This is a genomic window from Plantactinospora sp. CNZ320, from assembly GCF_002846275.1.
This window is the reverse complement of sequence record NZ_PJMP01000001.1, coordinates 2,299,359-2,355,770: the sequence shown is the minus strand read 5'-3', so window position 1 is coordinate 2,355,770 and position 56,412 is coordinate 2,299,359. Positions and strand designations below refer to the sequence as shown.

The window sequence follows — 56,412 nt, the reverse complement described above, 5'->3', positions numbered from 1 at the left end:
ACACCTCCAGCGGGCCGGCCGACGGCACCTCGATGGCCTCGCCACACGTGGCCGGCGCAGCCGCGCTGGTGCTGGAGCAGAACCCGTCGTACACCCCGCAGCAGGTGCGCGACCGGCTCGTCACCGGCGGCACCCCCGGGCTGGTCACCGATCCCGGCCCCGGCTCGCCGAACGTCCTGCTGCACGTCACCGACGTACGGACGCCCAACCACGACTTCGCCCTCACGGTCGCCCCGGCGAGCGGTTCGGCCGGACCGGGCGGCGCGGTCACCGCGACGGTGAGCACCCGGGTGACCGCCGGCTCCGCCCAGACCGTCGCGCTGAGCGTGGCCGGCCTGCCGAGGGGCGTCACCGCGACGTTCAACCCGGCTTCCGTCGTCGCCGGCCGGTCGTCGGTGCTGACGATCCGGATCGGCTCGGCGGCGGTGCCCGGCAGCTACCCGGTGACGGTCACCGGCACCGGCCCGCACGCCGTCCGGACCGCCCGGTACACGGTGACCGTGACGAACCCGGCCGGCTGTACCGGCACCAACAACACCGACGTCGCCATCCCGGACCTGTCGACAGTGGAGAGCGGGGTGACCGTCTCCGGTTGCCCCGGCAGGGCGTCGGCGTCGAGCACGGTACGGGTACGGATCCTGCACACGTTCCGCTCCGACCTGGTGGTCAGCCTGATCGCGCCGGACGGCAGCGGATACGTCCTGCACAACCGGACCGGCGGCGGTGAGGACAACATCGACCAGACGTTCCGGGTCGACCTGTCCAGCGAGACGGCGAGCGGCAGGTGGCGGTTGCGGGTGCAGGACGCGGCAGCCCTGGATGTCGGGAACATCGACCTCTGGACGCTGAACCTGACGGCCGGTACGCCGACGGCCTGCGCCGGCAGCAGCAGCACCGGGGCGGTCATCCCGGATCTCGGTACGGTGCAGAGCCCGATCGTCCTCGCCGGCTGCTCGGGCAACGCCTCCACGACAAGCGCGGTCGGCGTGCGGATCACGCACGGCCGGGTCGCCGACCTGGTGGTGCGGCTGGTCGCCCCGGACGGCAGCTCCTATCTGCTGCGTAACCGGGTCGCCGGTGGTTCGCCGATCAACGCGGTCTACCTGGTGAACCTGTCGGCCGAGGCCCGCAACGGCAGTTGGCGGCTGCGGGTGCAGGACGCGGCGGCGCCGTACTCCGGGCGCCTGGACGGCTGGTCACTGACCCTGTGAAATCAGCGGGCGGTGCCCCGGTGTGCCCCCGGCGCGCCGGGGCACCGCCTCGCGTCTCAGGCGGCGGTGGACCAGATGGCGGTGAAGCCGGCCGCCTCACCGGCCAGCCAACGTTCGACCTGGTCGGGGCGGACGGCGGGGTCGCGGTGGTGCACGACACCCCGGCGTACGTCGACCAGCACCGGCTCGGCGCCCGGCAGCACCTGCTCCATCTGCCGCCCCATCAGGTGCAGGGTGGCCAACAGTGCCTGCTCGCTAGGCGGCTGCTCGTCGAAGTGCAGCCGGACGGCCTCCCGCCGGCCGTCGTCGTAACGCAGCCCGAGGTGCGGGTTGACCTTCACCGGCAGGTCGCCGACCATCCCGAGCGCGTCGTGGGTCTGGGCGAGGTTGACTGTCGACAGGTCGCCGAGCGAGTGCAGGTAGCTGATCGCACCCGGGACCAGCGCCTCGTAGAGCGGTCGCCAGCGGGGCTTGACCACCCCGGCGATCTCCGACAGGTGGCGGCCACCGGTCCGGAAGGCGATGTCGGTCTTGAGCGCCTTGACGAGCTGCCCGTGTGGGTTGAAGCCGGAGCGACTCGCGCGCTGCTTGCGCAGGCCGCCGACGAAGGTCGCCTTGGCCGGACCGGTGCGGTCGACATAGCGGGTGAAGGCGAGCAGGGTGGCGTAGGGGAGGGGGGCGGCAGTGGGCGCGGTGGCGACGGACTCTGGCACGGCTGTCCTCCCAGTTCAGAAGCCGTTTTAGTACACACATTCTAATTGATTTCTGCCGCTCCGCCCAGCCCAAAAGGGGCGTACCGGATGCCGCGTCCGCGCCAACCTTGCGCAGCGGCATCCGCCGGTCCTGTGCTGGGATACGACGCATGATCGAATCGCGGGCGCCAAGGTTGGAGATGCTGTGGGAGCCGCACGACCCTCGCCACGCGCTCGACGAACGGTTCGGCTTCGGCGACGCAGAGTCGGCCGGCCGATGGGTTGCCGCGATGCTGGACGAGCACTGGGGCGTTCGCATCGACTCCTGCGAGCGGATCGTCATGAGCGGCGGCAACGCGCTGGCTTGGGTCAACACGCCGGCTGGCCGGCTGCTCGCGAAATGGTCGGTAGTGCTCGAGCGTTTTCCGCGTCTGCTGGAGGTGGCGCGACTCACGAACTGGCTCCACGGCCGAGGGCTGCCGGTTTCGGCGCCGGTCCCCGCACGAGACGGTCGCCTCCAGGTCGAGGTCGACCGTGTCTCGATGGGCTTGCAGCGCGAGATCGTCGGCGACCTTCTCGACACCGCCGATCTCAACCAGGTGCGGGTGGCCGGAGCCGTACTCGCCCGATTGCATGACGCGCTGGCCGCATACCCGGACGTCGATCAGTTTCTCGCCCCCGCCGTGTCGGGCAAGCCGTTGACGACCCGGGTCACCGACTGGCTCGACTCCCGGGCCGACCATCTGCCGGCGGCCGCTCGTGACACCCTGCGTGGGCTGGTCGCCAGCGCGCCGCCTGACCGATTTCCCCGTCAGCTCCTCCATTTCGATATTCGCTCCGCCAACATCCTGTGGGCCCGTGGCGGGGTCACCGCGATCCTCGATTTCGAGGAGGCCCAGCACGATCATCGGATCGTCGAGTTGGCCCGCGCGGCGATCCTGCTCGGCACCCGCTACCACAACTGGGGGCCGGTGCCGGCTGAGGTTCGCACAGAATTCCTTGCCGGCTACCAGTCCGAGCGACCACTGACCCCAGCCGAGGCGGGCTGGTTGAACATCGTCCTGCTCTGGCAGGCCCTGGCGATGGTGCCGCACGGCGACGACCCGACCGGGTGGGGACCGTCGGCCTTGAGCCAGCTTCGCCAGGAGACCGCAGAGTAGTTCCGGAGGATCGCGTCTCGCACCGTCCGGACCTACCCTTGCCAGCTTGGATGCCGCGGAAGCCGCCAGTCGCCGGCATGCGGCGCCGAGGCATCAGCCGGCCGTGGGGGCCTCCAGGGTCTGCGGCAGGAGTACGGCGATGTCCATGCCGCCGGTCGGCCGGGCGGTGCTGGAGATCTCTCCGTCGTGCGCGGTGACGATCGCGCGCACGATGGAGAGGCCGAGCCCGGCCCCGCAGGTGCCGTTGCCTGCGGTGCCCCGGACGAACGGCTCGAACAGCCGCCGTTCCTCGTCCGGCGTGACCGGCGGGCCGGTGTTGACGACCCGCAGGAATGCGTGCCCGTTCGCGGTGCCGCAGGTCACCGTGACGTGTCCACCGGCGTGGTTGTAGCGGAGCGCGTTCTCCAGCAGGTTGCCGGCCATTCGTTCCAGCAGCACCGGCTCGCCGTTGGCCGGCGCCGGCCGCAGGTCGGCCTGCACGGTGACGGCACCGTTCGCAGCCAGGTCGGCGGCGTCGGCAACGGTCGCGGCGGCGATCTCGGCCAGGTCCACGGGCGTACGGCGGGGCGGGCCGGCCTGGCTGCGGGCCAGGACCAGCAGCCCGTCCAGGGTGCACTGGCTGGTTTCGACGGCGGCGGCGATGTCGCCGGCCATGGCGACGAGTTCGGCGTGGTCGGGTTCGCCGTCGAGGGTGACGTCGATGGCGGTGCGCATGGTGGTGAGTGGAGTGCGTAGTTCGTGCGCGGCGTTGGCGACGAAGAGGCGCTGGCTGTTGAGGACGCGGTCGCGTTCGGCGATGCCGTGCTGGATGCGGTCCAGCATGCCGTTGATGGTGGCCGCCAGCGCGGCGAGTTCGTCGACGGGCTGGCGGACGGGTATCCGTTCGGACAGGTTTTCCGCGGAGAGCCGGTTCGCGGTACCGGAGATAGTCCGGATGGGGCGCAGTATCCGCCCGGCCACCACCCAGCCGGTCAGCCCGGCCAGCGCGGTCACGACCAGCAGCGCCGGTGCGGCCTGGGTCAGCAGCTTGGACATCGCCTCGTCGATATGCAGCCGCAGGCTGCGGAAGAGCAGCAGGTACGTCAGCGCCGTGAGCAGGAACCCGGCGGCCAGCACCAGGCCGGTGTACAGCAGTGCGAGACGGCTGCGGGCGGTCAGTCGCCGGATCATGGGGTGATCCGGTACCCGGCGCCGGTAACGGTTTCGATCAGCGGTGGATCGCCGAGCTTGCGGCGCAGGCTGCTGACAGTGATCCGCACCGCGTTGGTGAACGGGTCGGCGTGCTCGTCCCACACCTTGTCCAGCAGCGTTTCGGCGCTCACCACCGCGCCGTCGGCGGCGAGCAGCCGTTCCAGTACCCCGAACTCCTTCGGGGTCAGCGACAGCAGCCGACCGTTCCGTTCGGCGGTGCGCCGCGACGGATCGAGTTCGACATCCTCCGCGCGCAGCACCGGAGGGCGGGCCGGCGTGCTGCGCCGGGCCAGCGCGCGCACCCGGGCGACCAGCTCGGAGAAGGCGAACGGCTTGCCCAGGTAGTCGTCGGCGCCCAGGGCCAGCCCGTCCACCCGGTCGGACACGGCACCGGATGCGGTGAGCATCAGCACCCGGGCGGCGCCACGTTGCGCCAACAGCCGGCACACGGTGTCGCCGTGCACCACCGGAAGGTCCCGGTCCAGGACCACCACGTCGTACGGCGTGATGTCGCATTTGTTCAGTGCCTGCTGACCGTCGTGTGCCACGTCGACGGCGCAGCCGTGCTTGCGCAGCCCGGCCGCGATGTACCTGGCCAGCGGCTGTTCGTCCTCGACCAGCAGCACTCGCATCCGGCCAGTATCCCCAGCACCACCTATGGGTGGCGTATGGACCGGCGATCGGTTGCCGGCAGGCGGTGGCCGGTAGACCTGCAACGGTTCGTTAGTCGATCGGGAGAGAAGCCATGATCATGGATTCGGATTCGGTACCCCCGCACCCACACGGGCCGGACGCAAGAGTGAGACGCGCCGGTCACTGGACTTCACCGGGCATGCGGAACCGCCCTGACGACGGGGGTGGATCATGAAGCTCAGCTCAGCCGCCCGCTGGTTCGCCGTGGTCCTGCCCTTGACCGCGGTGCTCGTCACGCCCAGCCCCGCCGCCCGGGCCGCGCCCGTCGCCTGCGTCGCGCCGGTGCCGAGCACCACCAGGCCCGGCTACACGGTCGCGGATCCGAACTGCGACCCCGACGGCACCCCGTTCCAGCCGCTCACCGACGCTGGCGGCAACCCGGTCAGCAGGACCTACGCCGCCATCGAGAACGGCGCCGCCTTCCGGATTGAGGTGCCGCTGGCCTGGAACGGCGAACTCGTCGTGTTCGCGCACGGCTACCGTGGGGCAGGAACCACGGTGCGGGTCGAGAGCCCCGCCCTGCGGGACCACTACCTGGCCCGGGGCTTCGCCTGGGCCGCGTCCAGCTATCAGACCAACGGGTACAACGTCGGGCAGGGCGTGCGTGACTCACATGCGCTGATCGCCCGGTTCGCCCGCGTCCACGGTACGGCGGCCCGCGCGGTCTACCTGACCGGTGGGTCGATGGGCGGGCACATCACGGCGGTGGGGATCGAGCAGTTCCGCGGCTCGTTCGTCGGCGCCATGCCGTACTGCGGCGCCCTCGGTGACGCCGAGCTGTTCGACTACTTCCTCGACGCGACGGTGACCGCGGCCGCGCTGTCCCGGGTCCCTCTGCGGTTCCCCCTGGAGCCGCCGGCCGACTTCCCGACCACCTTCCGTGGGACGGTGGACGAGATCACTGCGGCGCTCGGCGTCGGTGTCGGGCAACCACCGACCCTGACCCACGCCGGGCGGCAGTGGTCGGACGCGGTCGAGCGGCGCTCGGGCGGGGAGCGGCCCGGCTTCGACAGTTCGTTCGCGTTCTGGAGCGCGCTCCGAGGGCTGACGCCAAACACCGACCTGCCGTTCCTGTTCGGGCTCTACCCCGGCCTCGACGGCGGTACGGCCGGCCTCGCGGACGGCAACCTCACGTCCAACCGGTCCACCTGGTACAACCTGGACGATCACTGGCTGCCAAGCTCTGACGAGATCAGGCTGAACCTGACGGCGCTTCGGGTCGACCGCACGGCCGAGCCGAGTCCGGACCTCACCGGCGTGCCGCGGGTGCACGGCGATCCACGCGTTCCGGTGCTGTCGCTGCACAACATCGGCGACCTGTTCGTGCCGTTCTCGATGGAGCAGGTCTATGCGACCCGCGCCGGCGGGCACGGACAGTCGCGGCTGTTCGTGTCGCGCGCGATCCGGGCCGCCGGGCACTGCGACTTCACCGGCGCTGAGCTGGCCCGGGGCTTCGACGACCTGGTGAACTGGGTCCGCACCGGGCACCGCCCAGCCGGGGACGCCATTCTCGACCGGCGGGTGGTGGCCCGCGACGACTTCGGCTGCCGGTTCACCGTCGGCGTCCGGGCGGACTTCGTCGCACCCGCCTGCCCCTGACCCGTACCCGCGCCCCAAGCGGTGCGGAGCGAGTGGATTTCACGGTAGGACTGAAACGGGAGGTGGCATGGTCCAGGGGTGGCACGGCTGGGTCGGTACGTTCACCGGGGTCGCACTGGTCACGGTGGCCGTACTCCCGTTGGCCGCGCCGACGGTGTGGGCGCTCGCACGCCGTCGGAGTGTCCTCGGCTGCACGCCGGCCTGGGCGTGGCGGATGTCGCTGGCCGAGGTCGGGATCGTCTACGGGACGGTGCCGTGGGTATGGATGATCCTGTTGCCGGGCGACCGGGCCGGTGCCGTCCCCGGTCGGGTGAGCCTGGTACCGCTGCGGGATCTGCTCACGATCCTCACCGACGGGGGGCCGCTGACCCTGACCGGCCAGGTTGTCGGCAACCTGCTGGTGTTCGCGGCGCTGGGGTTCCTCGCCCCGCTGCGGTTCGCGGCGCTGGCGTCGGTATCGCGGATCCTGGCGCTCGCGGCGGGCTGCTCGATCCTGGTCGAGGCCGCGCAGTACGTCCTGCGGCTGGACCGGGTGTCCTCGGTGGACGACGTACTGCTCAACACCGCCGGCGCCGGGCTGGCCGCGCTGGCGTCGCGCCGCTGGTGGCGTGCCACGGCCGGAGCGTCGGCAGACCGACCTCGACCGGTCCCGGCACCGGGACGCTGATCTGCGGGAGTTCTTGCGGCGGAGCACTCCATGCCACCGTCACGAGAACTCATGCAGGAACCCGAGTTCCCCGGCGCTGGGCGGCCCGGCGTCACCGGATCCGCCAGGTTCGGCTGAACCGCCCCGGAGTCGTCGACGCGCACCGACGAACTCCGGGGCGGTCACGGCCGTCAGTCGACGATCAGCGCGGGGCGCCAGGCCGGCTCGGCACCGGCGAGGTCGAGTTGCTGGAACAGACCCTTGGTGCCCTGCGCACCGAGAGTCTCGCGGTGCGCGTCGATGCTGACCGTCAGCCCCTGCACGTCGTACACGGTCAGCGACTCGAGCCAGTCCGGGTCGGCGCCGGCGGCGAAGTGCGCCCGGTGGCCGTCGACCGTGTCGTTCGGCTGCGGGGGTTCCTTACCCTTCAGTTCCGCCCGGATCGCGTCGGTCACTTCGAAGTACGGCGAGAGTGCGACGACAAGCGTCTTCGCCAACTGTGCGCCCGGCTCCACAGTAGAAGGTGCGGAGCTGTACGTGAGGCCGGCGTACCACCGCCCGCCGCTCGGGGTCAGCGGCCCGGAGACGTCGGTCTGGATCAGCCGCAGGTTCGGCGGCACCCGCACCTCGTTGACCGGCAACCGCACCTGCTCGGTCGTACTGAACGTGAGCTTCTGCGCCACGTGCAGGGCGATCTCGCGGGCATCCTGCCCCCACTCCCAGGGCGCGACCCGGACCTCGGCCCAGCCGTCCGGGGCGTACTGCCAGCGGAGACAGAGCTGGTCGGTGCCGTCCACGTCGTACTGCGTCAGGGTTGCCGCCGCGCCCCGTACGTCGGGTGCGGGCACCGTACTGATCGTGGCCGCCCGTTGGTCGATGCCGACGACCTGTGGCGCGGGTGGCGTCGCCCCCTTCGGGTAGAGGTTGACCGACACCCCGGCCCAGGCGGGGTTCGGCACGCCGGGAGCGTGCCCGATCAGGGCCACTCCCGAGTTCCCCGGCAGCAGACCCGCCTGGTACTGCACCCTTTCCAGGCCCGGTGGCAGCCAGCCGAACCGAACGTACTGGACGCTCGGGTCGACGGTCTCCAACGCGGTCGGGATCCGGGACGAGTCGGCTGGCGGCACCATTCCGGTGTACGGCCGCAGCGGAGCCAGGGCACCGGCCGTCTCCAGCGACGGCGCGGACGGCCGGTCCGGCGAGACCAGACCCGGCACCGTGGCGGCGCCGACGGCCAGTACGGCCACCGCCAGTGCGGCACCCGCGCCACGGGCGTACCAGCGCTGCCGCCGTCCGGTGGCCATCGCCCGCTCGATGTCCAGTACCGCCGACGACCTCTCGGTCGAGTCGACCTCGGTGCGCATCAACCGCGCCACATCCGTTTCCTCAATCATGAGCGACTCCCGGTAGGCAACACGTTGGTCGGCGCACCACTCGGGCCGCCGGTCGAAACGGCGGTCGGCTGGTCGTCCCGACCAGGAGCGAGCAGGCGACGCAGCGTCGCCAGCCCTTTGGCGGTCTGGCTCTTGACGGTGCCGGGTGAGCAGTCCAGGGCCTGCGCGGTCTCCTCCACCGTCAGATCCTGGAAGAATCGCAACACCAGGACCGCCCGCTGTCGCGGCGCGACCTGACGCAGTGCGGCCACCAGTTCGAGCCGCTCGGTGGCATCCGGGGCGGCCGGCGCGGGCCGCTCCGGTAGCAGGTCGGTGAGGAGTACCCGGGCCCAGCCGCGTCGCCGGTCGTCGATCAACCGCCGCAGCAGCATCGTCCGGACCAGGGCGGACAGGTTGTCGGCCCGCCGTGCCCGCGACCAGTTGCGGTACAGCTCGGTGAGCACCCGCTGCACGACATCGTCGCCCTGGTGCCAGTCGCCGCACATCAGGTACGCGGTCCGGCGCCACTGCGGCAGGCCGGCGCGGACGTAGTCGCTGTACTCGGCGTCGGCCGCGGCCCGCTCGGCGGCTCCCCGGTTCAGCAACGTCCCCGGTCCTGTCCTCCCGCCGGCCACCAACCGCACGGTGATCGTTCGCACCCCAGCATCCTCACTCCTCCGGTAGCTGTGCCTCCTACACCGCCTTGTCGTGGCCGGAGTGCCGCCGGGTTGCCCGCCGGGGACAATCACCTCACCGGACCGGTGCATCCCAGGTGCAGGCGTACATCAAACGGTCTCGACTGCAACGCGATCCGAGGGCGGCACGTGTTACCCGTACCTTCCGGCCGACGGCCGGGCACCGGTATGGGGAGGGGTCGTGCAATTGTCACCGCCGCCGCGTCTCGACGAACCACCACCGCCGCCGGCAGGCGCCGGGCGGAAGCCGTCCGAGAGCGACTTCGACGCGTTCTACGAGGCCCATTTCCGGGCGATGACAGTCCAACTCTCCGCGTACACCGGCGATCTGGGGCATGCCCAGGACCTGGTGCAGGAGGCGTTCTGCCGGGCGTTCGCCCGATGGCAGAAGATCGTCCGGTACGAGGACCCGGTGGCCTGGGTACGCCGGGTGGCCTGGAACCTGGCCACCAGCCGGTGGCGACGGCTGCGTACCGCGCAACTCTTCCTGCGCCGGCAACGTGAGGAGCACGTACCGGCGCCCAGTCTGGACCGGATCGCACTGGAGGCGGCTCTCGCCCTGCTGCCCCCCCAACCAGCGCCGGGCCGTCGTCCTGCACCACCTGGCCGACCTGCCCGTCTCGGAGATCGCCCGTCAGGAGGGTGTGGCCGAGGGAACCGTCAAGTCCTGGTTGCACCGGGGCCGGGCCGCACTGGCCGTTCACCTGACAGATCGAGGAGCGCAGTCGTGATGGACAACGAGACCTTCCTGAACACCCAGTTCGCTGCGTACCGCAACGAGCGGATGGCCGATGTCACGCCGGCCGGCTCGGATGCCGTACGCAGCACGGTGCGGCGCCGCCACCGGGTCGCGGTCACGGCCGGTGCCGCGCTCGCGGTGGCACTCGTCGTCGGTCCGGTGGCCGGATATGCCGCCCTCGGCCAGGATCCGATCCCACCACCGCCAGACATCTCGACCGTACCCACCGGGCAGCCGACCCCCACCGGGTCGCCGACCCCGCCGGCGAACGTCACCACCACCGCACCGGCCACGCCGGCCGCACCGGACGGTCGGCTCAGCACCGCTGATCTGCTCGCCGCCCAACTCGACCTGCCACAGTGGTGGGGCGACGCGCCGTGCCAGCGCCAGGGCCGGCTCGCCGGTGGCGCGCCCCAGGAGGAGGGCAACTGGCTGGCGAGCGTCGACCACGCGGACGTGGACCGGGACGGCGCCGTGGAGACGGTGGCCATGATCGGCTGCAAGTTCAACCGCTCCGTGGTGCAGACCCAGGTCGTGGTCTTCGAACGGGGCACGACCGGCGGGATCGTCACCAAGGGGCAGGTGCTGACGAGCCGGCCGATCGGCTGGATCTTCCGGGTGGACGCGCGGTCGGACGGCTCGATCCGGATCGAGGTCGGCGACCGGGAGCCCGTCGGCGACCAGGGATCGAGTGCCGTGGTCCGGCAGTGGCGCACGTACGGCTGGACCGGGACGAGGTTCGCCCAGACCGGCGGCCCGACCAGTTTCCCGGCCAAGAAGAGCCTGGCCGACCTGCGGGTGACCGCCACCGACGTGGTGTACGGCGCACTGGCCGACGACGGCTCCCGGCACGGCAAGACCACAGTCACCATCCGCAACACCGGGCCGGCCGACGCGGACTTCGTGTTCCTGACGCTCGAACTGGGCGAGAACGTGCGCCACGAGGGTCAGGGGTGGACCGGCTGCCTGGAGGCGAGCACCAACGCCGGCTCGTCGCCACCCAACCTCGGCTGCCTGCTCGGCCGGATCCCGGCCGGCCAGACCAGGACCCTGGTGCTCGGCGTGGCCAGTCGCGGCGCGGAGCTGACCCAGGTTTCGGCCCGAGCCCACGTGATGCGCCTCGACAAGCAGCGGGATCCCGTACGCGACGTCAAGGAAGCTGACAACGAGTTCCACTTCGACCAGCGTTAGGCCCAGCCGGGCGGTGCCGGTGGCCGGGAAGGTCCACCGGCACCGCCCCGTGCCGGGCCCCTTACCTAGGGCGTGCCAGTCGACGGGTCGACGCCGGCCCGGAACTGCTTCTCGACCAGGGCCAGCAGGGCGGCGTGGGTCTGCTCGTCGGCCGCCACGACGAGGCCGCCCGGACCGGTGTGCAGCGGCTGGCCGCGCAGGCCGGTGACCACACAACCGGCGGCCCGGCACAGCGCGATCCCGCTGGCGAAGTGCACGCTGTCCCGCAGGTCGCCGTCGGTGACGTAGCCGGCCCGGCGGCCGGCGGCGACCCAGGCGACCGCGAGGGTACTGGAGATCACCCGGGGGCGGAACCGCTCGGCGAACTCCGGCTCGGCGAGCAGCCGTACGGCCCGGAAGGTGGGCTCGTTCGGGAACGGCGGATCCAGGTTGACGTCCACCAGGCCGGAGTCGGCCGACGGTCGGAGGTCGGTGTCGACGCCGTTGCGGCGTACCCGGGCCAGGGTGCCGTCGGTCCAGAACACCTCGCCGCTGAACGGGTCCGCCGAGGCCGCCACGGTGGTCTCCGGCCCGCACCGCAGCGCGACGTTCACCGCGACCAGCATGCTCTGCGCGGCGTAGTTCAGCGTTCCGCAGAGCGGGTCGACAAGCCACTCCCGGCCGTTCCCGCCGGATCCCGTCCGGCCGCTCTCCTCACCGACCACTGTGTCCTCGGGGCGGGCGGCCCGCAGCACTTCTACGATCGCCTGCTCCGCCTCGATGTCGGCGGCGGTGGCGAAGTCGCCCGGAGCCTTGTCGAACCGGGCCAGCTCGGTGCCGTAACGGGAGCGCACCACCTCGGCGCCCGCCTCCGCCGCCGCGACGGCCAGTTCGAGATCGGTGATCGTCATGCGGCAATGCTAAGGGCGGTCGGTGCCCCGGCGGAGGGCGCCGTCCGCCGGGGCTCATGGCGTACGGCGTCTGACCCGCACCACCTCGGGTTCGACCGGGCCACCGCACCGGTCGCAGTGCAGGTGCTGCACGACATCGCCGCCGCCGCACGACTCGTGGACGTACGTGATCGGGCCGGGCCGGACCCAACGGTCGCCCCAGGCGGTGAGCGCGACGACGACGGGTTTGAGGTCCCCGCCCTTCTCGGTGAGCAGGTACTGCTGGTCCTGCGTGCGCATCAGGCCGGCCGCCACGAACGAGTCGAGCCGCTTGGCCAGCACGTTCGTGGCGATGCCGAGGCTTGCCTGGAACTGCGTGAAACGGGTGTACCCCCGGAACATCGCGTCGCGCAGGATCAGCAGGCTCCACCGCTCGCCGACCAGTTCGAGTGTCCGCGCGGCCGAGCATTCCTGGCCTTCGTAGAGATGTCCGAGCATGGGATCCTTCCGGTTGCTTGCATGATGCAAGTGTCTGCTCTAGCGTAGCGACGTCGAAGGGAGCTCCAATGTCGCTGAGCGGAAAAACAGCCGTGGTGTTCGGAGCCGGCGGCGCCATCGGCGGTGCGGTGGCCCGCCGGTTCGCCAAGGAAGGCGCGACGGTGCACCTCAGCGGCCGTACGCTGGCGCCGGTCGAGGCCGTCCGGCGCGACATCGCGGCAACGGGCGGCGCCGCCTCCGCATCGGAGGTCGACGCCTCGGACGAGGCCGGGATCGAGCGCTATCTCGCGTCGATCGACCCGCCGGACGTCGTGCTCAACGCGGTCGGGATCCCGATCGTCCAGGGTGTGCCGCTCGTCGACCTGCCGTTGGCGGACTTCCTCGCCCCGGTCACCGCCTGGGCGTCGACCCAGTTCCTCACCTCGCGCATCGCCGGCCGGCACATGCTGCGCCGGGGCAGCGGCGTCATCCTCACCCTCTCGGCCTCGCCGGCCCGGATGGCCATCGCCGGCACCAGCGGGTTCGGCGTCGCCTGTGCCGCGATCGAGGGGCTGACCCGCACGCTTGCCGCCGAGTTCGGGCCGGGCGGCGTACGGGTCGTCTGCCTGCGCCCGCACCGGATCTGGGAGACCGTCGACGGCCCCGACCTGCCGATGCCGGTCGAGGAGTTCCGCGCGTTCCTGCACGACATGACGCTCCTCAAGCGACTGCCCACACTCGACGACGTGGCCCACACAGCCGCGTTCCTGGCCTCCGACGGCGCGGCCGCGATCACCGGCGCCATCGCGAACCTGACCGCCGGGATGAGTGTCGACTGAGGACAGGTCGACAGCACGGGCAGCCGAGGCGGCACGCGGGTCGCTGGCTGCGCGGCGTCGTGCTACAGCTGCCCCACGTCGGTGATCCGGAGTACCGCCGTGCCCGCCGCGTCGGAGGCGGCGAGATCGACCTCCGCGCTGATTCCCCAGTCGTGGTCACCGTCCGGGTCGTCGAGGATCTGCCGTACCGTCCAGCGGTCCCGACCCTGCTCGATCATCAGCAGCGCCGGTCCGCGCGCCGCCGGCCCGGTGCCGATCTCGTCGTACGTCTCGAAGTACGGCTCCAGCGCCTCGGCCCAGGCGTCGGCGTCCCACCCGTCCTCGGCGTCGAGCGCGCCCAGCTCGTCGAAGCGGCGCAGGGCGGCCAGCTCCACCCGGCGGAACAGTGCGTTGCGGACCAGCACCCGGAACGCCCGCACGTTTCCGGTGACCGCCGGCGGCTTCTCGTCGACCACCACCGTGGCCGGATCGGCGCTCGGGTTGCGCAGCCGCTCCCACTCGTCGATCAGGCTGGAGTCGACCTGCCGGACCAGCTCGCCGAGCCACTCGATCAGGTCGATCAGTTCCTCGGTCTTGGCGTCCTCCGGCACGCTCTGCCGCACCGCCTTGTACGCGTCCGCCAGGTAGCGCAGCACCAGCCCTTCGGAGCGGGACAGGCCGTAGAAGTTGACGTACTCGACGAAGGTCATCGCCCGCTCGTACATGTCCCGGACCACCGACTTCGGTCGCAGCTCGTAGTCGGCCACCCAGGGGTGCCCACGCCGGTACATCTCGTAGGCGGCGTCCAGCAGCTCGGCGAGTGGCTTCGGGTGGGTCACCTCGTCGAGCAGTTCGAGCCGTGCCTCGTACTCGATCCCGTCGGCCTTCATCGCGGCGACCGCCTCGCCCCGGGCCTTGAACTGCTGCGCCGAGAGGATCTGCCGCGGATTGTCCAGAGTGGACTCGATCACGGACAGCACGTCCAGGGCGTAGGTCGGGGCGGCGCTGTCCAGCAACTCGATCGCGGCCAGCGCGAACGGCGAGAGCGGCTGGTTGAGCGCGAAGTCGAGCTGGAGGTCGACGGTGAGGCGTACCCGTCGACCCTGCTCGTCCGGCTCGGCGAGCCGCTCGACCACGCCCCCGGCCAGCAGCGCGCGGTAGATGGCGATGGCCCGGCGGATGTGTCTGCGCTGCGCGGCCGGTTCCTCGTGGTTGTCGGTCAACAGGTGCCGCATCGCGGCGAAGGCGTCGCCGGGCCGGCTGATCACGTTCAGCAGCATGGCGTGGCTGACCTGGAAGCTGGAGGTCAGCGGCTCCGGCTCCGCCTCGACCAGCCGTTCGAAGGTCGGCCGGCCCCAGCCGATCGACCCCTCCGGCGGCTTCTTCCGGACCACCTTGCGGCGCTTCTTCGGGTCGTCGCCGGCCTTGGCGAGCGCCTTCTCGTTCTCGATCACGTGTTCCGGCGCCTGCACCACGACCGTGCCCATGGTGTCGAAGCCGGCCCGGCCGGCCCGGCCGGCGATCTGGTGGAACTCGCGCGCCTTGAGCAGCCGGGTCTTGACCCCGTCGTACTTCGACAGGCCGGTGAACAGGACGGTGCGGATCGGCACGTTGATCCCGACCCCGAGGGTGTCGGTACCGCAGATGACCTTGAGTAGTCCCGCCTGGGCCAGGGTCTCCACCAGCCGCCGGTACTTCGGCAGCATCCCCGCGTGGTGCACCCCGATGCCGTGCCGGACCAACCGGGAGAGCGTACGCCCGAAGCCGGCGGTGAACCGGAAGTTGCCGATCGCCTCGGCGATCATGTCCTTCTCGGCCCGGGTGGCGACGTTTACGCTCATCAGCGCCTGGGCGCGTTCGAGGGCGGCGGCCTGGGTGAAGTGCACGACGTAGATCGGCGCCTGCCGGGTGGAGAGCAGCTCCTCCAGGGTCTCGTGCAGCGGGGTCATCGCGTACGAGAACATCAGCGGTACCGGCCGTTCCGCGTTCTTCACGAGCGCCGTCGCCCGCCCGGTACGCCGGCTCAGGTCCTCGACGAACCGGGTGACGTCGCCCAGCGTGGCGGACATCAGCACGAACTGGGCCTGTGGCAGCTCGATCAGCGGCACCTGCCAGGCCCAGCCCCGGTCCGGTTCGGCGTAGAAGTGGAACTCGTCCATGATCACCATGCCGACGTCGGCCCGGTCGCCGTCCCGCAGGGCGATGTTGGCGAGGATCTCCGCCGTACAGCAGATGATCGGGGCGTCCTCGTTGACGCTGGCGTCCCCGGTCAGCATCCCGACGTTCTCGGCACCGAAGATCTCGCAGAGCGCGAAGAACTTCTCCGAGACCAGTGCCTTGATCGGCGCGGTGTAGAAGCTGACCCGGTCGTCGGCCAGCGCCGCGAAGTGCGCACCCGTGGCGACCAGGCTCTTGCCGGAGCCGGTCGGGGTGCTCAGGATCAGGTTCGCCCCGGAGACGATCTCGATCAGCGCCTCCTCCTGATGCGGATAGAGGCTGAGCCCGCGCTCCAGCGCCCACCCGGCGAACGCGTCGAAGAGGGTATCGGGGTCGGCGCTGCCCGGCAGCTGATCAGTGAGCGTCATAGCCGGTCCATGGTGCCTGTCCCGCCCCCCGCAGCGCCAATCGCCCCCATGTAAGGAAGGGGCCCTTCTACAACAGAAAACGATATGCGGGGGCCCTTCCTTGCACCTCAGGGGCGGCGGAAGATCAGGTCGCGGATGGGGCGGCCGGCGGCGACCCCGCGCCGCTCGAACTTCGTCACCGGCCGGTGCGCCGGGCGGGGGGCGAAACCGGGATGCAGGTTCACCAGCTCCGGGTCGGCGTCGAGGGTCTCGCGCATGCTGTCGGCGTACTCGGGCCAGTCGGTGGCACAGTGCAGGATGCCGCCGTGCACCAGCCGGGAGCGCAGCAGCGCGACGTGCGCCGGCTGGATCAGCCGGCGCTTGTGGTGCCGGGGCTTCGGCCAGGGGTCGGGAAAGAAGACGTGTACGGCGTCGAGGCGGTCCGCCGACAGCAGGTGCCGGACGAGGTCGAGCGCGTCACCCCGGGCGATCCGGACATTCGTCAACCCGTACCGTTCGGTCAGCGCGAGCAGGTTGGCGATGCCCGGCGTGTGCACCTCGACGGCGAGATAGTCGCGCCCCGGGTCGGCGGCGGCCATCGCCACCGTGGCGTCACCCATCCCGGAACCGATCTCCAGCACCACCGGTGCCACCCGCCCGAACAGCTCGGCGAGGTCCAGCCGGCGGCCGGTTGGCCGGTCGCCGATTGGCCGGTCGTCGTCGCTGCTGCCGCTGCCGCTGCCGCTGCCGTCGTCGTCGGCGCCGTCGTCGGAGTGCCCGGGAATCGGGACGGTCAGGCCGTACCTGGGCCAGAGCCGGTCCAGCGCGTCCAGGTGCCGTCCGCTGAGCCGCCCCCGGCGCGGGTGGAAGGTGCGGATCTGGGCCAGCCGATCCGGCGGTACCCGGCCCGGCGTCCCGGCGGGCGCGGGCTGCGGGGCCGGCGCGGCGGCGGCGCTGCTCTGGTCCTGGCTGGTGAGGGTCACGGGAACGTCAGCCTACGCGATCGGCCCGCGTGACCACGGATTCACCGGTCGGCCGAGGGCTCGACGGGGCTCGGCCGGATGCGGATCTGGGCCGAGAACGCCTGACCGGGTGTGCTCGGCGTCGACAGGTGAGAGGATTTCCTTATACGGCAGGCCAGCAGGCCCCGCAGTGTCCGGCCTGCCCGAGGCGCCGGGAGGGGGACCAGTGGCAACGCGTCGACGCATCGCGCTTCTCGGCGGTGTCCCGCTCGCCCTGCTGCTGGCCGTGCCCGCCCCGGCCCGCGCCGCCGACGTCTTCGTCCAGGTCAACCCGAGCACCGTCGAGGCCGGCTTCATGGTCGGCATCAAGGCGAGCTGCCGCACCAACACCCAGCCGGCCACCGTCGAGTCGCCGGCCTTCGGCACGGTGACGGTGCAGCCGCAGGCCGGGTTCCTCACCGCGGTCGCCAGCGTGCCGGAGACGACCCGGGCGGACACCTATCGGGTACGACTGAGCTGCCCGGACGGCGGCACCGCCAGTACCCGGTTGATGGTGGTGGGCGCCACCCGGCCGCAGAAGGGACCGGCGACCGGCTTCGGCGGCAGCGCCGGGGACGACCCGGGCGGACTGCTGGTGGCCGGCGGGCTGGCCAGCACCGTACTCGGTGCCGTGCTGGGTCTGGTCGCCATCCGTCGCCGGGCCCGGTCGATCGCCCCGCGCCGGACCTGACCGGGAGGAGTACCGCCCGATGGCCCGTACCCCCACCGGCCGGCGTCGCATCATCGGCGGCCGTCAGCCGGCGGTGCACCTGCGGCATCCGGCGGCCCGGCCCGGAGGCAGCCGCCCCCGCCGGAGCATGATCGGGCCGCTGGCGATCATCCTGGTACTCGTCGGGGTCTTCGCCACCGGCGCCGGGCTGGGCCAGTCGGCGGGCGGGCCGTTCCGCTGGCTCAGCGGTAGCAGCAAGGAGCCGCCCCGGGACTTTCCGGTACTCGCGCCGAGCCGGCCGGTGAAGCTGGCGGTTCCGTCGATCGGGGTACGCGCCCCGGTGCACCGGGTCGGGCTCGCCGACGACGGTTCGATCGCCGTACCCGCGCTGGAGAAGCACAACGAGGTCGGCTGGTACGACAAGGGTCCCACCCCGGGCCAGTTCGGGCCGGCGATCATCGTCGGGCATGCGGACACCCGTACCGGACCCTCGGTCTTCCACGATCTGGCGAAGCTCCGCCCGGGCGCCCGGATCGAGGTGACCCGGCAGGACCGGTCGGTGGCGATCTTCGAGGTCAACTCGGTCGAACACTTCGACAAGGACAAACTGCCCGCCGAGCGGGTGTACGGCGACTTCCGCCGCCCCTGGCTCCGCCTGATCACCTGCGGCGGGCGCTGGGTCGGTGGCGGAACCGGCTACTCCGACAACATCATCGCGTTCGCGTCCCTGGTCGACTCCCGCAAGCCGTGAACTGCCGCCGACCCGATCCGGGCGCCGCCGGGGCGGCTACGGAGCGGTGGGGCCGGCCTGCTGCACCACCTCGAACTCCAGCAGCGTGGCGCCGCTGGCGACCGGCCGGGGCTGCTCGCCGCCCGAACCGCCACCGGCAGGCCCACCCGCGTGTGCCTGGCGGGCCGGCCCGCTCGCCCACGCCTGGTACGCCTCCTCGCTCTCCCACTTCGTGTACACGAAGTAGCGGGTCTCGCCGGCCACCGGGCGGAGCAGTTCGAAGCCGAGGAACCCGGGGGAGTTCTCGACCGCGCCCTGCCGGGCGGCGAACCGGCGCTCCAGTTCCGGGCCGGCGCCTTCCGGAACCTCGATCGCGTTGATTTTCACCACTGCCATGGCCTCACCCTAGCCGCGCCGGGCCGCCGGTCACCCGCCGTCGGGGCCGGCCGTGGTGTCGACAACGATCGGGGCATGGTCGGAGGGGCCTTTGCCCTTTCGGGCCTCCCGGTCCACGTACGCCGAGGTGACGCGTTCGGCGTACGACTCGGTCGCGTACACCAGATCGATCCGCATTCCCTTGTTCTGGTGGAACATCCCGGCCCGGTAGTCCCAGTACGTGAACGGGTGCGGGCCCTTCATCGGCGTCGGCACCACGTCGGTCAGGCCCAGGGCGCGCAGGTCGGCCAGGGCCTGCCGCTCGGCCGGAGTCACGTGTGTCGAGTTGACGAAGAGCGCCGGGTCCCAGACGTCGGCGTCGGTCGGCGCCACGTTGTAGTCCCCGCAGACCACCAGCGGCAGCCCGGTGCGCAGTTCGGCGGCGAGCGCGTCGCGGAGCACCGCGAGCCAGGCCAGCTTGTATTCGTAGTGCGGCGAGTCCGGGGTACGCCCGTTCGGCACGTAGATCGACCAGACCCGCAGCCCGGCGCAGGTCGCGGAGATCGCCCGGGCCTCCGGTTCCGGGAAGCCCGGCTCGTCGGCGAACCCGACCGCGACGTCGGCCAGCCCGACCCGGGACAGGATCGCCACCCCGTTCCACCGCCCGTCGCTGTGGCTGGCCACCTCGTAGCCCAGCTCGCCGACCTCGCCGGACGGGAACGAGCCGTCCGGGCACTTCGTCTCCTGCAGGCAGACGACGTCAGGCTTCGTACCGTCGAGCCAGTCCAGCAGCCGGGGGAGGCGGGCCTTCACCGAGTTGACGTTCCAGGTCGCCAGGCGCATGTTCCCAGCCTGCCCGATCGGGCCGGAGAACGCAGGTCCGCGACGCGCCCACGGCTCAACTCCCGCCCGCCTGCCCGCCGGGGACGCCCGCCTGCCCGCCGGGGACGCCCGCCTGCCCGCCGGGGTGGACGCCCCGCCGGCCCGGTGCCGGCTGGCGGGCGCACCAGCACGTCCTGCGGTCAGGTGCCCGGGTTCTCCCCGGGGCGGCCCTGCTCGGCGAGGAAACGCTCCAACTCCGCGCCGAGTTCGTCGGCGGTGGGCAGCGGCCCGTTCTGGTTGGCGAGCAGGTTCGGCTCGCCCCGGCCCCGGGTGAAGGCGTCGTACTGCTCCTCCAGCGCCTGCACCAGCGAGGTCGCCTCGTCGGTCTGCGCCACCTGCCGGTCGATGTCGACCCGGACGGCCTCGGCGGCGGTACGCAGCGCCTCGGTGGGCAGCAGCAGGCCGGTGGCCCGGGAGACCGAGGTCAGCAGCAGCTCGGCCGCTCCCGGATATTCGGTCTGCGCCACGTAGTGCGGCACGTGCACCGCGAAGCCGACCGCGTCCCGGCCCTGCTCGCCGAGGCGGAACTCCAGCAGGTTGCCGGCGCTGCCGGGCACCTGGATGCGTTGCAGCCAGGATTCGTAACCGGTGATCAGCTCCGGTCGGGTGGCGTGCGCGGTCACCCCGATCGGGCGGGTGTGCGGCACCGCCATCGGGATCGCGTTCAGACCGATCGTCACCCGTACGCCGAGCCGCCGGATCAGGCTGGTCAGCGCCGCGATGAACCGTTCCCACTGGAAGTCCGGCTCGGGGCCGGAGAGCAGCAGGAACGGGGTGTTCTCGTTGTCACGCAGCAGGTGCAGTTCGAGCTTGGGCTGTTCGTAGTGCTCCCAGTGGTCCTCGACGAAGATCATCGTGGGACGCCGGGACCGGTAGTCGAGCAGTTGGTCGACGTCGAAGGTGGCGATCGTCCGGGACTCGAGGGTCGACACCAGGTGTTCCCGGGCCAGCCGGGTCGCGTTGCCGGCGTCGACGAAGCCGGAAAGCGCCTGGATCAGCACCGGCTGACCCAGCTCGGGCAGGTCGTCGGTGAGCTGGTAGAGCTCGTTCGGGTCGAGCACCGGTCAGGACCTCCTTGGGGTACGCCGGGACGCGCCTACACAGAGGGCGCCCCGATGTAGCAAACGCTGCCGCTATCTTGGTCCATTCCACCGAGCCACTCCGCGACCCCTGCCAGCATCGTGGCCCGGACCTCCGGTGGCGCGGCGGACGCCTCCACCGACGACCGGGCCAACGCGGCCAGTTCGGCGGCGGAGCAGCCGAGTACGTCCCGGGCCAGCAGGTACTGGTCGAGCAGGCTGGTGCCGAAGAGCAGGGGGTCGTCCGTGCCGAGCGCCACCGGCACCCCGGCGGTGAGCAGTTCGCGCAGCGGGGTGGCCGGCAGTCCGGCGGTGACGCCGAACGGCGGGTATGAGCTGGGACACACCTCCATCGCCACCGCCCGGCTGGCCAGCAGGTCGAGGGTGGCGGGATCGGTCGCCGCGGTCACCCCGTGCCCGACCCGGTTCGCGCCGAGCAGTGTCACGCAGTCCCGGACGTGCCAGGCGGCCTCGTAGAAGCCGCTGTGCGGCACGGCCAGCAGTCCGGCCTCGGTCGCCGTCCGCATCGCGGGCACGAAGTCGGCGATCCGGCCCCGCCGCTCGTCGTTGGAGAGTCCGAAGCCGACGACGCCGTGCCCGGCGTACCGGGCGGCGAGCCGGGCGATCCGCTCCGCGTGCACCGGCGGCCCGGCCCAACTGGCCGCCAACACCACTCCGGTACGCCCGCCGGCCGCTCCGGCGAGTACCGCCTCCACCACCGGCTCCAGCCCGCCCAGCCGGTCGGCGTACGTCGTCGGGTCGACCTGGATCTCGACCCAGCCCGCGCCGTCGGTGACGTTGTCGGCGGTCGCCTCGGCCACCACCCGGCTCAGGTCCTCGGCGGTACGCAGTGCCGCACGGGCGAGGTCGTAACGGCTCTGGAACGCGGCCCAGCCGGCGAGGAGGCCGGTCGGCAGCGGCTCGGGCAGCGGCAGGCCGTACCGGTCCGCCAGCTCGGCCAGCGTCTCCGGCCGCATCGAGCCGGTGAGGTGCAGGTGCAGGTTGGTCTTCGGCAGCCGACGGAGGTCGTGGTGCTCGTTCGGGTCGGGAACCGGTGCCATGGTCCACGGTCTCACGAGACCGGCCGGTCCGGCGAACGGGTGGGGGACCGGCCGGCCGGGTGCGGCTCGGCTGATCGGGGGAGGTGATCGATGTTGCCGTCGGTGACGGCTGATTCGAAGGTAGATGCCCCACTGACACGGTAAACGTGCTTCTTCTGGTATGCCCTGGTTGTTATATCTGACCAGTGCCGCCACCGCCTGCGGTCCGATGACCGGTTGTCGGTCCCGCAGATGTGGTGGAGGCCACCCGGTGACTCCCCGTAGTCGGCCATCGGCCTGCCTAGCCTCGTCGGATGCCTGACGACGACCGTTCTGAGACCGCGTACTCCGCCGTACCCAGCACTGTCCGATCGGATGATGTCCCCTCCGACGACTCGACATCCGGCACTGCCCCGCGCCAGTCGCCCGGGGCGTTCCGGCCCGCCCCGCTGCGCAGGCTCGTACTCCTGCTGTCGGCCCTGGTCGGCCACCTCCGACCGCTCGGCGCGGCGGTGGCGCGGCGACTGGTCCGGGCCGCTGCCGCCCTGGCCTGGCGTGTCCGGCCCGCTGCCCTCGCCGCCGGTCGGGTGGCCGGCATGCTTGCCGCTCGGCTGCGTCGTGCGGCCGGGCCGACCCTGACGGTCCTCCGCACCCTGGGACTACGCCTGCGCCGCGCCGCCGAGCCGAGGCTGGTCCGGCTTCGCCGGGCCGCCGAACTCGGGCTGGCCCAGCTCCGCCGGGTGGTCGAGCCGGGACTGCTCCGGCTCCGCAGGCTGCCGGCCGTCCGTGCCGCCGAGCAGCTGGTGCACCGGCTCGCCGCCCGGGTCGCGCCGCCAGTGCACCGGCTCGCCGCCCGGGTTGCACCGCCGGCCCGACGGTTCGCTCGCTGGATCGCGCCGCCGGCCCGCCGGTTCGCTGCCCGGGCCGGCGCCCTGGTGGCCCGGACCGGACTGCCGGACCGGTTGGGCCTGCACCGCCCGGCCCGGGTCGCGGTGGCGGCCGGGCTGCTCTGCTGCCTCGGCGCGCTCGCCGCCGTCGAGGCGGTCTCGCCGTCGACCGGCCCGGCCGGCGGCACCACCGCGACCGCCGAGGACCGGGTCGCGCTCTCCCGGCCGGACGACGGCACCGGCGAGCCGTCCGGCCCGGACCGCTCGACGGAGCGGGCCAGTCGCTCCGCCGGCCAGGAGCGGTCGGCGGCCGCCACGTCGGACGAGGCGGACCCCGACACGTCCTCGCCGCTGGACGACGCGGCACCGGTCGCCGGGCTTACCGAGGTCCAGATGGACAACGCCCGAGCCATCGTCCGGACCGGCCGGGACATGGGGATGCCCAGGCAGGGACTGATCATCGGCGTCGCCACCGCCATGCAGGAGAGCAACCTGCTCAACCGGGCCAGCGAGGTGCTTCCGGAGTCCAAGCGCTACCGGCACCAGGGCACCGGCTGGGACCACGACTCGGTCGGGCTCTTCCAGCAGCGCACCAGCAGCGGCTGGGGGCCGGTGAACCGGCTGATGGACCCGGCGTACGCGAGTGCCCGGTTCTTCGAGGCGCTGCGCCAGGTACCCGGCTGGCAGCGGATGCGGCTGACCGAGGCGGCCCAGGCGGTGCAGTACTCGGCCTACCCCGAGCACTACGCCAAGCACGAGAGCCAGGCGACCAGGGTCGTCGACGCGCTCGTGCCGTCCTCGAACCGCTGAGTGCACCAGCTGAGGTGGGCGGGCAGGGCTTGATCCGTGCGGCCACTATGGAGGCGTGGACCCGTCCGAATCGTGAGACCGGTGTGACCGGGCCGAGGATCGGGTAAACCTGGTAGTTCAGGACCACGCTAGGAGGACCGAGATGGCATCACTTGTGCAACGGATCCGGATGTTCCTCAGATCTCCGCAGGGGCGGCAAGTCGTCGAACGGGGGCGGCGCGAGCTGGCCAAGCCGTCGAACCAGCATCGGATGCGCCAGATCATGTCCCGGCTGCGCGGCCGGCGCTGACCGTCGATCCCGACCGGTCCGGGCCGGGCCGGTCGTATCCTGATCCGTCCCCTCGAGATCCGGAGTGTGCACCGTGACGGAGTTCCAGCCGGCCGGCGGCCCATCCGCAGTACCGGTACCGCCACCGACCGACCGTACGCCGCCGGCCGCCGCGAACCCCGGCCCGGCATCCCCGCCGGCCGCCGTCGGGGTCGCGCAGGTCGGTCCGGACACGGCGGTGGATCGGGTCGAGCCGGTCGAGGCCGAGGCCGCCGTCGACCCGGAGCTGGTCGTCGCCCCGCCCGGCGGGCTGTGGGAGCGGATGAAGGCCGATCCGCAGTACGCCCCGGAGCACCTCGCCCTGGAGGCGGTCCGGCGGATCGGGCCGCAGGCGCGGGCCTGGGCCGAGCGCAACCGCGCCTGGTATCCGCAGATGACCCCGGAGGCGATGGCCGAGACGGCGATCCGGAAGTTCGTCAACCACGCCCGGGTCTCCGGAGCGGTCTCCGGCGCTGCCGGCCTGCCCGGCGCGGTCCTCGACATGGGCGTACTGGCCTGGACCCAGGCCCGGATGGTGCTCTACGTCGCGGCGGCGTACGGCCACGACCCCGAGCACCCCGACCGGGCCACCGACCTGCTCGTGTTGCAACGAGTCCACAAGATCGCCGAGACGGCGCGGGTGGCCCTCGGGGTGGCCGCCGGCCGGGAGCGGTTCGACGCCCTGCGGGGCCGGTCGTCGGCTCCACTGGCCCAGGTGATGTTGCGACTCGGGCTGAAGCTGGCGCAGATGGCAGGCGTCCGGGCCGCCAAGAAGATGCTCGCCAAGGCGGTCCCGGGTGCGGCGGTGGTGCTGGGCAGCTGGGCGAACTCGGCGGCCACCAAGAACCTGGCGGACCGCTCCCGACAGCTGTACCGGCCCCGCGCGATCATGCCGCCGCCTCGGTGACCGCGATCATGCCGCCGCCTCGGTGACCGCGATCATTCTGCCGCCCCGGTGACCTCGCCGGTGACCGTCGACGGGAACTCCTCGGGCGGGGTGGGGTGGCATTCCGCCACCGGCCGGCCTCAGTCGGCGCGTCGGGCCGGGCCGGCCAGGCCGGAAGCCCGCCAGGCCACCTCGGCCAACTCGTTCTGCCCCGCCACGTTCGGGTGGAAGTAGTCCAGCCGGTTCAGCAGGTCCAGCCCGAACCGCACCCGGTGCGCCGCGCCGCCGTCGTACCGGCAGCGCGAGCCGTACGCCTTGCAGGCGGCGGCGAGCTGCTCGTTGTACGCGTCGATCCGGGCCCGGAACGTCGACCGGCGGGTACGGTCGGCCGGCTCGGTCGAGGTGGGGCTGGCCAGTAGCGCGGGACAGATCCGACCCCGCCAGGCGCGTACCGCCCGAGGGTCCTCGTGGCCGACCTCCCAGACGCGGTAGAGGTTCGGGATGCTCACCACCAGTACCCGGGCCTTCGGCAGGCCCTTCTTCAGGGTGGCGAGTCCACGGTCGATCTCATTGCGGAACGCCGCCACACCTGTCATGTCCTCGATCCCGCCCCGGCAGGCGTCGTTCGCTCCGATGAGTACCGTCACGTACTCCACTCTGGCGCGTACCGCCGCGGCGGCCTGGGTGGTCAGGCCGGCGGCGCGGGCGCCGTTCACCGCCTCGTTGTGCGCGTTGCCGCGGATGGCCGGGTTCACCTCGCGCACCCGCCGGTAGAGGCTGTCCACCCGGCTGCTGTCCCCGGTCGACCACGAGTTGCGCTGGCAGGCGGCGAGCACCAGACAGGAGCCGAAGCCGGCGGTGATGGAGTCGCCGAGGGCCGCGATCGAGTCGGGCAGTCCGGGGCGGGGCGTGCTGGGCGGAGGGTCGGGTTGGCCGCCACCCCCACCACCGCCCGACCCCTCGCAGGCCAGTGCGAAGGCCGCGAGCACGGCGGTGACGGCGGCGGTCCAACGCCTGGGCATGCTGCGTCTGGGCATGCTTCTCTCCGTACAGAGCGGACAGCAATCGCTCCGTAACTGTACGCGGCGCCACCGTCGGCCCGGAACCCTCGCCGGTGCCCCGGCGGCATGCGGATCACCGACACCTGGCCCGGCGCCGGTCAGTGGGGGTCAGAGGCGGGTCAGCGGCTGTGCTGCGGCTGCCCGTTGCTGACGGCGACGAAACTCTCCGGTCGGATGGTCACGATCACCCGCTCCGGGGCGTCCCCGATCTCGTAGACGTTGTCTTGACATCCTCTCCGCCCTAAAGGACGGAGATTCCCTCCACGCTGCGTGTGGGACACGCGGCGTCCGGGTAGGTTACCGCTTCTCTGCGCTCCGCCGGGACGAGTCCCGGTCTTACGTGCGCTCCACGGTCGTTGAGGTCCGCCTGTCCAGCGGCCCTGATGTTCTTGGCGGCGTTGACGTCCCGGTCGTGGTGGCTGCCGCACGGGCAGTCCCACGCGCGAACGTCGAGCGTCATCTTCTCGTTGATCCGTCCGCAGTCGGAGCATATCCGGGTGGACGGGAAGAACCGGTCGACCCGGGCGAAGGTGCGCCCGTACCTCGCGGCCTTGTACTCCAGCATGGTGGTGAAGCCGGCCCATCCGGCGTCGTGGACGGATTTGGCGAGCCTGGTCCGGCCGAGTCCGGCAACGGAAAGGTCCTCGACGTACACCGCTTGGTTCTCGCGGATGATCGCCGTGGACAACTTGTGCTGCCAGTCCCGCCGGGTGTCGGCCACCCGGGCGTGCGCCCTGGCGACCTTGACGACGGCCTTCTTGCGGTTCTGGCTGCCGCGCTGCTTGCGCGAGAGGGCCTGTTGCAGCCGTTTGAGCTTGCGGGCGGCGCGACGCAGGAACTTTGGGGCGGCGACCTTCGTGCCGTCGCAGAGCACCGCGAAGTGGGTCAGCCCCAAGTCGATGCCGACCTCGGGCTCGACCAGCGGCAACACCTCGTCGCTCGCCTGGACGAGGAACGAGGCGAAGTACCGCCCGGCGGCGTCCTTGATGACCGTCACGGACGAAGGGTCGCACGGCAGAGTCCGCGACCAGCGCACGTGCACGTCGCCGATCTTCGGCAGCCGCAGGCGGCCGTTGTCCAGAATCTTGAACCGGGAGTTCTTGGTGAAGCGGATCGCCTGCCGGTTGTCCTTGCGGGACCGGAACCGGGGCGGGGCGGCCTTGCCGCCCTTACGCTTGCCGGACAGCGAGTTGAAGAAGTTGCGGTACGCGGTGTTCAGGTCCACGAGAGCCTGCTGCAACACCACCGCCGACACCTCGGCAAGCCAGGCCCGCTCCGGCGTCAGCTTCGCCTCGGTGATCAGACGACGCGACAACTCCCCGTCGGAGATGTACTTCTCGCCCGCCTCCCACGCGGACTGACGAAGGCGCAACCCGTCGTTGAACACCACCCGCGCGCAGCCGAACGCCCTGGCCAGCTCGATCTGCTGGCCAGGCGTCGGGTACACACGGAACTGGTAACGGAGCTGCACAATCATCAATGTAACTCAAGGGCGTGTCCTCGCAGCGGCTACGGCAGGAATTCCCCGACCTCGTACGCCACTACTACCGCGCCAACAAACTCTGGTCCGGCTCGTACTTCGCAGGGACCGTCTGCGGCGCACCACTGACCGCCGTGAAGCAGTACATCGAGCAGCAGAACCGACCAGGTCAAGGCACTGCCCGGGCCTAGCGGCCCTCCCAACGCGGGCCTCCACCCCCGACCTGAAGGCCGAGCACTGGCCCGCATCCCGGTAGCGCTGTTGCAGCGACCGGTAGAAGGACGCGACATCGTCGTCGTCCTCGATTTTTTCGACCACCCGTTATACCCATCCCGGCGCCGGAATCCCACCGTCCGCCCGGCTCCTCGGGCAACCCGGCGGCGACCAGCTACGACGGGGCGGCCGGCCAGGTTAGTTCATCCCCATACCGGGTAGTTGGCCGAAATGGCCTCGAGATCGCAGCCCCGACGGGCGAAAGGGACGGTTGGCCACCCGTACAGCGCGCTGAACCTGCGCCTGGCGCTGGCCTCGTTCGGTCTGGTGATCTGCGTGGTGCTCGGCGTGCTGGCGCTCCGGGCCGACCTGCTGGTCCTCGCGGCGGCCCTCGGCATCCTCGCCGTGGTCGCCGTGGTCGACCTGGTGGTGATCCAGCGCCGCCGGGCCGCGCGGCGCCGGGAGGAGCCGCCGGGCACCAAGCACTCGCTCTTCGAGTGAGCCTTGCTCTTCGAGTGAGCCCCGCGCTCCGAGTGAGCACGGACCCGGTCCCGGTCCGCCCGTGACCCACGCTCCGGCCGATTCACCGACATCGAAGGGAGTACGACATGTCGATCGCCACCATCGACCCGAGCACCGGACAGGTGCTCAAGACCTTCGAGGAGATGACGGACGAGCAGTTGGAGGCGGCCCTCGCCCGGGCGGCAGCCGGCTTCGACGAGCTGCGTGCCACCACCTTCGCCGACCGGGCCCGGTGGATGACCGCGGTGGCGGACCTGCTGGAGGTGGAATCCGACGGCGTGGCCCGGATGATGACGACGGAGATGGCCAAGACCTACGCGTCGGCCAAGGCGGAGGTGGCCAAGTGTGCGGCGGCCTGCCGGTACTACGCGGCACACGCCGAGCGCTTCCTCGCCGACGAGCCCGCCGACGCCGGTTCGATCGGCGCCACCTCGGCGTACGGCCGGTACTTCCCGATGGGTCCGGTGCTGGCGGTGATGCCGTGGAACTTCCCGCTCTGGCAGGTGCTGCGGTTCGCCGCGCCGGCGCTGATGGCCGGCAACACGGGGCTGCTCAAGCACGCCTCGAACGTGCCGCAGACGGCGCTCTATCTGGACGAGCTGTTCCGCCGGGCCGGCTTCCCGGCCGGTGCCTTCCAGGCCCTGATGATCGGTTCGGACCGGATCGAGCAGGTACTGGCCGATCCCCGGGTCCGGGCCGCGACGCTCACCGGCAGCGAGGGCGCGGGACGGTCGGTGGGTTCGATTGCCGGGAAGTACCTGAAGAAGACCGTGCTGGAACTCGGCGGCAGCGACCCGTTCGTGGTGATGCCCTCGGCCGACGTGGCCCGGGCCGCCGAGGTGGCCACGGTGGCCCGTTGCCAGAACAACGGCCAGTCCTGCATCGCGGCGAAGCGGTTCATCGTGCACACCGAGGTCTACGACGAGTTCGCCGAGGCGTTCGTGGCCCGGATGTCGGCGCTGCGGCTCGGTGACCCGATGGACGACGCCACCGACGTCGGGCCGCTCGCCACCGAGCGGGGCCGGGACGAGGTGGCCGAGCAGGTCCGGGACGCCGTCGCCAAGGGGGCCAGGGTGCTCTGCGGCGGCGAGCAGCCGGACCGGCCCGGCTGGTGGTACCCGCCGACCGTCGTCGCCGAGCTGACCCCGCAGATGCGGATGTACGCCGAAGAGGTCTTCGGACCCGTCGCCGGGCTCTACCGGGTCGGCTCGTACGAGGAGGCGATCGAGGTCGCCAACGGCACCGACTACGGCCTCGGCTCGAACGCCTGGACCCGGGACCCGGACGAGCAGCAGCGGTTCGTCACGGACCTGGACGCCGGGATGGTCTTCGTCAACGGGATGACCACGTCCTATCCGGAGCTGCCGTTCGGTGGCGTCGGCAACTCCGGCTACGGCCGGGAACTCTCGGCGCAGGGCATCCGGGAGTTCTGCAACCTCAAGGCCGTCTGGATCGGCGCGGGGGACTCGACCGGCGCGGGCGCGGGCGCGCACAGCGAGTAGCCGCCGGTACGCCACGGCGGGCAGCAGGAAGAAGAGCGCGGCGCGTCGCCCGGCTCCCCCGAGGGCCGGGCGACGTTTTTCGGGCGCGTACCGGTTTCGTGCGCGTACCGGGTGTGCGGGGCGGGGGCGGTGGGGTATGGGAAACCGCCATGACGGTCTTCGGGCTCCACGCCTCGCACGAGCAGATCCACCCCGCCGAGTTGCTCCGGGCCGTCGTCCGGGCCCAGGAGGCGGGTTTCGACGCGGCCATGTCATCCGACCACTTCTCGCCATGGAGTGCCCGGCAGGGGCAGTCCGGCTTCGCCTGGTCCTGGCTGGGCGCCGCGTTGCAGGCCACCACCCTGCCGTTCGGCGTCGTCAACGCGCCGGGCCAGCGCTACCACCCGGCGATCATCGCGCAGGCGATCGGCACCCTCGGCGCGATGTACCCCGGCCGGTTCTGGGCCGCGCTGGGCAGCGGGGAGGCGAGCAACGAGCACATCACCGGAACGGGCTGGCCCCGCAAGGAGATCCGGACGGCCCGGCTGCGGGAGTGCATCGACGTGATCCGCGCGCTGCTGGCCGGTGAGGAGGTCAGCCACGACGGACTGGTCACAGTGGACCGGGCCCGGCTATGGACCCGGCCGGAGGAGCCGCCCGCGCTGGTAGGCGCAGCGGTCAGCGAGGCGACCGCCCGGTGGTGCGCCGAGTGGGCGGACGGCCTGATCACCGTGAACGCGCCGGTGTCCCGGCTGCGCCGGATGATCGACGCGTACCGGGACGCGGGCGGCCGGGGCAAGCTGCACCTCCAGGTACACCTGAGCTGGGCACCCGACCAGGCGGAGGCGGCCCGGATCGCGTACGACCAGTGGCGCAGCAACGTCTTCGCCCCGCCGGTCTGCTGGGATCTGGAGATGACCGACCACTTCGACGTTGCCTCCGAGCAGGTGTCGCCGGAACAGGTCGCCGAGGTGGTCAACGTCTCCGCCGACCTGGGCCGGCACGCGGCGCTGCTGCGCGAGTATGCCGACCTCGGCTTCGACGAGATCTATCTGCACCACGTGGGGCAGCACCAGGAGGCATTCATCGACACCTTCGGGGCCAAGGTGCTACCCGAGCTGCGGACGGGCGGGACGAACCACAACTGAGCCGTGTCCGGCTCAGCTCGGCCCCGCCCCGTCGTCGCCGGTGCGGGGCCGCAGGCGGCGTTCGAGAACCTGACCCGGCCAGCGCCGGTCGGCCAGCGGCACGGTGAACGGTTCGGTGGCGGTGAAGCCCTGGCTCTCGTAGTAGCGGACCAGGGCGCCGTCGTCACCGGCGTAGCAGTCCACCCGGAGCAGGCCGACCCCCTGGGCCCGGGCGAGTTCCTCGGCGTACTCGAGCAGTCGCGCGCCGATCCGCCGCCCGGCGTGGGCACGGTCGGTGACCAGCAGGTTGACGTACAACTCGGGTTCGGTCGCGGCCGGGACGTGCGGCACCGCCGTGCCGACGACGAGCGCCCCGACCGGACGCCCGGCGAGTTCGGCGAGGTAGAGGTCGCCGTCGGCGGCCCAGCCCCGGACCTGGGCGATCCGGCGCGGGTTGCTGGAGTGCGGCGCGCTGCCCCACTGCCCGGTGCGGCCCCGTTGCACCAGCCAGCGGGTGGCGCCGTCGAGCAGGGCGAGCACCGCGTCGACGTCGCCGGGGCTGCCGGGTCGGACGACGAGCCGGTCCCTGACCTCCTCCCGGTGGCCGTCGGTGGTGCGGGCGGAGCTCGGGGCGGACCCGTCGCGCGGTTCGGGTCGGAGCGGACTCGTTGGCACATCGTCCATTTTGGCAGAAGATGCATTTACCACTACCACTGCGAACCGATTTCGCATCCGGCACCAGGAGGTCACCGATGACGCAGACCGCCGCCGACAGATTCCCGACCAAACACCTGCCCGGCGTGACAGTCCGGGAACTACCCCCACCACCCCGGTCGGCCTGGTCGATCATCGGGCCGGGGGTGATCGCTGCCGGCGTCGGCCTGGCGTCCGGGGAGTTCATCCTCTTCCCGTACATCGCCTCGCAGGTGGGGCTGGTCTTCCTCTGGGCCGCCGCCGTCGGCATCATCACCCAGTGGTTCCTGAACATGGAGATCGAGCGCTACACCCTGGCCACGGGCGAGACAGCGCTTACCGGCTTCTCCCGGTTCTGGCGGCACTGGGGACTGGTCTTCGCGATCATGGTCTACTTCGCCAACCTCTGGCCGGGCTGGGCGTCGAGTTCGGCCACGATGCTGACGTACCTCTTCGGTGGTGACGCCACCTGGATCGCCGTCGGCCTGCTGCTGGCGATCGGCGCCACCCTCACCCTGGCCCCGGTGGTCTACACCGCACTGGAGCGGGTCGAGTTCGTCAAGGTCGGGCTCGTGCTCCTCTTCATCGTCGTCGCGGTGGTCTTCGCCATCTCGGCGCAGGCCTGGGGAGACCTGCCGAGCGCGGTGACCGCCCCCGAGTTTCCCACCGAACTCGGCTTCGCGCTGATGCTCTCCGCCCTGGTCTTTGCCGGTGCCGGTGGCGGGCAGAACCTGGTGCAGTCCAACTGGATCCGGGACAAGGGCTACGGGATGGGCAGCTACGTTCCCCGGCTGGTCAGCCCGGTCACCGGCCGGGAGGAGGCGGCCCCGGACGGCCGGGGCTTCGTCTTCGAGCCGACCGAGGAGAACCTGGCCCGCTGGCGGCGCTGGTGGCGGCTGGCCAACCGCGAGCAGCTGGTCACCTTCGTGCTGATCTCGTTCGTCACCATCGTGCTCACCTCGCTGCTCGCCTACTCCACCGTGTACGGCGTGCCGGGGCTGGCGAACAGCGTCTCCTTCCTCCAGGTGGAGGGGGAGCGGCTCAAGGAGATCGTCGGGCCCTGGTTCGGCACCCTGTTCTGGGCGATCGGGGCACTGTCGCTCTTCGCCGCCGCGATGGGCATCGTCGACTACACCAGCCGGCTCGCCGCCGACGTGCTCAAGACGGCGTACCTGCCCCGGCTCTCGGAGAGCCGGATCTACTTCGGGCTGGTCTGGGGGCTGGTCGGGCTCGGCTGCGCCATCCTGCTGGCCGGCTTCGACCAGCCGCTGATCCTGCTGGTCATCTCGGCCTGCGTCGGCGGGCTGATGATGTTCTTCTACTCGATCCTGCTGCTGGTGCTCAACCGCCGGGTACTGCCCGAGCAGATCCGCCCCCGCTCCTACCGGGTGGTCGCGCTGGTCTGGTCGGTGCTGCTCTTCGGCGTCTTCTCCGCCCTCACCGTCTGGCAGCAGGGCGACCGCCTCCTCGACTGGCTGCGGTGAAAGGAAGGGCCCCCGCATATCGTTTTCTGTTGTAGCGGGGGCCCTTCCTTGCACCTCAGGTGCAGGGGATGCCGTTGACGGTGAACAGTGTCGGGTTCGGGTTTGGGCCACCGGCGGTGGTGGCGTTGAAGCCGAACATCTGGCTGGCCCCCGGGGCGATCCGCGAGTTGTAGGACTCGTTCCGTGCGGTGACCCGGGCACCCGACTGGGTCACCTTCGCCATCCACGCATCCCGGACCTTCTGGTCGCCGTTGAAGGCGAAGCTCAGCGCCCAGCCGTTGATCGGGGTGGTGCCGGTGTTGGTGATGGTCGCCTGCCCGGTGAACCCGCCGCCCTCGGCCCAGGTGCCGAAGTTGACGTACGTGACCCGGCAGCCGGAGCCGGCCGGCACCGAGGTGCTGCCGCCCTGGTCGGCCAGGAACGAGGCGATCCAGGCGAGCGCCGAGTTCCAGTTGATCGCCACCTCGTTTGTGGCGTACGAGGCGATGTCGTCGACGTAGCAGAACATCGGCGCACAGCCCGCCAGCAACTCCTTGGCGAACGGGTCGTCGAGGCTGGCGTTGGCGCCACCGGCGATCGAACCGGCCGGCGGGTTCGGCAGCGACTCGTCGTACTGGTTGCCGAAGATCCGGCTGTGCTGGTTCTTCGACGCCTTCTCGCCCCACCCGGTCACGTACGACTGGTTCAGCGCGTTGCGGCCGAAGATGTAGTCCATCCCCTGCACCGCCCCGTCCCGGTACTTCGACGCTCCGGTCAGGTCGAAGGCGGTGGCCAGGACGACCGCGTTGTTGATGATGTTGCTGTTGGCGCCCCAGAAGTAGCTGTTCGGGGTGCCCGGCATCGGCAGCCCGTACGCCTGCCCCTGCGCGGTCGCCAGGTAGCGGTCGGCGGCGGCCACCACCGAGGCGCGGATCCGGTCCCGCTCGGCCGCCGGCAGGCCGCTCGGCACGGTGGCCAGGTCGAGCCGGCCGAGCGCGGCGGTGCTGCCCCAGCCGAACCCGTGCGCCCCGAAGACCGCCTCGTCGTCGGTGTGGTGCCGCGACGCGGTCAGGTCGGCCAGGTACGACGCGTCGCCGGTGCTCAGGTAGAGCTCGGCGGCGGCCCAGTAGAACTCGTCGGTGACGTCGCCGTCGGCGTAGGAGCCGCCGCCGTTGCCGTCGTTCGGGTCGGCGTACCGGGTCGGGTTCGCCTTGGCCGCCGCGTACGCCGTGGTGGCGGCGGTACGGCAGCGCTGCGCGAACGTGGCGTCGTACGGGGCGAAGAGCCGGGCGCACTGCGCGGCCGTGGCGGCCAGGTTGAGCGTCGCCGCGGTGGACGGCGGGTGCAGTTCGCGCAGCTCCGGATCGTCCTCGGGTTGCAGGGGCAGCCCGGTCCAGTTCTGGTCGTGGATCTTGTGGTGTGCCATCCCGGCCAGCGGCTTACCGGCCGGCACCTGCATCCGGAGCAGGAACTCCAGCTCCCAGCGGGCCTCGTCGAGGATGTCCGGCACGCCGTTGTCGCGTTCGGGCAGCCGGAGGGTTCCGTCGCCGAGCGCGGCACCACCACCGGCGGTGGGTGCGGTCTTGGTCCGCTCGAAGGCGTTCAGCAGCTGGTAGGTGGCGATGCCGCCGTTCACCACGTACTTGCCGTGGTCACCGGCGTCGTACCAGCCGCCCCGCACGTCGAGCCGGTAGTCGCAGACACCGGGCTGGCACGGTACGTCGGTGTCGCCCCTGTTCGGCGCCACCCCGAGGTGCCCGGCCGGCCGGGCGTACTCCTCGCCGACCAGGTCGCCGTCGATGGCGATGCCGCTGCGCTGGATGTAGAAGAACTGGAGCGAGTCGGAGCGGAGCTGCTTCCAGACGTCGGTGGAGATGTCGAACGGGTGGCTGGTCTGGCCGTCGGCGGTCAGCGTGTAGCCGGTGCCCGGGGTGCGGTAGGCGGAGAAGTCGACGCTGTGCACGTTCTGCGCCGACGCTGGGTCGACGCCGCGCGGGGTGCTCTGCCCGCTGGCCACCACGGCACCGGCGGCCGACTTGAGCTGCCAGCCGAGCGGCTCGGTCGCCTCGGTGACGATCGTGGCGTTCTTCGGCCCGGCCGGCAGGTAGCCGACCTGGTTGACCCGGACCCTCGGCCCGGTGTCAGGCACGTACGGCGGCTCCTCCTCGCCGCCGAGCAGCGAGGCGTTGTCCAGGCAGAACTCGTACGCCTCCGCGTTGCCGCCGACCTGGAAGGCCAGCTGGGCGACCTCGGTGTCGGCGGTGGCGGTGAAGGTCCGCTCGACGTGCTGCGCCTCGGGGCCGAAGGTGACGTCCTCGGCGAAGAACGAGGTGTACGGGTCGACGCCGAGCTGCACCGCCACCCGTACCGTCGCGCCGGGGGTGGCGGAGGCGTCGAAGGAGAGCGTGTACGACTCGCCGGCCACGAGTGTCACGTCGTTCTGCCCGACGCCGCCGTCCCACGGGTTGGCCAACCCGCCCGGCACCTCCGAGCAGAGCCGGCCGTCGGTGACCCCGCTCGAGGTGGTGCCGTAGGAGTACCAGCCGGTGGTGCCGTTCGCGAAGTCGCCGTTTGTCAGCTGTTCGGCGCCACCCGGTGGCGGTCCGGTGTCGGCGTCACTTGCCAGCGAGACGTCGTCCAGGCAGAACGTGTACGCCTCGGCGGCGCCGCCGAGCTGGAACGTGAGGGTGCCGTTGGCCGAGTCGAGGGTGCCGGTGAACTCGTACCCGAACTCCTCGGCGGTGGCGTCGAGCGCGACGTCCCGGGAGAAGACCGTGGTGTACGGCTCCTCGTTGAGCTGGACGTTCGCCTTGACCGTGACCGGCGCGCTGGCCGAGGCGCGGAAGCTCAGCGCGTAGCTGGCGCCGTCGGCGAGCGGGATGGTGTTGTGGCCGAGGCTGGCGTCCCAGGGGTTGGCGAGGCCGGCGGGGACCTCGGTGCAGAGCTGGCCGTCGGTCGCGCTGAGCGTGAGGTTGGCGGTCGACCACCACGGGGCGGTGCCGTCGGTGAAGGTGCCGTTGACGATGTGTTCGGTGGCGGCCAGGGCGCCGGTGGAGCCGTCGGGCCGGGCCTGCGCGCCGGTGGCGGCGCCGGTGAGCAGCAGGGCGGCGGTGGCGAGCAGGGTGACCGCGCGGGAGGACCGGCGGTGGCGGTGGCGGGGTCGGAACACGGGGGATCCCTTCCGGTGGGTGTGCCGCCAGCGGCCCGCGCAGCGTTCGGGTTCACGGCGGCGAAGCACTCGGGTTCGCGGGGTGAACCGGCAGCGCAGCTGGGAGCGCTCCCAATCCGGAGCCGATGTTGCCAGCCCGTTTCTGGCATGTCAATCGACCAGGCTGGATAGAATCCGCCGCCAGGCGGCCGCAGCCGCGCAATGGGTCACCGGCGAGCGGGCCGCCCCGGACCGGCAGGTCCGGCCCGGGGCGGTGCTGGGACCACGCGAGGGCAACACCGGCAACAACACCGACGTGCCGTCGGTCAGCCGACGGCACAGGCGCTGTCGTTGAGCGTGAACGCCGTCGGTGCGGTGTTGCTGCCGGTCCAGGTGGCCAGGAATCCGAAACCGGTGCTCCCACCCGGGGGGATCATCGCGTTCCAGGACGCGTGGCTGACCGTCACCGTGGCGCCGGTCTGGGTGTAGCTGCCATTCCAGACCTGGCTGAGCCGCTGCCCGTTCCCGAACGACCAGCGCAGGGCCCAGGCGTTGATCGGGACCGTGCCGGTGTTGGTGATCCGCACCTCCCCCTGGAACCCGCCGCCCCACTGCCCGGGGACCGCGTACGCCACCCGGCAGGCGGTGGCCGGGCCGCTCGGTGACGCCCCGGTCGGGGTGGGCGTGGCGGTACGGGTCGGTGTCGGCGTCGCGGTGGGGGTCGGGGTGGCGGTACGGGTGGGTGTCGGGCTGGGCGTGGCCTCGATCCGCGACGGGTCGACGATTCCCCAGTACGCCGGCTTGGCCTGCAACTGCGTGTCGAACAGCAGCGGCGCGTCCTTGCGGGCCACCGGGAAGGTGTCCAGCCAGGTGTCGTCGTCGGTCAGCCCCCAGAGGGTCACCGAGGTGATCTCGCCGGCGTGCCGCCGGTAGACGTCGAACAGGTCCCGGTACCGGTAGCCCTGCCGGACCAGCCGGTCCCGAGGCGGAGCCGGAAAGGCCTCCCCCTCGTTGACGTAGATACTGATGTCCATCTCGGTGATCTGCTGGTCCACGCCGAGCGGGACGAACTTTGTGATCATCGCCTCGGTCTCGGCCGCCGACGGCCAGTCCACGTTCACGTGCATCTGGTGCCCGACGCCGTCGATCGGTACCCCCTCGGCCCGCAACTGGCTGACCAGGTTGAACAGGTGGTCCCGCTTGGCCGGCACGTTGGTGTTGTAGTCGTTGATGTAGAGCTTCGCCCCGGGGGCGACCTCGCGGGCGACCCGGAACGCGGTCCGGATGTAGTCCAGCCCGGCGATCTCGTACCACCGGCTGCGCCGCAGCCCGTCGGACTGGTTCTCGTCGATCACCTCGTTGACCACGTCCCAGACGCCGATGTCGGTGCCGTACCGGCCGACCACCTCGCGGATGTGCCGGTCCAGCCGGGACAGCAGCAGCGCCCTGTTCGCCTCGGTCGGGGTCATCGGGTTGCCGTCGGCGTCGGCGAAGACCCAGGCCGGGGTCTGGTTGTGCCAGACCAGGGTGTGTCCGCGTACCGACATGTCGTTGTCCCTGGCGAAGTCGACCATGGCGTCGGCGTCGGTGAACCGGAACGTGCCCTCGGTCGGTTCGGTGGCGTCCCACTTCAGCGCGTTGCCCGGGGTGACCGAGTTGAAGTGCCGGGTCAGCAGTTGCGCGTGGTTACCGATGATCGTCGACGGGCTGATCGCGGCCCCGATCGGGAAGTGCTCGGCAAGCACCGCCCTGACCGCCGGGATGTCGGTCTGGACCGGCGGCAGCGGCAGGTACGAGAGGCTGAAGTCGTCGATGTGCAGTGACGCCGTACCGCTGCCCGTCTCGAGGTAGGCGGCCAGGAAGTCCACGTCGTGGGCGAGCGTGTAGGTGCCGTGCAGGTTCACCCAGTCTTCCGAGGTGACCGTGGTGTTCCCGACCACCTGGTCGTAGGAGCTGGTGCCCTCGGTACGGCGCTCGACGCTGAGCCGTACCGGTGCCGGGGACTCCCCGGCGGCCAGCCGTACCCACACCGAAAGCGTGTACCGGGTGCCCTTGGTCATGTCGTCCAACAGGTCCACGGCCGGCCCCTGCCAGCTCTGGGTGCGGCCGCTGACGAGCAGGCTCCGGGTGCCGGTGTGCGCGGCGGCGGTGCTCACCGCGACCACCTCGTCGGCCCGGGACGCCCAGCCCTGGGTGGTGTCGTCCTCGAAGGTGCTCGACCGCAGCACGACCGGCTCGGCGGCCCGCGCCGGGGGAGCGGTCGTCACCGGTACGGCGACGGCGGCGGTCGCCGCGACGGCGAGGCAGCCGAGGAGGGCGGCACCTACCGACCGGCTCCGGCGGGTCCTTGGTGTGCGCATTTCTGGAGTCCTTCCCGGGACCACGTGCGCGGCGCGGGCTCGCGACGCGCGTACCTGTCGTGGGGTGCCGCGCGCACCGCACCGGGTACGCCGGTCGTCGCGCCGGCCCGGGGTGGATCCGTCGGGACGTCGCGGCCGTCGGTGGCGGTGCGCAGCGGCGCACGACCGACAGTGGGATCCCGGCACGGTTTGCCCGACGTGGCGGCAGCGGTCGCGCGGATGTGCCGGCACGCAGCCCGGGGTGTGCCGGCCGGCCCACAACCCCGTGCCGGCTCCGGGCGGGGGGTCGTCCACCACCTCACCGGGGCGGCGGGCCATCACCTCGATCGATGCTATGAGTGCCCATGATGCCCGTCAATCGCCGTGCGCTCCCAACGGTCGCGTGTTGCCGGGTTGTTTCCGGCGAGTGAATCGACCGATCTGGATTAAATCTCGGTGGGTGGACCGGCGAACGGCGGCTACCGGCGGCGGAGCGGTTCGCGGGCCGTGATCACCGTTGCCACGTACGGTAAATTTCGACCGCCACTCCGAGCCGTGGTGATCTACTGCAAGCATTTCGGCCGTCTTTTTGGCAGGCTGCCTGCCATGAGCCTGAAGCTACGATCCGTGGCGGTGAGCGATCGCGGCCTGATCCGGGGCGCGAACCAGGATTCCGTGCACGCCGGGCCCTGGCTGCTCGCCGTGGCCGACGGCATGGGCGGGATGGCCGCCGGTGACCTCGCCAGCACCATCGCGATCGACGCGATCCGGCCGCTGGACGTCGAGACCCCGGAGGAGGGCCTGGTCGCCGTCCTGCAGAGCGCCGTGGACACGGCGAGCGCGGGCATCCGGGCGGCGGTAGCCGAGGATCCGGAACGGCAGGGCATGGGCACCACCCTGACCGCGCTGCTACTCGCCCGTACCGGCGCCTGCCTCGCCCTGGCCCACGTCGGCGACTCCCGGGCGTACCTGCTGCGCGGCGGAACGATGACCCAGCTCACCAGGGACGACACCTTCGTGCAGATGCTTGTCGACGAGGGGGTGATCAGTCCGGAGGAGGCGCACAGCCATCCCCGCCGGGCGGTGGTCACCCGGGCCCTTCAGGGCGAGCCCGTCACCCCCACCTACACCACCGTGGTGCCGCAGACCGGCGACCGCTGGCTGCTCTGCAGCGACGGGCTCTCCAACGTGGTACGCCCGGACAGCCTGGCCGAGGCACTGCTCGGCTATCCCGACCCGGCCGGCTGCGCGCAGCGCCTGGTCGACCTCGCCCTGCGGGCCGGCGGGCCGGACAACATCACAGTCGTGGTCGCGGACGTCGTCGACACCCCCTGACCGCGCCGCGCCGGCCCTTCGCGGGTACCCGGCTACCGGCGGCGGGGTTGCAGACCCCGGGTCGGGGACGCCTCGGTCGGGTCGGCCGGCCACGGGTGCCGGGGATAGCGACCGCGCAACTCGGCGCGTACCTGCGGATAGCCGGTCTGCCAGAACGAGGCGAGATCCCGGGTCACCGCGACCGGCCGGCCGGCCGGGGAGAGCAGGTGCAGCAGCACCGGTACCCGCCCGTCGGCGATCCGGGGCACGTCCCGCCAACCGAAGGTCTCCTGCAACTTGACCGCCAGTACCGGTGCCGCCGGATCCGAGTAGTCCACCCGGTGGCGTGACCCGCTCGGTACGGCCAGCCGCTCCGGGGCCAGCTCGTCGAGCCGGGCCGCCTCCCGCCACGGCAGCAGTCGGCGCAGCGCGGCCGGGACGTCGATCCGGGCCAGGTCGGCCCGACGCCGGGCAGCGGCCAGTTCCGGGCCGAGCCACTCGTCGGCCCGGTCCAGCAGCGCCGCGTCGGTCATCTCCGGCCACGGCTCACCCAACGCCTGCCGGCAGAACGCGAGCCGGGCACACAGCTCCCGCGCCTGCCGGCTCCAGGTCAGCAGGTCGAGCCCGACCTGACGCAGCCCGTCCCGCAGTGCGGCGGCGACCCGGGCCGGGTCCGGGCGGGTCAGCGGGCGGTCCAGCAGCACGATCGCGCCCAGCCGCTCCACCTCCCGGGCCACGACGTCCCCGCCGGACCAGGCGATCTCCTGCTCCCGCCGCAGCAGCGCGGCACCGGCCTCCCGGGCGGTCGCCTCGTCCACCACCGCGGCCTGGCGGATCGCCGCGCCCCGGCGCCCGGGTGCCCGGTCGGCCACCGAGATCGCCAGCCACTGCGCACCGGCCAGCGCCGAGCCCGGCGCCAGGTCCGCCGCGGTGCCACCGGCCATCAGGTACGTGTTGGCGTCGCCCTGCCGGACCCGGGCCAGCCGCTCCGGGTACGCCAGCCCGACCAGCAGCCCGGCGGCCAGGTCATCCGGCAGTCCCGGCCCGCCTCGGCGGTCCCGGGGTCCGCCCGGCTGCTCGCCCGACCCGCCTCGTCCGGTCGCCGGTGCGGTGAGCCCGTTCCCTCGGTTGGGCGTGGTGGGCTCGTTCCGTCCGGTGGGCTCGCCTCGTCCGGTCGCCGGTGCGGCCGGGGGCGGTGACTCGTCCAGGGCACCGCGCAGCCGGTCCACCTCCGCCCGCCACCTGGCGCTGGCCGGGTCCGTACCCGAACGGAGCCGGCGCCAGGTGGCGACCAGGTCGTCGCCGGGAGCGGACTCGGCGAGCACCCCGACCACCTCCGCCGCCCGGTCCGGCCGCACCGCCGTGGCGCCGTCCAGCAGCGCCCGGGCGAGTCGCGGATGAGCGCCGACCGCCGCCATCGCCCGGCCCCGCCCGGTCACCCGGCCGTCCTGACCGATCGCGCCGAGCGCCTCCAGGGTGGCCCGGGCCACCTGCATCGCCGCCGCCGGTGGCGGATCCGGCAGCGCCAGCCCGGTGCCGTCCGGGCGCCCCCAGCAGGCGAGTTGCAGGGCGAAGGCGGTGAGATCGGCAACCGCGATCTCCGGCTCGGGCTGCGCCGGCAGCCGATCGTGGTCCGCCGCCGACCAGCACCGGTAGACCCGGCCCGGTGCCTCCCGGCCCGCCCGCCCGGCCCGCTGGGTCGCCGCCGCCCGGGACACCGGTACTGTCACCAGCGCGCCGAGCCCCCGGGCCAGGTCGGTCCGGGCCACCCGGCTCAGCCCGGCGTCCACCACCACGCGTACCCCGGGCACGGTGAGGCTGGTCTCCGCGACGGCGGTGGCCAGCACGACCCGGCGCCGGCCGGTGGCCGGGCGGAGCGCGGCGTCCTGCTCGGCGCTGGACTGCCGGCCGTGCAGGCGTACCAGGTCGGTGCCGGCCAGCCCGGCGAGTCGGCCGGCGACACCGTTGATCTCCCCGGCTCCGGGGAGGAAGACCAGCAGGTCGCCGTCGTGCTCGGCCAGCGCCCGGCGTACGGTCGCCGCCACGTGGTCGAGCAGCCGCGGATCCACCCGCAGCCCGTGCGGCGGGTCCACCGGCCGGGGTGGCGGTGCCCAGACCACGTCCACCGGGTACGCCCGGCCCTCGGCGCGCAGCACGGGTGCCGGGTGCGCCGCCGAGCCGAGCAACCCGCCGAGCCGCTCCGCCTCGGCGGTGGCGGACATCGCCAGCAGGCGCAACTCCGGCCGGAGTGCCGCCCTGACCTCGATGCCGAACGCCAGGGCCAGATCGGCGTCGAGCTGCCGCTCGTGGGCCTCGTCGAGGAGTACCGCGCCGACGCCGGGCAGCTCCGGATCGTGCTGGAGCCGCTGCACCAGCAGGCCGGTGGTGACCACCTCGATTCTGGTACGCGCACTGGTGCGGCGCTCGCCGCGCACCGCGTACCCGACGGTTTCCCCCACCCGCTCGCCGCGCAGCTCCGCCATCCGGCGGGCGGCGGCCCGGGCCGCGACCCGGCGCGGTTGGGCGACGACGATCCGCCCGTCGACCCCGTCGGCGAGCGCCAGCGGGACCAGCGTGGTCTTGCCGGCCCCGGGCGGCGCCACCAGCACCGCGGCGCCGTGCTCGGCCAGCGTGTCGACCAGGGCCGGCAGCACGTGCCGGACCGGCAGGTCGGCGGTGGGTTCGAGCGATGGCATCGGGCCAGTGTCGCACCGGCGGCAGCGCCGGCCGGCAGCTCGTCGGCAACGACGCGTCACCTGGGGCGGCGGGTCGGTGTCCTAGACTTCACCGCCGTGAGTGTGCCGCCGCGCCGGGCTCCCGGTGACCTGCTGGTGCACCTGCGCCGGGCCCGCGACCACGCGGACCTGCACTACACCGAGCCGCTGGACCTCGGCACCCTCGCGGCGGTGGCCGGGATCAGCAAATACCACTTCCAGCGCCTCTTCACGGCGACGTACGGGGTCTCCCCGGCGGAGTACCTGAGCCGACGGCGTGTCGAACGGGCCCAGGACCTGCTCCGGGCCACCAACCTCACCGTCACCGAGGTCTGCCACGCCGTCGGGTTCACCAGCCTGGGCTCGTTCAGCAGCCGGTTCCGGGAGGTGGTCGGCGAGACGCCGAGCGAGTTCCAGCGCCGCTGGGCCGCGAGCGGGGCGCCGCGGATCCCCGGCTGCTTCGTGTTCATGTGGGGGCTGGCCGAGCGGCGGGGCTCCGCAACCGGGGAGAAGCCGGGCCCGGGCGACCGCTCCTAGCCTGGACGCATGATCACCAACATTTCGATAACCAGCGTGTTCGTCAAGGACATCGACGCCTCGAAGGCGTTCTACCTCGACGTGCTCGGCTTCGAGGAACACTCCGACATCACGCTCGCGGACGGCTCCTACCGCTGGTGCACCGTCAAGCACCCCAAGCAGCCCGAGCTGGAGGTGCACCTGACGCTGCCGGGTCCGCCGTACTCGCCGGAGATGGTGAGCGCGATCAACCGGGAGATGGACTCCGGCGGGATGTTCGGGCTCGGCCTGCGGGTGGACGACTGCCGCAGGACGTACGACGAGCTTCGCGCCAGGGGCGTCGAGTTCATCCACACCCCGGAGGAGCGGCCGTACGGCGTCGAGGCGGTGGGCCGGGACAACTCGGGCAACTGGCTGGTGCTGGTCGAGTCCCGGGAGTACTCGCCCGTCGACGTCGACTGATACGAACACCACCGCCCCACCCGGTGGCCGGCGCGGTCGTCCGCCCGGGCCGCCGGGTGGGGCGGCGGTGTGCCTGCCCTGCGCTCAGTACGTGTCGGCGAGTTGGCCGCGGAGTTTGGTGAGGGCGCGGGTGAGGAGGCGGCTGATGTGCATCTGGGAGACGCCGATTTGTTCGGCGATCTGGGATTGGGTGAGGTTGCCGTAGAAGCGGAGGGTGAGGATTTTCTGTTCGCGTTCGTCGAGGGTGGCCAGGGCGGGGCCGAGGGCGACGCGGAGTTCGGCGAGTTCGTATTCGTTGTCTTCGCTGCCGAGGAGGTCGCCGAGTTCGGTGGTGCGGTCGCCGTCGCCGGTGGGGGTGGACAGGGAGACGGCGTTGTAGGCGCGGGCGCCTTCGAGTCCTTCGAGGACTTCTTCTTCGGTGAGGTTGAGGTGGGTGGCGATGTCGGTGATGGTGGGGGAGCGGCCGAGGGTTTGCAGGAGGTTGCTGTTGGCTTCGCTGATGGCGAGGCGGAGTTCCTGGAGGCGGCGGGGGACGCGGATGTCCCAGGTGCGGTCGCGGAAGTGTCGTTTGAGTTCGCCGATGATGGTGGGGATGGCGTAGCCGGCGAAGTCGACGCCGCGGGTGGGGTCCCATTTGTCGATGGCTTTGATGAGGCCGACGGCGGCGGTCTGGATGAGGTCGTCGGTGGGTTCGCCGCGTCCGCTGTAGCGGTGGGCGAGGTGGTTGGCCAGGGGGAGCCAGGCTTCGATGGCTTTGTCGCGTAGGGCGGGTCGGGAGGGGTGGTTGGCGGGTAGCGCGGTCATGGCGTGCAGGAGTTCGGTGGCGGTGTCGTTCGGGGTGGGGGTGCTGACCGGCGCGGTGGTGGTGGTCGGCGCGGTTGTGGTGGTCGTCATGGTGGTCCTCCCTGCTGGTGGGCGGAGGCGAGTTGTGCGGTGGTGGAGGTTGGTTATGTGGTGTTCAGGTGGTGGAGTGTTGTGTGGCTGTTAAGCCAACACCTTAGCCCGTTGGTATCGGCAAACGCTAGCCGAACGGCTGATGTATAAAACGGATAAAACTACACATGGACGAGGTTTCGACAAGATCTTTCCACTGAATTAGGCTCCACCCCGTGACCCATCTCGCTCCGGACGACCCGGTATCGGACCGTCCCGGACGACCAACAGTCGCCGGGCTGGTGCTCGCCGCCGGTGCGGGCCGGCGCTACGGCGGGCCCAAGGCACTGGTCCGGTTCGACGGCCGGCTGCTTGTCGAACGGGCCGTCCAGGTCGCCCAGGGGGGTGGCTGCGCGCCGGTGGTGGTGGTGCTCGGCGCCGCCGCGCCGGCCATCCGGTCCCGGGCCGACCTCGGCGACGCCGTGATCGTGGAGAACCCGGACTGGGAGACCGGGATGGGCTCATCGCTGCGGGCCGGGCTGGCCACACTGCGGGAATCCGGCGCCGTCGCGACGGTCGTCCTGCTGGTCGACATGCCCGGGATCACCGCCGAGGCGGTCCGTCGGATGACCGGCATCGCCGCACCGGACGCGCTCGGAATGGCCGGTTACGGCGCCCGGCGCGGCCATCCGGTACTGCTCGGCCGGGCACACTGGTCCGGCGTGGCCGAGCTGGCGGTCGGTGACGTGGGCGCCCGGCCGTACCTGCGGCGGCACCAGGCGCGGCTGTCGGTCGTACCCTGTGCCGACGTCGCGGACGACACGGACCTGGACGTGCCGCCGGCGACCGTACCGTGACCCGGCGGGCGTCGCTGCGACAGTGCTGAGGCGTTCTCGTCCGGCCGGTACCCGGCGCTCGGCGGGGACGGCTCAGTGTGGCAGGCGCAGCGCGAGATAGCAGTCGACCCGGTCGGGAAACCGCGACAGGTCCCGCCCGGTGAGCTGCTCGATCCGGCCGATCCGGTAGCGCAGGGTGTTGACGTGCAGGTGCAGCCGTTCGGCCGCCCGGCTCCACGAACCGGAACAGGCCAGAAACTCGTCCAACGTGCCGAGCAGGTCGGTGTCGTGCGTCCGGTCGTAGGCGAGCACCGGGCCGAGTACCCGGTCCCGGAACGCCCGGCGCGCCTCGGCGGGTACGCCGGAGAGCAGCAGCAGGTGCGAGGCGAGATCAGCGGCCGAGACCACGGTGCCGGGGCCGGGGTCCGCGATCGCCGTGGCCAGGGCGTGCTCGGCCTGCTCGACCGCGCCCGGCACCCCGCCCGGGTCGGCCGCCGCTCCGCTGATCCCCACCGCGAGCCGCCCGGCGCCGAGCCCCGGCACCAGCCCCGCGACCGTACTCCGGAGCAGCTCGGAGACCCCGGCGAGTTCGGTCGGCCCGCCGGCCAGCACAGCCAGCACCGTACCGGCCCGGGCGACGCCGGTGACCATGGCCGGCAGTGCCGTCGACCGGGCGAGTTCCTCGGTGACCGCGACCGCCAACTCCGGGGGCGTGGTCAGTCCGGTCAGCCGGACGGCCAGCACCAGCAGGGTCGACCGGGGCGGCAACCCGCCGGAGGAGAGCGCGGCGCGCAACTCCGCCGGGGAGGTGCCGGTGGACAGGACCGTGCCGAGCTGGTCGGCGAGCCGCCGTTCCACCCGGCCCGTCTCGTCGGCGTGCGCCCGTTCCAGCGCCACCAGGCTGACCAGTTCGGCCGCCGCCTCGGGCAGCCCGGGCGGCGGTTGCGGGCCGGACCCGGCGGCGGACGGCGACCAGCCCAGCTCCGTGTCCCGTACCGCACAGGCCAGCAGCCAGGCGGCGAGCCGGTGCTCGGGGCGGCCGGAGACGGCGACCACCCAGACCCGCCGGCCGTCGACCTCCACCACGGCCGGCAACCGCCCGGCGGACAGGAACGAGGACGCCAACCGGCGGCGGGCGTCGGACGGCAGTGCTCCGGTACCGGCGACGGCCCGACCGGTGGCGGTCAGCACCCAGCAGTCGACGCCGAGATCGGCGGCAACCGGCTCGATCAGGTCCGCCAACCGGGCACCGCCGGCCATCGCCGCGGCCAGCCCTCGATACCGGCCGAGCACCGTCGCCAGCCCGTTCGCCCGCCGAGCCCACAGGGTCGGGGTGACCTCGTCGATGATGTCCCGGAAGCTGACCTCGACCGGGACCTCGAACAGTGGTACGGCGTACCGCCGGCACGCCGTCACCAGGTCCTCGGGCACCGACCCGTACGCCGCGTCACCGGCACCGATCGCGGCGACCCCGGCGGCGGCGCAGGCCGCCACGAACCCGTCCGAGTCACCGGCCCGGCGCCGCCACATCAGTCCGGTCAGCACGATCTCGCCCCCGGAGAGGTAGCGGCGCGGATCGGGCAGGTCGGTGACGTAGACCCGGCTGACCGGTCGGTCCAGTCCGGATTCCCCGGTGAGCAGTGTCAGCCGCAACTGGGGTCGGTCCAGCGCCTCGCGCAGCAGCATCGCGTACCCGTCCGATCCCGGCGCCACGGGCCGGTTGGAGGAACCTACGAAAACGATACGGCGGCCGGCGACGGTTTCGGTGATCGCGCCGGTTCACCAGGGCACCGCCCGGCTGTTGTACTTCTGGACAACCGCGCAGGCGTACTTCTGGTCAACCGGGCAGGAGGTGAACGGGTGGCCACCGTCAGCACCGGGTTGGACGAGTTCAACCGGCGGTCGGCCGGGCAGGCCGAGCAGGCACTGCTCGCCTGCTGCGCCGCGCCGGACTTTGCCCGCACGGTGGCGGGCCGGCGGCCGTACCCGGACGTCGAGGCGGTGGTGGCGGTGGCCGACGCCGCGCTGCGCCGGCTGAGCTGGCCGGAGGTGGCGCAGGCGCTGGCCGCACACCCGCGGATCGGCGAGCGGCCGACCGGCACCGGTACGGAGGCGGACTGGTCGCGCCGGGAACAGTCCGGAGTCGACGGTGCCGACCAGGAGACCCGGGCCGCGCTCGACCGGGCCAACCGGGAGTACGAGCAGCGGTTCGGGCACCTCTTCCTGGTCTTCGCCGACGGCCGGACGGACCTGGAACTGCTCGCGGCGGCCCGGCGGCGGCTCGGCAACGATCCCGGCACCGAACGCGAGGTGGTCCGCAACGAACTGCGGCAGATCGCGCTGCTCCGGCTGAGGAGGCTGCTCTCGTGACCGACGACCGGACCAACCCGCCGGACGGCCTGATCCGGATCTCCACGCACGTGCTGGACACCGTCCGCGGCGAACCGGCCGCCGACATCCCGGTCCGGCTCGACCGGCGGGACAGCGGCGGCTGGACGCCTGTGGCACACGGCCGGACCGACTCCGACGGGCGGCTGGCCGACTGGACGCCGCAACTGGACCGGCTGCCGCTGCGCGGCGGACAGGCCGGCGGCTATCGGCTGGTGTTCCAGGTCGGGCAGCACTATCCGGCGGGCGCGGCGTTCTTTCCGGAGATCGTGGTCGCCTTCCAGATCACCGAGCCGGATCGGCACCACCACGTGCCGCTGCTGCTCAGCCCGTACGGCTACACCACCTACCGGGGAAGCTGAGGAGGCGCGGCGGTGGCGATCGTGCTTGGCCCGAACCAGTACGGCAAGGCCGAGGTGCGGCTGGTCCGGGTACGCCGGGACGGCCCCCGGCACGAACTGCGCGACCTGACCGTCAGCATCGCACTCGCCGGAGACCTCGACGAGGTGCACCGCAGCGGGGACAACGCGCACGTGCTGCCCACCGACTCGCAGAAGAACACCGTCTACGCGTTCGCCCGGGAACACCGCGTCGACCAGCCCGAGGAGTTCGGGCTGCTGCTCGCCCGGCACTTCGTCCGGAGCGCGCCGGCGATCTCCCGGGCCCGGGTGGAGTTGACCGAGCACGGCTGGCAGCGGCTCGGCCCGCACTCGTTCCAGCGCGACGGCGCCGAGAGCCGTACCGCCACGGTGACGGTGGACGCCGGGACAGGGGGCGGGGCCGACGGTGCCACTGTGGAGTCCGGGCTCGCCGGGCTGGTGCTGCTCAACAGCACCGACTCGGAGTTCAGGGGTTACCTGAAGGACCGGTACACGACGTTGCCGGAGACCGACGACCGGATCCTGGCCACCGCCGTCGAGGCACGGTGGCGGCACCACGACGTCGACCCGACCGGCCCGGGGCGGGACTGGGCGGAGTCGTACGCCGGGGTACGGGCCGCACTTGTCGACGCGTTCGTGGAAACCTACAGCCGTTCGCTGCAACAGACCCTGTACGCGATGGGGCACCGGGTACTCGCACAGCGTCCCGAGATCGCCGAGGTGCGGCTGACCCTGCCGAACCGGCACCACCTGCTGGTCGACCTCGCGCCGTTCGGGCTGGACAACCCGGGCGAGGTGTTCGTGGCCACCGACCGGCCGTACGGGCTGATCGAGGGCACCGTGACCCGCACACCGGAGCACGGGGACGGCGGGGCGGGCTGATGGAGTTCCTGCAACCACGGAACTGGGCCGAGGCGCTGGCGGCGCGGTCGGCGTACCCGGAGGCGCTGCCGGTGGCCGGCGGCACCGACGTGATGGTGGAGCTGAACTTCGCCCGCCGCCGCCCGCCGGCCCTGCTGGACCTGGGTCGGGTTGCCGAGCTGGCCGACTGGGGCGTCGAGGACGGGTTGCTGCGGCTCGGCGCCGGGGTGCCGTACCGGCGGATCGTCACCGAGCTGGCCGGCCGGGTGCCGGGGCTGGCGATGGCGGCCCGGACGGTCGGTTCGGCGCAGATCCGCAACCGGGGCACCGTCGGCGGCAACCTCGGCTCGGCCTCACCGGCCGGGGACGCGCTGCCGCCGCTGCTCGCCGCCGGGGCGCTGGTGGAGCTGGCCTCGGTCCGGGGCGTCCGCCGGGTGCCGGTGGCCGGCTTCTGCACCGGGCCGAAGCGCAGCGTGCTCGCCCCGGACGAGCTGATTGCCGCCGTCCTGATCGCGCCGGACGGCGGGCCGGAACAGTTCGCCAAGGTCGGCACCAGGAACGCGATGGTGATCGCGGTCTGCTCGTTCGCGCTGGCGCTGCGGCCGGCGGACCGGACGGTCGGCACCGGGATCGGTTCGGCGGCACCGACGCCGGTCCGGGCGGAGGCGGCCGAGGAACTGCTCGCCGCCGAGCTGCCCTGGGCGGACCGGATGGTGCTGCCGGAGCCGCTGGTCCGCCGCTTCGGCGAGCTGGTCGCGGCGGCGGCGAGTCCGATCGACGACCTGCGCGGCACCGCCGCCTACCGCCGGCACGCGCTCGGGGTGCTGGCCCGGCGGGCGGTGCAGCGGGTCTGGGCGGAACACCGGCGGAGGGGGGACGACGGATGAGGATCGACTGCGTGGTCAACGGCGAGCCGCGCCGGGCCGACGACGTCTGGGCCGGGGAGAGCCTGCTGCACGTACTGCGGGAGCGGCTCGGGCTGCCCGGCGCCAAGAACGCCTGCGAGCAGGGCGAGTGCGGCTCCTGCACTGTCTATCTGGACGGCGAGCCGGTCTGCGCCTGCCTGGTGCCGGCCGGGCAGGCCCGGGGCCGCGAGGTGGTCACCGTGGAGGGGCTCGGCCCGGGACCCGGCGAACTCGACCCGGTGCAGCGGGCCTTCGTCACCGCCGGGGCCGTGCAGTGCGGATTCTGTACCCCGGGACTGGTGGTCGCGGTGCACGACCTGCTGGCCCGGACGCCGTCCCCGGCCGAGGAGGAGATCCGGGAGGCGTTGGCCGGAAACCTGTGCCGGTGCACCGGGTACGAGAAGATCCTGGCGGCGGTACGGCTGGCCGCCGGCCGGGAGGACAAATCATGATCATCATCGAGAACTGCGCGGTCGCCACCGTCGACCCGGCCGGTACCGAGTACTCCGACGGGCACCTGGTGCTCGACGAGGGCCGGATCGTCGCGGTCGGCCCCGGGCATGCCCCCCGCTACCACCGCTCGGTACGCCGGATCGACGGCACCGGCTGCCTCGCCACCCCCGGCCTGGTGAACACCCACCACCACCTCTACCAGTGGGCGACCCGGGGGATGGCGCAGCAGGAGGAGCTGTTCGGCTGGCTCAAGGAGCTCTATCCGGTCTGGGCCGGGCTGGACGCCGAGGTGGTGGCCGCGACCACCGCCGCCGGGCTCGGCTGGCTGGCGCTGCACGGTTGCACCACGAGCACCGACCACCACTACGTCCACCCGTCCGGGGCCGGTGACCTGATGGCCGCCCAGGTGGAGGCGGCCCGGGGGGTGGGGCTGCGGTTCCATCCCTGCCGGGGGTCGATGGATCTCGGGATGTCGGCGGGTGGGCTGCCGCCGGACGAGATCGTCGAGGAGACCGACGCGGCGCTGGCCGCCACCGAGGAGGCGATCGACCGCTACCACGACCCGGCCGATGACGCGATGCTGCGGGTGGCGGTGGCGCCCTGCTCGCCGTTCAGTGTCACCCCGGAGCTGATGACCGAGGCGGCGGCGCTGGCCCGGCGCCGGGGCGTACGGCTGCACACCCATCTCGCCGAGACCGTCGACGAGGAGGAGTACTGCCGGCAGACCCACGGCTGCACCCCGGTCGAGTACGCCGAACGGCTCGGCTGGCTCGGCCCGGACGTCTGGCTGGCGCACGGCGTACACCTGGACGACGCCGGGCTGGACGCGCTGGCCGGCAGCGGCACCTCGGTCGCGCACTGTCCCAGCTCGAACGCCCGGCTCGGGGCCGGTACCGCCCGGGTGCGGGAACTGCTGGACCGGGGCGTGCCGGTCGGGCTCGGCGTCGACGGACCCGCCTCGCAGGAGGCCGGCCAGCTCGGCGCGGAGCTGCGCCAGGCGCTCTACGCGGCCCGGCTGCGCGGCGGGGCGGCGGCGCTCACCGCCCGGGACGCGCTGGCGCTCGGCACCATCGGCGGGGCGCGCTGCCTCGGCCGGGCCGACCAGCTCGGATCGCTTCAGGTCGGCAAGCTCGCCGACGTGGTGCTGTGGCGGCTGGACGGGCTCGGCCACGTCGGCATCGACGACCCGGTGGCGGCGCTGGTCCTCGGGCCGCCGGCCCCGGTGGAACTGTCGCTCGTGGGAGGTGAGCCGGTGGTCGACAACGGTGAACTGCGCACGGCCGACCCGGGCGGCTTGGCGCGCGGGCTTCGGCGGGCGCACCGGACCCTGATCCGCCGGGCCCGGCGATGACCGGGCCGCTGGGCGAGGTGCGGCCCGCCAAGGATGCGGCCGGGCCGCGACCGGAGGTGGCGGCAGCGGTCTCCCAGGGCATCGGGACCAGTCCGGTACGACCGGACGGGGCGCTGAAGGTGCGCGGCGAGTTCGCGTTCTCGTCGGACCTGTGGGTCGACGACATGCTGTGGGGCACCACCCTGCGCAGCCCGCACCCGTCGGCGGTGATCCGGGGCATCGACATCGGCGCCGCGCTCGCCGTCCCGGGGGTGTACGCGGTGCTGACCGCCGCCGACGTGCCCGGCGACCGGCACTACGGGCTGGAGGTGCCGGACCAGCCGGTGCTCGCCGTCGACGAGGTCCGCTACCGGGGCGAGCCGGTGGCGATCGTCGCCGCCGACCATCCGGAGACGGCACGGCGGGCGGCCGAGCGGATCGTCGTCGACTACCTGGTGCGGGAGCCGGTGACCGACCCGGAGGCGGCGCTCGCCGACGGCCGGCTGGTGCGGCACGTGCCGATCCGCCGGGGCGACCCGGACGTCACCGCCGAGGTGGTGGTGACCGGGGAATACCGGGTCGGCATGCAGGACCAGGCGTTCCTCGGGCCGGAGTCGGGGCTGGCGGTGCCGGCCGAGGACGGCGGGATCGAGCTGTACGTCGCCACCCAGTGGCTGCACGCCGACCAGCGGCAGGTCGCCGCCGCGCTCGGGTTGCCCGTCGAGTCGGTGCGGCTGCGCCTGGCCGGGGTGGGTGGCGCGTTCGGTGCCCGGGAGGACCTGTCGATGCAGGTGCACGCCAGCCTGCTGGCGTTGCATACCGGGCGGCCGGTGAAGATGGTCTACGGCCGGGAGGAGTCGTTCGTCGGGCACGTGCACCGGCACCCGGCGATCCTGCGCTACGAGCACGGCGCGACCCGGGACGGCGAGCTGGTCTACGTACGGGCATGGATCCTGCTCGACGGCGGAGCGTACACCTCCACCACCCCGGCGGTGGTGGCGAACGCGGCGAGCCTCGGGGTGGGGCCGTACCGGGTGCCGAACGTGACGGTGGACGCGTACGGGGTGCACACCAACAACCCGCCGTGCGGGGCGATGCGCGGGTTCGGGGCGGTGCAGGCGTGTTTCGGCTACGAGTCGCAGATGGACCGGCTGGCCGAGGCGGTCGGGCTGGATCCGGTGCAGGTGCGGATCCGCAACGCGCTGGCCGAGGGCGGGCTGATGCCGACCGGGCAGCGGGTGGAGGGGCCGGCTCCGGTCGCCCGGTTGCTGGAGCTGGTCCGGGACCGGCCGGCACCCGCACCGGCCGGCGACGACCCGCGACAGTTGCCGGGCGGGGTGGCGAACACGACCGGGCCGGAGCAGGTGGTCCGGGGGGTCGGGTACGCGATCGGGATCAAGAACGTCTGCTTCTCGGAGGGGTTCGACGACTACTCCACCGCGCGGGTCCGGCTGGAGCTGATCGGTGGCGAGCCGACGGTGCTGGTGCACACCGCCGCGGCCGAGGTCGGGCAGGGGCTGGTGACGGTACAGGCCCAGATCGCCCGGACCGAGCTGGGCGTCGAGCGGGTGGTGGTGGCGACCGCCGACACCTCGGTCGGGAGCGCGGGGTCGTCGTCGGCGTCCCGGCAGACGTACATGACCGGGGGTGCGGTGCGGGCGGCCTGCCAGGCGGTCCGGGCGGCGCTGGCGGCGCGGCTGCCCGCCGGTCCCGACCCCGGTGCAGGTGACGGTGCCGGGCTGGAGCTGGCCGGCGGTGTGCTCCGGGACGCCGCCGGCCGGAGCCTCGGCACCCTGGTCGAGCTGCTCGCCGCCGGACCGGTCGAGGAGACAGTCCGCTGGCGGCACCGGCCGACCCGGCCACTGGACCCGGTGACCGGGCAGGGCAACGCGCACGTGCAGTACGCCTTCGCGGCGCACCGGGCCACAGTGGACGTGGACCCCGAACTCGGGCTGGTCCGGGTGGTGGAGATCGCCACCGCCCAGGACGTGGGCCGGGCGATGAACCCGCAGGCGGTACTCGGACAGATCCACGGCGGCACCGCCCAGGGGCTCGGGCTGGCGCTGATGGAGGAACTCCAGGTCGTCGACGGGGTGATCCGGAACCCGTCCTTCACCGACTATCTGATCCCGACCGTCGCCGACGTTCCGCCGATGACCGTCGACGTGCTGGAGCTGGCGGACCCGCACGCCCCGTACGGGCTGCGTGGGGTGGGGGAGCCGCCGACCATCTCGGCCACCCCGGCCATCGTGGCGGCGATCCGGGCGGCGACCGGGGTACCGCTGACCCGGGTACCGGTCCGGCCCGAGCACCTCACCGGGACCGGCTGATGGGCCGGCTTCCCTCGGACGTCTACGCCGAACTGGACGGGCGGCTCGGGCCGGTCGACGCCGAGCTGCGGCGTCGCTACCCGGGGCAGCCGTCCGGGCGGCAGCCGGTGCACACCGTCTACGTGCCGGCCGACCGCTGCGGCCCAGGGCTGCCGGCGCGGTGGGGAGCGGCGGCACTGGCGGCGTTGCGTGATCATCCGCCGCTGCCGTACCCGGCGCGGCTGCACGAGCGGGTGGTCGACAAGCTGCGCCGGGAGCCGATCGAGGACCTCCGGATCGACTTCGAGGACGGCTACGGGATACGCGACGACGAGACCGAGGACGCGGCGGCCCGGGAGGCGGGGCGGCTGGTCGGCGCCGGGCTCGGGGTGCCGTTCGCCGGGCTGCGGATCAAGAGCCTGACCGGGGCGCTCCGGCGTCGGGCGGTGCGCACCCTCGACCTCTTCCTCGCCGCGCTGTGCGACGGCGGTGCCGAGCTGCCCCCGGCCGACCGGTTCGTGGTGACGCTGCCGAAGGTGAGCGTACCGGCCCAGGTGGAGGCGATGGTGCTGCTCTGCGAGCGGCTGGAGACGGCGTACGGGCTGCCGGCCGGGTGGCTGCGTTTCGAGGTGCAGATCGAGACGCCGGCCGCGATCCTCGGCCCGGACGGGCTGGCGACACCGGGCCGGTTGGTCGGGGCGGCGGCCGGCCGGTGCACCGGGCTGCACTACGGCACCTACGACTACAGCACCGCCTGCGGGATCGCCGCCGCGCAGCAGAGCCTGGCGCATCCGGTCGCCGACTTCGCCAAGGCGGTGATGCAGGTGGCCGCCGCCGAAACCGGGGTACGCCTGGCCGACGGCTCGACCAACCTGCTCCCGGTCGGCGACACCGCCGCGGTACAGGCCGGCTGGGCGGAACATGCCGCGCTGGTCCGGCACGGGTTGGAACGCGGCTACTACCAGGGCTGGGACCTGCATCCGGCCCAGTTGCCGACCCGGTTCGCCGGCACGTACGCGTTCTTCCGGGACGGGCGGGCGGCGGCGGTGGGGCGGCTGCGGGCGTACCTCGACGGGCGCTCCGGCGGGATCCTGGACGAGCCGGCGACGGCCCGGGCCCTTGCCGGCTTCCTGCTGCGCGGGCTGGACTGCGGCGCGCTGACCGAGGACGAGACCGGCTACGACCGGGCCGCGCTGTCGGCGCTGTGACCGTAGCCGGATGTCGCGGGGGAGGGGAGCGATGAGTGGGTACGACCTGGTGCTGCGGTCCCGCCGGGCGGTGCTGCCCGACGGGGAGCGGCCGGCGGCGATCTGCGTACGCGACGGCCGGATCGCCCGGGTGGCCGGGTACGACGAGGTGCCCGGCACCGACCTCGGCGACCTGGCCCTGCTGCCGGGGCTGGTGGACACGCACGTGCACGTCAACGAGCCGGGGCGCACCGAGTGGGAGGGTTTCGCCTCGGCCACCCGGGCCGCGCTGGCCGGCGGGGTGACCACGATCGTCGACATGCCGCTCAACTCGGTGCCGCCGACGGTCACCGTGCCGGCGCTGCGCCGCAAGCGGGACGCGGCCCGGGGCCGGTGCCACGTCGACGTCGGCTTCTGGGGCGGTGCCGTCCCGGAGCACCTGGCCGAACTGCCCGCCCTGCACGCCGCCGGGGTGCTCGGGTTCAAGGCGTTCCTGGTCGACTCGGGGGTGCCGGAGTTCCCGCCGCTGGATCCGGCCGGGCTGGGCGAGGCGCTGGCCGCCGTCGACGCGCTCTTCCTGGTGCACGCCGAGGACCCGGCCCGGATCGCCGTCGCCCCGGCCTCCGCCAGGTACGCCGACTTCCTCGGCTCCCGGCCGCCGGTTGCCGAGCGCCGCGCGGTCGAGGTGGTGCTGGCGGCGGCCCGGCGTACCGGCCGGCGGGTGCACGTCCTGCACCTCTCGGCCGCCGACGCGCTGCCGGCGGTCGCCGCCGCCCGTGCCGACGGGGTACGGGTGACCGTGGAGACCTGCCCGCACTACCTGTCCCTGGACGCTGCCGAGGTGCCGGACGGGGCGACCGAGTTCAAGTGCTGCCCGCCGATCCGGGACGCGGCGAACCGGGACGCGCTCTGGGCCGGTCTCGCCGCCGGGCTGGTCGACTGCGTCGTCTCGGACCACTCGCCGTGCCCGCCCGCGCTCAAGCGGCTCGACAGTGGAGACTTCGGGGCGGCCTGGGGCGGGATCGCCTCGGTGCAGCTCGGCCTGCCGGTGGTCTGGACCGAGGCGCGGCGACGCGGCCACGGGCTCGCCGACCTGGTGCGCTGGATGGCACGCCGGCCCGCCGAGATCGCCGGGCTGCCCGGCAAGGGGGTGCTGGAGGTCGGCGCCGACGCCGACCTGGTGGCGCTCGACCCGGAGGCGGAGTGGACCGTCGAGCCGGCCCGGCTGCTGCACCGGCACCCGGTCACCCCGTACGCCGGGCGCCGGCTGGCCGGGGTGGTCCGGGGCACCTGGCTGCGCGGCGAGCCGGTCGCCGCGACGGATCCGCCCCGGGGACGCCTGCTCTCCCGGGACGACCCTCGGGCCGGCTCCGCCACCGACCCGCTCTCGCTGGACAGGGCGGACGGCCGGGACCGGCCGGTGGTCGACCGGAAGCGGTCGGCGGGTCGGCGGGTCGGGGAGGAGCACCGATGAAGGCCTTCACCGAGCTGCCCGACCTGGCGGCGCGGTCGCTCGGCGGCGGCGTGGTGGCGGCCAACGACGAGTTCTTCGCCGCCCGGGACAACCTGGTCAGCGACGAGCCGCCAGGCTTCGCCGCCGGCACCTTCGGGGCAAAGGGCCAGGTGTACGACGGTTGGGAAACCCGCCGTCGCCGGGAACCCGGCCACGACTGGGCGGTCGTCCGGCTCGGCGCCCCCGGCGTGGTCACCGGCGTGGTGGTGGACACCGCGCACTTCGTCGGCAACTATCCGCCGTACGCCTCGGTGGAGGC

50 protein-coding genes and 2 pseudogenes (2 of these 52 running past the window's edge) are annotated in these 56,412 nt (G+C 72.6%); 31 read left to right on the top strand and 21 right to left on the bottom strand.

All coding sequences use genetic code 11. The features are described 5' to 3' along the window. Positions 1-1,211: the 3' portion of a S8 family serine peptidase gene (locus CLT71_RS10250; RefSeq protein WP_101371312.1), read on the top strand. The gene continues 1,048 nt to the left of window position 1, outside the view; only the last 1,211 of its 2,259 coding nucleotides appear in the window; the start codon falls outside the window, past its left edge; it ends in the stop codon at positions 1,209-1,211. Between the two features lie 56 nt (positions 1,212-1,267). Here CLT71_RS10250 and CLT71_RS10245 read toward each other — a convergent pair whose 3' ends face one another. Continuing rightward, on the bottom strand, positions 1,268-1,924 hold the full coding sequence (locus CLT71_RS10245; protein ID WP_101366911.1) for a hypothetical protein: 657 nt from the start codon (positions 1,922-1,924) through the stop codon (positions 1,268-1,270). Between the two features lie 149 nt (positions 1,925-2,073). On the opposite strand from CLT71_RS10245, the gene CLT71_RS10240 reads away from it, so the two are divergent. Beyond that, entirely contained in the window at positions 2,074-3,063 is a 990-nt protein-coding gene (locus CLT71_RS10240; RefSeq protein ID WP_101366910.1) for a phosphotransferase, read from the top strand. A 93-nt stretch (positions 3,064-3,156) separates the two neighbouring features. Here the strand turns inward: CLT71_RS10240 and CLT71_RS10235 are convergent, their stop codons facing one another. Both CLT71_RS10235 and CLT71_RS10230 read right to left on the bottom strand, forming a co-directional pair. Next, positions 3,157-4,233: a sensor histidine kinase gene (locus CLT71_RS10235; protein ID WP_101366909.1), complete on the bottom strand. Its 1,077-nt coding sequence runs from the start codon at positions 4,231-4,233 to the stop codon at positions 3,157-3,159. Further along, the gene (locus CLT71_RS10230; protein WP_101366908.1) at positions 4,230-4,886 is read right to left on the bottom strand and encodes a response regulator transcription factor; all 657 of its coding nucleotides are present in this window, start codon (positions 4,884-4,886) and stop codon (positions 4,230-4,232) included. Before CLT71_RS10230 ends, CLT71_RS10235 begins: the two co-directional genes overlap by 4 nt. 232 nt (positions 4,887-5,118) lie before the next feature. Here CLT71_RS10230 and CLT71_RS10225 point away from each other — a divergent pair, with 232 nt between their 5' ends. Next, positions 5,119-6,546 (top strand): phthalyl amidase, encoded by a 1,428-nt coding sequence (locus CLT71_RS10225; RefSeq protein ID WP_101366907.1) that lies wholly within the window; start codon positions 5,119-5,121, stop codon positions 6,544-6,546. A gap of 67 nt (positions 6,547-6,613) precedes the next feature. Beyond that, positions 6,614-7,213 carry a VanZ family protein gene (locus tag CLT71_RS10220; RefSeq protein WP_101366906.1) on the top strand — a complete coding sequence of 200 codons (600 nt, stop codon included), beginning with the start codon at positions 6,614-6,616 and terminating at the stop codon, positions 7,211-7,213. Between the two features lie 170 nt (positions 7,214-7,383). On the opposite strand, the gene CLT71_RS10215 is transcribed toward CLT71_RS10220, so the two are convergent. Beyond that, the gene (locus CLT71_RS10215; protein ID WP_143743427.1) at positions 7,384-8,586 is read right to left on the bottom strand and encodes a hypothetical protein; all 1,203 of its coding nucleotides are present in this window, start codon (positions 8,584-8,586) and stop codon (positions 7,384-7,386) included. Beyond that, positions 8,583-9,224 carry a SigE family RNA polymerase sigma factor gene (locus CLT71_RS10210; RefSeq protein ID WP_486483180.1) on the bottom strand — a complete coding sequence of 214 codons (642 nt, stop codon included), beginning with the start codon at positions 9,222-9,224 and terminating at the stop codon, positions 8,583-8,585. The genes CLT71_RS10215 and CLT71_RS10210 overlap by 4 nt, the downstream gene beginning before the upstream one ends. A 331-nt stretch (positions 9,225-9,555) precedes the next feature. On the opposite strand from CLT71_RS10210, the pseudogene CLT71_RS10205 reads away from it, so the two are divergent. Beyond that, a pseudogene (locus tag CLT71_RS10205) lies at positions 9,556-9,991 on the top strand (sigma-70 family RNA polymerase sigma factor). Beyond that, entirely contained in the window at positions 9,988-11,190 is a 1,203-nt protein-coding gene (locus tag CLT71_RS10200; protein ID WP_143743426.1) for a hypothetical protein, read from the top strand. The pseudogene CLT71_RS10205 and the gene CLT71_RS10200 overlap by 4 nt, the downstream one beginning before the upstream one ends. Positions 11,191-11,255: 65 nt before the next feature. Here the strand turns inward: CLT71_RS10200 and CLT71_RS10195 are convergent, their stop codons facing one another. Next, the gene (locus tag CLT71_RS10195; RefSeq protein ID WP_101366902.1) at positions 11,256-12,080 is read right to left on the bottom strand and encodes an inositol monophosphatase family protein; all 825 of its coding nucleotides are present in this window, start codon (positions 12,078-12,080) and stop codon (positions 11,256-11,258) included. Between the two features lie 54 nt (positions 12,081-12,134). Then, entirely contained in the window at positions 12,135-12,557 is a 423-nt protein-coding gene (locus CLT71_RS10190; protein WP_101366901.1) for a winged helix-turn-helix transcriptional regulator, read from the bottom strand. 68 nt (positions 12,558-12,625) lie between these two features. Between CLT71_RS10190 and CLT71_RS10185 the strand changes: the two genes are divergently transcribed. After that, on the top strand, positions 12,626-13,375 hold the full coding sequence (locus CLT71_RS10185) for an SDR family oxidoreductase (RefSeq protein WP_101366900.1): 750 nt from the start codon (positions 12,626-12,628) through the stop codon (positions 13,373-13,375). 62 nt (positions 13,376-13,437) lie between these two features. Here the strand turns inward: CLT71_RS10185 and CLT71_RS10180 are convergent, their stop codons facing one another. Both CLT71_RS10180 and trmB read right to left on the bottom strand, forming a co-directional pair. Further along, complete coding sequence (locus CLT71_RS10180) at positions 13,438-15,939, bottom strand: DEAD/DEAH box helicase (RefSeq protein ID WP_101366899.1); 2,502 nt, start codon at positions 15,937-15,939, stop codon at positions 13,438-13,440. 107 nt (positions 15,940-16,046) lie between these two features. After that, positions 16,047-16,805 (bottom strand): tRNA (guanosine(46)-N7)-methyltransferase TrmB, encoded by a 759-nt coding sequence (gene trmB / locus CLT71_RS10175; protein WP_101371311.1) that lies wholly within the window; start codon positions 16,803-16,805, stop codon positions 16,047-16,049. A 301-nt stretch (positions 16,806-17,106) separates the two neighbouring features. Here trmB and CLT71_RS10170 point away from each other — a divergent pair, with 301 nt between their 5' ends. After that, on the top strand, positions 17,107-17,610 hold the full coding sequence (locus tag CLT71_RS10170) for a hypothetical protein (RefSeq protein WP_486483179.1): 504 nt from the start codon (positions 17,107-17,109) through the stop codon (positions 17,608-17,610). A 19-nt stretch (positions 17,611-17,629) separates the two neighbouring features. After that, a complete protein-coding gene (locus CLT71_RS10165; RefSeq protein WP_101366898.1) occupies positions 17,630-18,340 on the top strand; it encodes a class F sortase in 711 nt (236 codons plus the stop codon). 36 nt (positions 18,341-18,376) lie between these two features. Here the strand turns inward: CLT71_RS10165 and CLT71_RS10160 are convergent, their stop codons facing one another. From CLT71_RS10160 to add, 4 genes are all read right to left on the bottom strand, one after another. Beyond that, positions 18,377-18,715, bottom strand: coding sequence for an antibiotic biosynthesis monooxygenase family protein (locus CLT71_RS10160; protein ID WP_101366897.1), 339 nt, complete (start codon positions 18,713-18,715; stop codon positions 18,377-18,379). Positions 18,716-18,745: 30 nt separating this feature from the next. Next, positions 18,746-19,537: an exodeoxyribonuclease III gene (locus CLT71_RS10155; RefSeq protein WP_101366896.1), complete on the bottom strand. Its 792-nt coding sequence runs from the start codon at positions 19,535-19,537 to the stop codon at positions 18,746-18,748. A gap of 179 nt (positions 19,538-19,716) precedes the next feature. After that, positions 19,717-20,637, bottom strand: coding sequence for a PAC2 family protein (locus tag CLT71_RS10150; protein WP_101366895.1), 921 nt, complete (start codon positions 20,635-20,637; stop codon positions 19,717-19,719). A gap of 35 nt (positions 20,638-20,672) precedes the next feature. After that, positions 20,673-21,716, bottom strand: coding sequence for an adenosine deaminase (gene add / locus CLT71_RS10145; protein WP_101366894.1), 1,044 nt, complete (start codon positions 21,714-21,716; stop codon positions 20,673-20,675). A 293-nt stretch (positions 21,717-22,009) separates the two neighbouring features. Here add and CLT71_RS10140 point away from each other — a divergent pair, with 293 nt between their 5' ends. The 3 genes from CLT71_RS10140 (at position 22,010) to CLT71_RS10135 (ending at position 24,606) form a co-directional block, all read left to right on the top strand. Beyond that, positions 22,010-23,392, top strand: coding sequence for a hypothetical protein (locus tag CLT71_RS10140; protein WP_101366893.1), 1,383 nt, complete (start codon positions 22,010-22,012; stop codon positions 23,390-23,392). A 142-nt stretch (positions 23,393-23,534) separates the two neighbouring features. Further along, positions 23,535-23,681: a hypothetical protein gene (locus CLT71_RS37425; RefSeq protein ID WP_199187568.1), complete on the top strand. Its 147-nt coding sequence runs from the start codon at positions 23,535-23,537 to the stop codon at positions 23,679-23,681. Between the two features lie 217 nt (positions 23,682-23,898). Next, positions 23,899-24,606 (top strand): EcsC family protein, encoded by a 708-nt coding sequence (locus tag CLT71_RS10135; RefSeq protein ID WP_486483663.1) that lies wholly within the window; start codon positions 23,899-23,901, stop codon positions 24,604-24,606. Between the two features lie 119 nt (positions 24,607-24,725). Here CLT71_RS10135 and CLT71_RS10130 read toward each other — a convergent pair whose 3' ends face one another. Together CLT71_RS10130 and CLT71_RS10125 are read right to left on the bottom strand one after the other, a co-directional pair. Then, positions 24,726-25,607, bottom strand: coding sequence for a GDSL-type esterase/lipase family protein (locus tag CLT71_RS10130; protein ID WP_101366892.1), 882 nt, complete (start codon positions 25,605-25,607; stop codon positions 24,726-24,728). Positions 25,608-25,887: 280 nt separating this feature from the next. Then, positions 25,888-27,123, bottom strand: coding sequence for an RNA-guided endonuclease InsQ/TnpB family protein (locus tag CLT71_RS10125; protein WP_101366891.1), 1,236 nt, complete (start codon positions 27,121-27,123; stop codon positions 25,888-25,890). Between the two features lie 8 nt (positions 27,124-27,131). Here CLT71_RS10125 and CLT71_RS10120 point away from each other — a divergent pair. The 4 genes and pseudogenes from CLT71_RS10120 to CLT71_RS10105 all read left to right on the top strand — a co-directional run. Then, positions 27,132-27,317, top strand: a pseudogene (locus CLT71_RS10120) (IS200/IS605 family transposase); the annotation flags it as partial. A 253-nt stretch (positions 27,318-27,570) separates the two neighbouring features. Beyond that, positions 27,571-27,840: a DUF6343 family protein gene (locus CLT71_RS10115; protein ID WP_101366890.1), complete on the top strand. Its 270-nt coding sequence runs from the start codon at positions 27,571-27,573 to the stop codon at positions 27,838-27,840. A gap of 107 nt (positions 27,841-27,947) precedes the next feature. Next, complete coding sequence (locus CLT71_RS10110) at positions 27,948-29,363, top strand: NADP-dependent succinic semialdehyde dehydrogenase (protein WP_101366889.1); 1,416 nt, start codon at positions 27,948-27,950, stop codon at positions 29,361-29,363. A 149-nt stretch (positions 29,364-29,512) separates the two neighbouring features. Next, positions 29,513-30,490, top strand: coding sequence for a TIGR03885 family FMN-dependent LLM class oxidoreductase (locus CLT71_RS10105; RefSeq protein ID WP_101366888.1), 978 nt, complete (start codon positions 29,513-29,515; stop codon positions 30,488-30,490). 12 nt (positions 30,491-30,502) lie between these two features. Here CLT71_RS10105 and CLT71_RS10100 read toward each other — a convergent pair whose 3' ends face one another. Further along, positions 30,503-31,153, bottom strand: a complete 651-nt coding sequence (locus tag CLT71_RS10100) for a GNAT family N-acetyltransferase (RefSeq protein WP_101366887.1) — start codon at positions 31,151-31,153, stop codon at positions 30,503-30,505. Positions 31,154-31,221: 68 nt separating this feature from the next. Here CLT71_RS10100 and CLT71_RS10095 point away from each other — a divergent pair, with 68 nt between their 5' ends. After that, complete coding sequence (locus CLT71_RS10095; protein ID WP_101366886.1) at positions 31,222-32,646, top strand: Nramp family divalent metal transporter; 1,425 nt, start codon at positions 31,222-31,224, stop codon at positions 32,644-32,646. A 55-nt stretch (positions 32,647-32,701) separates the two neighbouring features. On the opposite strand, the gene CLT71_RS10090 is transcribed toward CLT71_RS10095, so the two are convergent. Together CLT71_RS10090 and CLT71_RS10085 are read right to left on the bottom strand one after the other, a co-directional pair. Further along, positions 32,702-35,794: a glycoside hydrolase family 9 protein gene (locus CLT71_RS10090; protein ID WP_486483178.1), complete on the bottom strand. Its 3,093-nt coding sequence runs from the start codon at positions 35,792-35,794 to the stop codon at positions 32,702-32,704. 305 nt (positions 35,795-36,099) lie between these two features. After that, positions 36,100-38,133, bottom strand: coding sequence for an endo-1,4-beta-xylanase (locus CLT71_RS10085; RefSeq protein WP_101366885.1), 2,034 nt, complete (start codon positions 38,131-38,133; stop codon positions 36,100-36,102). A gap of 585 nt (positions 38,134-38,718) precedes the next feature. On the opposite strand from CLT71_RS10085, the gene CLT71_RS10080 reads away from it, so the two are divergent. Next, a complete protein-coding gene (locus CLT71_RS10080) occupies positions 38,719-39,447 on the top strand; it encodes a protein phosphatase 2C domain-containing protein (RefSeq protein ID WP_101366884.1) in 729 nt (242 codons plus the stop codon). Positions 39,448-39,479: 32 nt separating this feature from the next. Here the strand turns inward: CLT71_RS10080 and CLT71_RS10075 are convergent, their stop codons facing one another. After that, positions 39,480-42,122, bottom strand: coding sequence for an ATP-dependent helicase C-terminal domain-containing protein (locus CLT71_RS10075; protein WP_101366883.1), 2,643 nt, complete (start codon positions 42,120-42,122; stop codon positions 39,480-39,482). A 96-nt stretch (positions 42,123-42,218) separates the two neighbouring features. Between CLT71_RS10075 and CLT71_RS10070 the strand changes: the two genes are divergently transcribed. Next, the gene (locus tag CLT71_RS10070) at positions 42,219-42,677 is read left to right on the top strand and encodes a helix-turn-helix domain-containing protein (RefSeq protein WP_486483177.1); all 459 of its coding nucleotides are present in this window, start codon (positions 42,219-42,221) and stop codon (positions 42,675-42,677) included. A 9-nt stretch (positions 42,678-42,686) separates the two neighbouring features. Next, complete coding sequence (locus CLT71_RS10065) at positions 42,687-43,118, top strand: VOC family protein (protein WP_101366881.1); 432 nt, start codon at positions 42,687-42,689, stop codon at positions 43,116-43,118. A gap of 84 nt (positions 43,119-43,202) precedes the next feature. Here CLT71_RS10065 and CLT71_RS10060 read toward each other — a convergent pair whose 3' ends face one another. After that, complete coding sequence (locus tag CLT71_RS10060; RefSeq protein WP_101366880.1) at positions 43,203-44,012, bottom strand: SigB/SigF/SigG family RNA polymerase sigma factor; 810 nt, start codon at positions 44,010-44,012, stop codon at positions 43,203-43,205. A gap of 215 nt (positions 44,013-44,227) precedes the next feature. Here CLT71_RS10060 and CLT71_RS10055 point away from each other — a divergent pair, with 215 nt between their 5' ends. Continuing rightward, positions 44,228-44,848 carry a nucleotidyltransferase family protein gene (locus tag CLT71_RS10055; RefSeq protein ID WP_486483176.1) on the top strand — a complete coding sequence of 207 codons (621 nt, stop codon included), beginning with the start codon at positions 44,228-44,230 and terminating at the stop codon, positions 44,846-44,848. A gap of 72 nt (positions 44,849-44,920) precedes the next feature. Here CLT71_RS10055 and CLT71_RS10050 read toward each other — a convergent pair whose 3' ends face one another. Further along, positions 44,921-46,540 (bottom strand): PucR family transcriptional regulator, encoded by a 1,620-nt coding sequence (locus CLT71_RS10050; protein ID WP_101366879.1) that lies wholly within the window; start codon positions 46,538-46,540, stop codon positions 44,921-44,923. Positions 46,541-46,687: 147 nt separating this feature from the next. On the opposite strand from CLT71_RS10050, the gene uraD reads away from it, so the two are divergent. The 10 genes in view from uraD to alc are tightly spaced (at most 31 nt apart) and all read left to right on the top strand, a layout consistent with a single transcriptional unit that may run on beyond the window. Further along, on the top strand, positions 46,688-47,197 hold the full coding sequence (gene uraD / locus CLT71_RS10045) for a 2-oxo-4-hydroxy-4-carboxy-5-ureidoimidazoline decarboxylase (protein WP_486483175.1): 510 nt from the start codon (positions 46,688-46,690) through the stop codon (positions 47,195-47,197). Beyond that, positions 47,194-47,577, top strand: a complete 384-nt coding sequence (uraH, locus tag CLT71_RS10040; protein ID WP_199187566.1) for a hydroxyisourate hydrolase — start codon at positions 47,194-47,196, stop codon at positions 47,575-47,577. The genes uraD and uraH overlap by 4 nt, the downstream gene beginning before the upstream one ends. Before the next feature lie 12 nt (positions 47,578-47,589). Next, positions 47,590-48,477: a factor-independent urate hydroxylase gene (gene pucL, locus CLT71_RS10035; RefSeq protein ID WP_199187565.1), complete on the top strand. Its 888-nt coding sequence runs from the start codon at positions 47,590-47,592 to the stop codon at positions 48,475-48,477. After that, complete coding sequence (locus CLT71_RS10030) at positions 48,477-49,343, top strand: FAD binding domain-containing protein (RefSeq protein ID WP_101366878.1); 867 nt, start codon at positions 48,477-48,479, stop codon at positions 49,341-49,343. The genes pucL and CLT71_RS10030 overlap by 1 nt, the downstream gene beginning before the upstream one ends. Next, positions 49,340-49,813, top strand: coding sequence for a (2Fe-2S)-binding protein (locus CLT71_RS10025; protein ID WP_101366877.1), 474 nt, complete (start codon positions 49,340-49,342; stop codon positions 49,811-49,813). Before CLT71_RS10030 ends, CLT71_RS10025 begins: the two co-directional genes overlap by 4 nt. Then, positions 49,810-51,165: an 8-oxoguanine deaminase gene (locus CLT71_RS10020; protein WP_101366876.1), complete on the top strand. Its 1,356-nt coding sequence runs from the start codon at positions 49,810-49,812 to the stop codon at positions 51,163-51,165. The genes CLT71_RS10025 and CLT71_RS10020 overlap by 4 nt, the downstream gene beginning before the upstream one ends. Continuing rightward, positions 51,162-53,474: a xanthine dehydrogenase subunit D gene (gene pucD / locus CLT71_RS10015; RefSeq protein ID WP_101366875.1), complete on the top strand. Its 2,313-nt coding sequence runs from the start codon at positions 51,162-51,164 to the stop codon at positions 53,472-53,474. Before CLT71_RS10020 ends, pucD begins: the two co-directional genes overlap by 4 nt. Continuing rightward, positions 53,474-54,661, top strand: coding sequence for a DUF6986 family protein (locus CLT71_RS10010; RefSeq protein WP_101366874.1), 1,188 nt, complete (start codon positions 53,474-53,476; stop codon positions 54,659-54,661). Before pucD ends, CLT71_RS10010 begins: the two co-directional genes overlap by 1 nt. 31 nt (positions 54,662-54,692) lie before the next feature. Continuing rightward, positions 54,693-56,114, top strand: coding sequence for an allantoinase AllB (gene allB, locus CLT71_RS10005; protein WP_101366873.1), 1,422 nt, complete (start codon positions 54,693-54,695; stop codon positions 56,112-56,114). Next, on the top strand, positions 56,111-56,412 hold the start of the coding sequence (alc, locus tag CLT71_RS10000) for an allantoicase (RefSeq protein WP_101366872.1). 772 nt of this gene lie beyond the right edge of the window; 302 of the gene's 1,074 nt are visible here — the first part of the coding sequence; the start codon lies at positions 56,111-56,113; the stop codon falls past the right edge of the window. Before allB ends, alc begins: the two co-directional genes overlap by 4 nt.

Bases quoted from the DNA above. Each gene is read 5' to 3' on its own strand.
- CLT71_RS10140 (WP_101366893.1), top strand. From the start codon at position 22,010: ATGCCTGACGACGACCGTTCTGAGACCGCGTACTCCGCCGTACCCAGC.
- CLT71_RS10225 (WP_101366907.1), top strand. From the start codon at position 5,119: ATGAAGCTCAGCTCAGCCGCCCGCTGGTTCGCCGTGGTCCTGCCCTTG.
- CLT71_RS10125 (WP_101366891.1), bottom strand. From the start codon at position 27,123: ATGATTGTGCAGCTCCGTTACCAGTTCCGTGTGTACCCGACGCCTGGC.
- CLT71_RS10240 (WP_101366910.1), top strand. From the start codon at position 2,074: ATGATCGAATCGCGGGCGCCAAGGTTGGAGATGCTGTGGGAGCCGCAC.
- CLT71_RS10010 (WP_101366874.1), top strand. From the start codon at position 53,474: ATGGGCCGGCTTCCCTCGGACGTCTACGCCGAACTGGACGGGCGGCTC.
- CLT71_RS10190 (WP_101366901.1), bottom strand. From the start codon at position 12,557: ATGCTCGGACATCTCTACGAAGGCCAGGAATGCTCGGCCGCGCGGACA.
- CLT71_RS10110 (WP_101366889.1), top strand. From the start codon at position 27,948: ATGTCGATCGCCACCATCGACCCGAGCACCGGACAGGTGCTCAAGACC.
- CLT71_RS10185 (WP_101366900.1), top strand. From the start codon at position 12,626: ATGTCGCTGAGCGGAAAAACAGCCGTGGTGTTCGGAGCCGGCGGCGCC.
- CLT71_RS10130 (WP_101366892.1), bottom strand. From the start codon at position 25,607: ATGCCCAGGCGTTGGACCGCCGCCGTCACCGCCGTGCTCGCGGCCTTC.
- CLT71_RS10165 (WP_101366898.1), top strand. From the start codon at position 17,630: ATGGCCCGTACCCCCACCGGCCGGCGTCGCATCATCGGCGGCCGTCAG.
- CLT71_RS10235 (WP_101366909.1), bottom strand. From the start codon at position 4,233: ATGATCCGGCGACTGACCGCCCGCAGCCGTCTCGCACTGCTGTACACC.
- CLT71_RS10230 (WP_101366908.1), bottom strand. From the start codon at position 4,886: ATGCGAGTGCTGCTGGTCGAGGACGAACAGCCGCTGGCCAGGTACATC.
- CLT71_RS10215 (WP_143743427.1), bottom strand. From the start codon at position 8,586: ATGATTGAGGAAACGGATGTGGCGCGGTTGATGCGCACCGAGGTCGAC.
- CLT71_RS10030 (WP_101366878.1), top strand. From the start codon at position 48,477: ATGGAGTTCCTGCAACCACGGAACTGGGCCGAGGCGCTGGCGGCGCGG.
- CLT71_RS10085 (WP_101366885.1), bottom strand. From the start codon at position 38,133: ATGCGCACACCAAGGACCCGCCGGAGCCGGTCGGTAGGTGCCGCCCTC.
- CLT71_RS10180 (WP_101366899.1), bottom strand. From the start codon at position 15,939: ATGACGCTCACTGATCAGCTGCCGGGCAGCGCCGACCCCGATACCCTC.
- CLT71_RS10025 (WP_101366877.1), top strand. From the start codon at position 49,340: ATGAGGATCGACTGCGTGGTCAACGGCGAGCCGCGCCGGGCCGACGAC.
- CLT71_RS10155 (WP_101366896.1), bottom strand. From the start codon at position 19,537: ATGCGCCTGGCGACCTGGAACGTCAACTCGGTGAAGGCCCGCCTCCCC.
- CLT71_RS10095 (WP_101366886.1), top strand. From the start codon at position 31,222: ATGACGCAGACCGCCGCCGACAGATTCCCGACCAAACACCTGCCCGGC.
- CLT71_RS10100 (WP_101366887.1), bottom strand. From the start codon at position 31,153: ATGGACGATGTGCCAACGAGTCCGCTCCGACCCGAACCGCGCGACGGG.
- CLT71_RS10060 (WP_101366880.1), bottom strand. From the start codon at position 44,012: ATGACGACCACCACAACCGCGCCGACCACCACCACCGCGCCGGTCAGC.
- CLT71_RS10115 (WP_101366890.1), top strand. From the start codon at position 27,571: ATGGCCTCGAGATCGCAGCCCCGACGGGCGAAAGGGACGGTTGGCCAC.
- pucD (WP_101366875.1), top strand. From the start codon at position 51,162: ATGACCGGGCCGCTGGGCGAGGTGCGGCCCGCCAAGGATGCGGCCGGG.
- CLT71_RS10080 (WP_101366884.1), top strand. From the start codon at position 38,719: ATGAGCCTGAAGCTACGATCCGTGGCGGTGAGCGATCGCGGCCTGATC.
- CLT71_RS10195 (WP_101366902.1), bottom strand. From the start codon at position 12,080: ATGACGATCACCGATCTCGAACTGGCCGTCGCGGCGGCGGAGGCGGGC.
- add (WP_101366894.1), bottom strand. From the start codon at position 21,716: ATGGCACCGGTTCCCGACCCGAACGAGCACCACGACCTCCGTCGGCTG.
- CLT71_RS10065 (WP_101366881.1), top strand. From the start codon at position 42,687: ATGATCACCAACATTTCGATAACCAGCGTGTTCGTCAAGGACATCGAC.
- CLT71_RS10105 (WP_101366888.1), top strand. From the start codon at position 29,513: ATGACGGTCTTCGGGCTCCACGCCTCGCACGAGCAGATCCACCCCGCC.
- CLT71_RS10160 (WP_101366897.1), bottom strand. From the start codon at position 18,715: ATGGCAGTGGTGAAAATCAACGCGATCGAGGTTCCGGAAGGCGCCGGC.
- CLT71_RS10075 (WP_101366883.1), bottom strand. From the start codon at position 42,122: ATGCCATCGCTCGAACCCACCGCCGACCTGCCGGTCCGGCACGTGCTG.
- CLT71_RS37425 (WP_199187568.1), top strand. From the start codon at position 23,535: ATGGCATCACTTGTGCAACGGATCCGGATGTTCCTCAGATCTCCGCAG.
- CLT71_RS10020 (WP_101366876.1), top strand. From the start codon at position 49,810: ATGATCATCATCGAGAACTGCGCGGTCGCCACCGTCGACCCGGCCGGT.
- CLT71_RS10220 (WP_101366906.1), top strand. From the start codon at position 6,614: ATGGTCCAGGGGTGGCACGGCTGGGTCGGTACGTTCACCGGGGTCGCA.
- allB (WP_101366873.1), top strand. From the start codon at position 54,693: ATGAGTGGGTACGACCTGGTGCTGCGGTCCCGCCGGGCGGTGCTGCCC.